General features: G+C 43.8%; 43 protein-coding genes. 16 read left to right on the top strand and 27 right to left on the bottom strand.

Annotation, left to right across the window (positions count from 1 at the left end; translation table 11 throughout):
- The first annotated feature begins 52 nt into the window (after positions 1-52).
- The 7 genes from BTW00_RS08260 to fdx all read left to right on the top strand — a co-directional run bounded on the left by BTW00_RS08260 (position 53) and on the right by fdx (position 6,133).
- Complete coding sequence (locus BTW00_RS08260) at positions 53-562, top strand: Rrf2 family transcriptional regulator (protein ID WP_058024181.1); 510 nt, start codon at positions 53-55, stop codon at positions 560-562.
- Positions 559-1,785: an IscS subfamily cysteine desulfurase gene (locus BTW00_RS08255; protein ID WP_075107006.1), complete on the top strand. Its 1,227-nt coding sequence runs from the start codon at positions 559-561 to the stop codon at positions 1,783-1,785. Before BTW00_RS08260 ends, BTW00_RS08255 begins: the two co-directional genes overlap by 4 nt.
- A gap of 168 nt (positions 1,786-1,953) precedes the next feature.
- Positions 1,954-2,364, top strand: a complete 411-nt coding sequence (gene iscU / locus BTW00_RS08250) for a Fe-S cluster assembly scaffold IscU (RefSeq protein ID WP_058024183.1) — start codon at positions 1,954-1,956, stop codon at positions 2,362-2,364.
- A gap of 223 nt (positions 2,365-2,587) precedes the next feature.
- The gene (gene iscA, locus BTW00_RS08245) at positions 2,588-2,908 is read left to right on the top strand and encodes an iron-sulfur cluster assembly protein IscA (protein ID WP_075107005.1); all 321 of its coding nucleotides are present in this window, start codon (positions 2,588-2,590) and stop codon (positions 2,906-2,908) included.
- Positions 2,909-3,047: 139 nt separating this feature from the next.
- The gene (gene hscB, locus BTW00_RS08240) at positions 3,048-3,617 is read left to right on the top strand and encodes a Fe-S protein assembly co-chaperone HscB (RefSeq protein ID WP_075107004.1); all 570 of its coding nucleotides are present in this window, start codon (positions 3,048-3,050) and stop codon (positions 3,615-3,617) included.
- A 210-nt stretch (positions 3,618-3,827) separates the two neighbouring features.
- Positions 3,828-5,708, top strand: a complete 1,881-nt coding sequence (hscA, locus tag BTW00_RS08235) for a Fe-S protein assembly chaperone HscA (protein WP_075107003.1) — start codon at positions 3,828-3,830, stop codon at positions 5,706-5,708.
- Positions 5,709-5,794: 86 nt separating this feature from the next.
- A complete protein-coding gene (gene fdx, locus BTW00_RS08230) occupies positions 5,795-6,133 on the top strand; it encodes an ISC system 2Fe-2S type ferredoxin (protein WP_075107002.1) in 339 nt (112 codons plus the stop codon).
- Between the two features lie 102 nt (positions 6,134-6,235).
- On the opposite strand, the gene BTW00_RS08225 is transcribed toward fdx, so the two are convergent.
- The 5 genes from BTW00_RS08225 to BTW00_RS08205 form a co-directional block, all read right to left on the bottom strand.
- On the bottom strand, positions 6,236-7,435 hold the full coding sequence (locus BTW00_RS08225) for an adenylate/guanylate cyclase domain-containing protein (protein ID WP_256714038.1): 1,200 nt from the start codon (positions 7,433-7,435) through the stop codon (positions 6,236-6,238).
- A 564-nt stretch (positions 7,436-7,999) separates the two neighbouring features.
- Positions 8,000-8,431 carry an HIT domain-containing protein gene (locus BTW00_RS08220; RefSeq protein ID WP_075107000.1) on the bottom strand — a complete coding sequence of 144 codons (432 nt, stop codon included), beginning with the start codon at positions 8,429-8,431 and terminating at the stop codon, positions 8,000-8,002.
- A gap of 168 nt (positions 8,432-8,599) precedes the next feature.
- The gene (gene mfd, locus BTW00_RS08215) at positions 8,600-12,310 is read right to left on the bottom strand and encodes a transcription-repair coupling factor (protein ID WP_075106999.1); all 3,711 of its coding nucleotides are present in this window, start codon (positions 12,308-12,310) and stop codon (positions 8,600-8,602) included.
- A 206-nt stretch (positions 12,311-12,516) separates the two neighbouring features.
- Positions 12,517-13,032: a ribonuclease E activity regulator RraA gene (gene rraA / locus BTW00_RS08210; protein WP_075107061.1), complete on the bottom strand. Its 516-nt coding sequence runs from the start codon at positions 13,030-13,032 to the stop codon at positions 12,517-12,519.
- 96 nt (positions 13,033-13,128) lie between these two features.
- A complete protein-coding gene (locus tag BTW00_RS08205; RefSeq protein ID WP_075106998.1) occupies positions 13,129-13,830 on the bottom strand; it encodes an NAD-dependent epimerase/dehydratase family protein in 702 nt (233 codons plus the stop codon).
- Between the two features lie 463 nt (positions 13,831-14,293).
- Here BTW00_RS08205 and rpsT point away from each other — a divergent pair, with 463 nt between their 5' ends.
- Positions 14,294-14,560 (top strand): 30S ribosomal protein S20, encoded by a 267-nt coding sequence (gene rpsT / locus BTW00_RS08200; protein ID WP_058024191.1) that lies wholly within the window; start codon positions 14,294-14,296, stop codon positions 14,558-14,560.
- A 142-nt stretch (positions 14,561-14,702) separates the two neighbouring features.
- On the opposite strand, the gene BTW00_RS08195 is transcribed toward rpsT, so the two are convergent.
- The 19 genes from BTW00_RS08195 to BTW00_RS08105 all read right to left on the bottom strand — a co-directional run bounded on the left by BTW00_RS08195 (position 14,703) and on the right by BTW00_RS08105 (position 37,387).
- Positions 14,703-15,539 carry a histidine phosphatase family protein gene (locus BTW00_RS08195; RefSeq protein WP_075106997.1) on the bottom strand — a complete coding sequence of 279 codons (837 nt, stop codon included), beginning with the start codon at positions 15,537-15,539 and terminating at the stop codon, positions 14,703-14,705.
- Positions 15,540-15,693: 154 nt separating this feature from the next.
- Positions 15,694-16,491, bottom strand: coding sequence for a metallophosphoesterase (locus BTW00_RS08190; RefSeq protein ID WP_075106996.1), 798 nt, complete (start codon positions 16,489-16,491; stop codon positions 15,694-15,696).
- A gap of 150 nt (positions 16,492-16,641) precedes the next feature.
- Entirely contained in the window at positions 16,642-17,340 is a 699-nt protein-coding gene (gene pyrF, locus BTW00_RS08185; RefSeq protein ID WP_075106995.1) for an orotidine-5'-phosphate decarboxylase, read from the bottom strand.
- Between the two features lie 73 nt (positions 17,341-17,413).
- Positions 17,414-17,821, bottom strand: a complete 408-nt coding sequence (locus tag BTW00_RS08180; RefSeq protein ID WP_075106994.1) for a lipopolysaccharide assembly protein LapA domain-containing protein — start codon at positions 17,819-17,821, stop codon at positions 17,414-17,416.
- 57 nt (positions 17,822-17,878) lie between these two features.
- Positions 17,879-18,184, bottom strand: a complete 306-nt coding sequence (locus BTW00_RS08175) for an integration host factor subunit beta (RefSeq protein WP_058024195.1) — start codon at positions 18,182-18,184, stop codon at positions 17,879-17,881.
- Positions 18,185-18,507: 323 nt separating this feature from the next.
- The gene (gene rpsA, locus BTW00_RS08170) at positions 18,508-20,196 is read right to left on the bottom strand and encodes a 30S ribosomal protein S1 (RefSeq protein ID WP_058024196.1); all 1,689 of its coding nucleotides are present in this window, start codon (positions 20,194-20,196) and stop codon (positions 18,508-18,510) included.
- Positions 20,197-20,496: 300 nt separating this feature from the next.
- Complete coding sequence (gene cmk / locus BTW00_RS08165; protein WP_075106993.1) at positions 20,497-21,264, bottom strand: (d)CMP kinase; 768 nt, start codon at positions 21,262-21,264, stop codon at positions 20,497-20,499.
- Between the two features lie 188 nt (positions 21,265-21,452).
- Complete coding sequence (gene tadA, locus BTW00_RS08160) at positions 21,453-22,013, bottom strand: tRNA adenosine(34) deaminase TadA (RefSeq protein ID WP_371915063.1); 561 nt, start codon at positions 22,011-22,013, stop codon at positions 21,453-21,455.
- Between the two features lie 12 nt (positions 22,014-22,025).
- Positions 22,026-22,763, bottom strand: a complete 738-nt coding sequence (locus BTW00_RS08155) for a uracil-DNA glycosylase (RefSeq protein WP_075106992.1) — start codon at positions 22,761-22,763, stop codon at positions 22,026-22,028.
- A 167-nt stretch (positions 22,764-22,930) separates the two neighbouring features.
- Positions 22,931-25,477 carry an ATP-dependent Clp protease ATP-binding subunit ClpA gene (clpA, locus tag BTW00_RS08150; protein ID WP_075106991.1) on the bottom strand — a complete coding sequence of 849 codons (2,547 nt, stop codon included), beginning with the start codon at positions 25,475-25,477 and terminating at the stop codon, positions 22,931-22,933.
- A gap of 626 nt (positions 25,478-26,103) precedes the next feature.
- Positions 26,104-26,499 carry an ATP-dependent Clp protease adaptor ClpS gene (locus BTW00_RS08145; protein WP_083328960.1) on the bottom strand — a complete coding sequence of 132 codons (396 nt, stop codon included), beginning with the start codon at positions 26,497-26,499 and terminating at the stop codon, positions 26,104-26,106.
- A 160-nt stretch (positions 26,500-26,659) separates the two neighbouring features.
- Positions 26,660-27,526: a hypothetical protein gene (locus tag BTW00_RS08140; protein WP_075106989.1), complete on the bottom strand. Its 867-nt coding sequence runs from the start codon at positions 27,524-27,526 to the stop codon at positions 26,660-26,662.
- Between the two features lie 103 nt (positions 27,527-27,629).
- A complete protein-coding gene (argC, locus tag BTW00_RS08135) occupies positions 27,630-28,697 on the bottom strand; it encodes an N-acetyl-gamma-glutamyl-phosphate reductase (protein WP_075106988.1) in 1,068 nt (355 codons plus the stop codon).
- Positions 28,698-28,852: 155 nt separating this feature from the next.
- Positions 28,853-29,989 carry a uroporphyrinogen decarboxylase gene (gene hemE, locus BTW00_RS08130; protein ID WP_075106987.1) on the bottom strand — a complete coding sequence of 379 codons (1,137 nt, stop codon included), beginning with the start codon at positions 29,987-29,989 and terminating at the stop codon, positions 28,853-28,855.
- 129 nt (positions 29,990-30,118) lie between these two features.
- A complete protein-coding gene (gene proB / locus BTW00_RS08125) occupies positions 30,119-31,291 on the bottom strand; it encodes a glutamate 5-kinase (protein WP_075106986.1) in 1,173 nt (390 codons plus the stop codon).
- Positions 31,292-31,369: 78 nt separating this feature from the next.
- A complete protein-coding gene (gene cgtA, locus BTW00_RS08120) occupies positions 31,370-32,572 on the bottom strand; it encodes an Obg family GTPase CgtA (RefSeq protein WP_058024205.1) in 1,203 nt (400 codons plus the stop codon).
- Positions 32,573-32,861: 289 nt separating this feature from the next.
- Positions 32,862-34,304 carry a glyceraldehyde-3-phosphate dehydrogenase gene (locus BTW00_RS08115; protein ID WP_075106985.1) on the bottom strand — a complete coding sequence of 481 codons (1,443 nt, stop codon included), beginning with the start codon at positions 34,302-34,304 and terminating at the stop codon, positions 32,862-32,864.
- Positions 34,305-34,647: 343 nt separating this feature from the next.
- The gene (locus BTW00_RS08110; RefSeq protein ID WP_075106984.1) at positions 34,648-35,841 is read right to left on the bottom strand and encodes a lipocalin family protein; all 1,194 of its coding nucleotides are present in this window, start codon (positions 35,839-35,841) and stop codon (positions 34,648-34,650) included.
- 433 nt (positions 35,842-36,274) lie between these two features.
- Entirely contained in the window at positions 36,275-37,387 is a 1,113-nt protein-coding gene (locus tag BTW00_RS08105) for an NUDIX domain-containing protein (protein ID WP_075106983.1), read from the bottom strand.
- A gap of 305 nt (positions 37,388-37,692) precedes the next feature.
- Between BTW00_RS08105 and hemP the strand changes: the two genes are divergently transcribed.
- Positions 37,693-37,851: a hemin uptake protein HemP gene (gene hemP, locus BTW00_RS08100; RefSeq protein WP_227672156.1), complete on the top strand. Its 159-nt coding sequence runs from the start codon at positions 37,693-37,695 to the stop codon at positions 37,849-37,851.
- Between the two features lie 132 nt (positions 37,852-37,983).
- On the opposite strand, the gene BTW00_RS08095 is transcribed toward hemP, so the two are convergent.
- Both BTW00_RS08095 and BTW00_RS08090 read right to left on the bottom strand, forming a co-directional pair.
- Positions 37,984-42,978, bottom strand: coding sequence for a translocation/assembly module TamB domain-containing protein (locus tag BTW00_RS08095; RefSeq protein WP_075106982.1), 4,995 nt, complete (start codon positions 42,976-42,978; stop codon positions 37,984-37,986).
- Between the two features lie 100 nt (positions 42,979-43,078).
- Positions 43,079-46,495 carry an autotransporter assembly complex family protein gene (locus BTW00_RS08090; RefSeq protein ID WP_075106981.1) on the bottom strand — a complete coding sequence of 1,139 codons (3,417 nt, stop codon included), beginning with the start codon at positions 46,493-46,495 and terminating at the stop codon, positions 43,079-43,081.
- A 455-nt stretch (positions 46,496-46,950) separates the two neighbouring features.
- Between BTW00_RS08090 and BTW00_RS08085 the strand changes: the two genes are divergently transcribed.
- The 7 genes from BTW00_RS08085 (at position 46,951) to BTW00_RS14195 (ending at position 56,545) form a co-directional block, all read left to right on the top strand.
- A complete protein-coding gene (locus tag BTW00_RS08085; protein ID WP_075106980.1) occupies positions 46,951-48,282 on the top strand; it encodes an MFS transporter in 1,332 nt (443 codons plus the stop codon).
- A 189-nt stretch (positions 48,283-48,471) separates the two neighbouring features.
- On the top strand, positions 48,472-49,110 hold the full coding sequence (coq7, locus tag BTW00_RS08080) for a 2-polyprenyl-3-methyl-6-methoxy-1,4-benzoquinone monooxygenase (protein WP_218609014.1): 639 nt from the start codon (positions 48,472-48,474) through the stop codon (positions 49,108-49,110).
- Between the two features lie 205 nt (positions 49,111-49,315).
- On the top strand, positions 49,316-50,494 hold the full coding sequence (locus BTW00_RS08075; RefSeq protein ID WP_075106978.1) for a lipopolysaccharide assembly protein LapB: 1,179 nt from the start codon (positions 49,316-49,318) through the stop codon (positions 50,492-50,494).
- A gap of 386 nt (positions 50,495-50,880) precedes the next feature.
- The gene (locus BTW00_RS08070) at positions 50,881-53,352 is read left to right on the top strand and encodes a triacylglycerol lipase (RefSeq protein WP_075106977.1); all 2,472 of its coding nucleotides are present in this window, start codon (positions 50,881-50,883) and stop codon (positions 53,350-53,352) included.
- A 453-nt stretch (positions 53,353-53,805) separates the two neighbouring features.
- Positions 53,806-55,305: a cytochrome ubiquinol oxidase subunit I gene (locus BTW00_RS08065; protein WP_075106976.1), complete on the top strand. Its 1,500-nt coding sequence runs from the start codon at positions 53,806-53,808 to the stop codon at positions 55,303-55,305.
- A complete protein-coding gene (cydB, locus tag BTW00_RS08060) occupies positions 55,305-56,321 on the top strand; it encodes a cytochrome d ubiquinol oxidase subunit II (RefSeq protein WP_075106975.1) in 1,017 nt (338 codons plus the stop codon). The genes BTW00_RS08065 and cydB overlap by 1 nt, the downstream gene beginning before the upstream one ends.
- A gap of 92 nt (positions 56,322-56,413) precedes the next feature.
- Positions 56,414-56,545, top strand: coding sequence for a hypothetical protein (locus BTW00_RS14195; RefSeq protein ID WP_256714037.1), 132 nt, complete (start codon positions 56,414-56,416; stop codon positions 56,543-56,545).
- Positions 56,546-56,755: 210 nt separating this feature from the next.
- On the opposite strand, the gene murU is transcribed toward BTW00_RS14195, so the two are convergent.
- Entirely contained in the window at positions 56,756-57,499 is a 744-nt protein-coding gene (gene murU, locus BTW00_RS08055; protein ID WP_058024217.1) for an N-acetylmuramate alpha-1-phosphate uridylyltransferase MurU, read from the bottom strand.
- Positions 57,500-57,671 lie beyond the last annotated feature (172 nt).

Genomic DNA, 57,671 nt, shown 5'->3' with positions numbered 1-57,671 from the left:
CTTTCCAAGATCGTTATTAAATAAAAATGACATAAAAGTTTGGAGATAACACATGCGTTTAACTACTCGAGGCAGATATGCCGTTACTGCTTTACTAGACTTGGCATTACAGACCAGTCAACAAGAGAGCGCAGTATCTCTATCTGATATCGCTAAACGGCAGTCAATTTCTATCTCCTACCTCGAACAGTTATTCTCCAAGCTACGCAAACGTGGCCTTGTGACCAGTATTCGCGGTGCAGCTGGTGGTTATAACCTAGCCAAGCCATTGAACGAGATAGATGTGATGAGCATCATATCTGCTGTCGATGAATCCGTTAATGCGATGCAGTGTGAAGGACGCGGTGACTGTCAAGGTGGTACAATGTGCCTGACCCATGACCTATGGTGTGCACTATCAAATCATATTGAACAGTACTTGAAAAATATAACATTAGCGCAATTATTAGATATGGAAAATGTGCAGTCAGTATCAGAACGTCAGCACAACTCTACAAAAGATATTTCCATAAAAGACATCAATACCATTACTCTATCGAACAGCGAGGCAAACCCAGCATGAGCCAACATAACAACCTTATATACTTAGATTATGCCGCCACCACACCAGTTGCCAAATCAGTAGCTGCTAAGATGAGCGAATATCTGACAGTAGATGGCATCTTTGGTAATCCAGCCTCGCGCTCGCACGGCTATGGCTGGCAAGCAGAAGAAGCCGTAGAAACTGCTCGCGGACAAGTTGCTGAAGTCATCAACGCTGATCCACGCGAAATCGTCTTTACTTCTGGTGCAACTGAATCTGACAACCTAGCCATTAAAGGCGCAGCTCACTTTTATCAGTCTCGTGGTAAGCACATCATCACTAGTAAGATTGAACACAAAGCCGTGTTAGATACGTGCCGTGAGCTTGAGCAAGAAGGTTTTGAAATTACGTATCTTGAGCCGCAACCAAGCACAGGTCTTATCTTGCCAGAGCAGGTAAAAGCAGCCCTACGTGATGATACTATTTTGGTATCGCTTATGATGGTAAATAACGAGCTTGGTACGATTACTGATGTTACAGCGATTGGTGAAATCACTCGTGAAGCCGGTGTGGTTTTCCATGTTGATGGCGCACAGTCTGTTGGTAAAGTAAAAATCAATCTTGAAGAAATGAAGATCGATTTGATGAGCTTTTCAGGCCATAAAGCCTACGGTCCTAAAGGTATCGGTGCCTTATTTGTTCGCCGTAAGCCACGTATTCGCCTAAAAGCTGAGCAACACGGCGGTGGTCATGAGCGCGGTATGCGTTCAGGTACATTACCTACGCATCAGATCGTTGGTCTTGGCGCAGCGTTTGCTTTAGCCAATGAAAGCTTTGAAGCAGATCATGCCCATGTTGCAAAACTGCGTCAAAAACTCTGGGATGGCCTACAAGATATTGAAGAGATCTACCTAAACGGCGATCTTGAGAACAGCGTACCAAACATTGTGAACATCAGCTTTAACTTTGTTGAAGGCGAGTCATTGATGATGTCGCTAAAAGACTTAGCGGTATCATCAGGGTCAGCCTGTACATCAGCGACGCTTGAGCCATCATATGTACTACGTGCTATCGGTCGCCCAGACGAATTGGCGCATAGCTCAATCCGCTTTAGCTTTGGTCGTTATACGACTGAAGAAGACATCGACACTGTTATCAAGCAAATGCATGAAGCTGTTGATAAACTACGTGCCCTATCGCCACTTTGGGATATGTACCAAGAAGGTGTTGATTTGAATTCAGTCGAATGGGCTGAGCACTAAAATCAAGCATAGACAGTAATACAGCTTCAAATATATTTATTAAACGATTGATCAGACAATTATAAATCCAGTTTTTATTAACTAAATGTTTGACCCCAATTATCGATGAGTAGTTAGATATTTAAAGTTAATATGCGACTACTCATCATCTAACTAGGAGAAAACCCCATGGCCTATAGTGACCAAGTTATTGATCATTACGAAAACCCACGCAACGTTGGTAATCTTGACAAAAACGCCAAAAACGTTGGTACCGGTATGGTCGGTGCCCCAGCCTGTGGCGATGTAATGCGCCTACAAATCCAAGTCGATGATAACGGTATTATCGAAGATGCACGCTTTAAAACTTATGGCTGCGGTTCAGCAATTGCTTCAAGCTCGCTCGTTACTGAGTGGCTAAAAGGCAAAAGCTTGGATCAAGCTGGCGAAATCAAAAACAACGATATCGCTAAAGAATTGGCCTTACCGCCAGTAAAAGTACATTGTTCTGTACTTGCAGAAGATGCCATTAAAGCCGCTATTAGCGACTATAAAGGTAAGCATGGCGTAGCAGCAGCGGCAGAAGAAGCCACTATCTAAGCCAAACCTACTAGCGTCTGCGCTGTGTTTTGTTAGCAATGCTAAAGTAGTAATACATCAAATGGTTACTAACGCTAAAAAGGTGACAATGACACTTATGTAATTGTCACCTTTTATTTTCTAAAAACTATTAGCATATTATTTTGGCAAACTCGTAATGTCGCTTGCCAGTTTACATAGTTTATTTATTGATATTTACGATTAATAGTCAATGGGAGTTGGCATGATTGAAATGACAGAACGCGCCGCTCAGCATGTTCGAGACTTTTTGGACAATCGCGGCAAAGGTGAAGGTATTCGAGTTGGTATCCGTACAGCGGGTTGCTCAGGCCTTGCTTATGTTTTAGAGTTTGTAGATATACCTGATGAAAATGACACGAGCTATGAAAGCCGCGGCGTTAGCATTTTTATTGATCCTAAAAGCTTGGTCTATTTAGATGGCCTGTTGATGGATTATGAAAAAGAAGGTCTAAACGAAGGTTTCAAGTTCACTAACCCTAACCAAAAAGGTGAATGTGGCTGCGGTGAGTCTTTTACTGTTTAATGGTTCAATCAACTGATTATTCAGTGATTGATGCACCCGTTGTGATGAATCAATACAAAAAGATATCAATGCACTAATATATTTAGCTGAAGCACCAGATTAAGACTCTAAAAACAAATAAAAAAGCAAGGCGTAAGATATGACAGACACGATTCCAGAAACACAATTTGATAACTTCTTTGCCCTATTTGAGCAACCTGTACAATTTGAAGTCAATCAAGACAGTCTCGATCAGCATCTACGTCTGCTACAAAAACGCTATCATCCTGATAATGTTGCAAAGAATCTAGCAGATACCAAGCAAGCAGAGCAGTATTCTGCCGTCATCAATCAAGCATACCAAACGTTGAGTGCACCTGATAGCCGTGCTGGTTACCTACTAGGTATGGCCGATCAAGCGCAAAATCTAGAACGCTCCATCGCAGACTTGGATTTTTTAGAAGATGCGATGGAAATGCGTATGGATTTAGATGACGCTATTGTAGGCAAAGACCTTTTAGTCTTGCAGCAGCTACATCCTCAGATTACATCGCGCTTGGCAAACCAGTCTCAGCGTTTTGAGACTGCTTACCAAGAGCAAGATTGGCCAATGGCGATTGATGCGACACAGAAATTGAAGTTTTTGGTTAAATTGAATGCTGATGTTACAACGGGGCTTGATGACGTCGCCACTGCTGCACATTCAGATGACGATGACCTATACGTCTAGATAGCTGTGCATGATGTATCTTACTTGAAAGCTAGATTCTAAATATTTGGTTAAATTAGTATCAACTATACCGTATAATCTCTGATTTTGAGCATGCTTAACTGCCAAATCCCTCTATTTTGAGAATAAAGAGATAGCGGTTAAGCAGTCATACTAAACATGCCATATTTGCCTCATTACACTTATTCATTTTATCTCTGAGTTATTCTTATGTCTTTAATGCAAATTGCCGAACCTAATCAAAGCGCTCAACCTCATCAACATCGTTTTGGCCTAGGTATTGACCTTGGTACGACACGCTCACTGGTCGCTGTAGTACGTTCAGGCAAGGCGCAAGTTTTAGAAGCAGGCGCAGCATCAGATACCTTGCTGCCTTCTGTGGTTTATTATCCAGCGACAGGTAATCCATCGGTCGGCTATGATGCCCTAGCGCATTTAGCAGACGATCCAAAAAATACGATCGTCTCGGCTAAGCGTTTTATGGGTCGTAGCCAAGCGGATATTAAATTCTCGCATCCTTATGAGTTGTCTGGTAGTACAGATGATATGCCAGCATTTGTCACGGCTCAAGGTGAAGTGTCACCTGTCGAAGTATCAGCGCGTATATTAGCCGCGCTTGAGCAACGTGCAGCGAGTGCACTGCCTGCAGACAGTATCGAGGGCGCAGTGATTACCGTGCCAGCTTATTTTGATGAGGCACAGCGCCAAGCCACTAAAGATGCTGCGCAAGCGGCTGGTATCAACGTACTTCGTCTATTGAATGAACCAACGGCGGCGGCGGTCGCTTATGGTCTTGACCAATCATCAGAAAACAACAATAAAGAAAGCTACTATCTTATTTATGATTTGGGCGGCGGTACTTTTGATGTATCTATTCTAAAGTTGAATGATGGTGTCTTTGAAGTATTGGCAACTGGCGGTAATAGCGCACTGGGCGGCGATGATATTGATCGTCTGATTACCAACTGGATCATTAAACAGTTAAATATAGATCCAAAAGACGTAAGCCTGCATGACAAATCAGTACTCGCACAAGAAGCTAAAGCTTACAAGCAAGCGTTGACTGATGCCGAACAGGTCGATATCAACGTCACTGTCAATGGTCAGTCATACCAAGGCGTTTTAAGCCGTGAAGACATCCTTACTATCGTAGAGCCTGTTAGTCGTCGCACGTTAAGCGTATGTGAACAAGTCCTGCGTGATGCCAAGCTGACTGCCATAGATTTAGACGAAGTGATCTTAGTAGGCGGCTCAACGCGTATGCCTGCCATACAACAAGTCGTGACTGAATTTTTTGCCAAGCAGCCTCTTTGCCGTCTGAATCCAGATGAGGTTGTTGCCTTAGGTGCTGCTCAAACTGCTCACCAACTGGTGAATGGTGATAGTAATAACAATTTGTTGTTATTGGACGTGACGCCATTATCATTAGGTCTTGAGACCATGGGTGGTTTGGTTGAAGTACTCATCCCACGCAACACGCCTATCCCTGTCAAAAAACGTCAAGTGTTTACCACCTATCAAGATGGTCAAACAGGCATGGTGATACACGTCGTGCAAGGTGAGCGCGAAAAAGTAGAAAACTGTCGCTCGCTTGGCCGCTTTGAGCTGTACGGTATTCCGCCAATGAAAGCTGGGTTTGCTCGTATCGAGGTCACCTTTAGCATCGATGCCAATGGTCAGCTGACTGTTAGTGCACAAGAAACCACGACCAAAACAGAAAGCAAGATCGAGATCGTGCCTTCTTATGGTTTGTCTGATGAGCAAAAAGAACAGCTACTGGTTGCAGGGTTTAAGCATGCCGAAGAAGATAAAAACGCACGCTCTTTGATTGAAACCAAAGTTGAAGCTGAACGTGAAGTGCTGGCGTTAGAATCAGCCTTGAATGAGTTTGCTCCTCTGCTATCCTCTGAGGAGCAGCATACCTTAGCAGAGCAGATACAGGCACTAAAGACGGTACTTAACACCAATGATCTAGCAATGATTGAGGCGCAGCAAGCGCAGCTCAAGCCTCATAGTGATGCTTTTGCTGCCCGCATTATGAATCAAAGCGTTAAAACCAGCATGGCAGGCACCAGCGCGCAAGATTGGTAAAATCCATACTCAAAATGATAGCTTAGTTATGATACTAAGCTACTTTCTCTTATTTTTTAGATTGATTAGCATTGGACACATAATTTATGCCAAAAGTTACTGTATTACCCCATCACGAGATTTGCCCAGAAGGCGCAGAAGTCGAGTTAAAATCTGGCGATAACTTGTGCAAAGCGTTATTAGAAAAAGGCATCAAAATTGAGCATGCCTGTGAGATGTCAAAAGCTTGTACTACTTGTCACGTTGTCGTACGCAAAGGGTTCAATAGTCTAGATGAGATGGATGATGTAGAAGCTGATCTACTTGATCGTGCTTGGGGCTTAGAGCCTGACTCACGTCTGTCTTGTCAGGTCATGCTTGATGATGAAGATCTAACCATCGAGGTTCCAAAATACACATTGAATCATGCAAAAGAAAATCATTAATATGATCAGTACAAACTACTTATAAGTTACAAAAAAGCCAGCTATTAAAATATAATAGCTGGCTTTTTTTATACTCAATATTTCACGATATGACTTCCCAAATCATGACTTTTTGTTAGCACTATGACGTTTGCTTTCTTCAGCGATGCTCTGTGCCAATTTTTCTTCTTCTTGTTCGATACGCTCAAGCGCAAAGTTTAGACGACTCCTGATATCTTGATAGTCATTGTCTTTCATGTCTTTAAAATTTAGATGCAAGTTAAACCCTGGCAAGGTGTGATCTACCCATTTAGACAAATGACCTTTATTAGCATCAGGGTCAAGTACTTGCCATGCATTTACCTTGTCATCAAAGCCTTTTAGCTGAAGCGCTCCAACATGTTGACACTCATAGTTATGGCAAACATAATCATAAGTGCTTTCACTGACCAATATCTCATCTTTGCCAGCATTCGATTCGAGTCTTGACGCCAGATTAGCCTCTTTACCAATCAGTGTGTAACTAAGACGATTGTTGCTACCAAAATTGCCCACGTGGCAATAACCAGTTGTGATACCAATACGTATATATAACCCCTCAAACCCCATCAGCCGCCATTTTTGACGCAATGTACGCATCTCGCGGCGCATATCTATCGCCATTGCCACGCAATCCAGAGCATCTTGACGTGGGCCATTACTGGCGGGCTCACCAAAAAAGCACACCATGCCATCACCAATAAATTTATCAAGTACAGCACCATGTCTGTCAGCAATCAACGTCATGCAATGCATATAAGTGTTCAAAATATCAGCTAAGTTGTCAGCGCTCAGACTATCAGACAGATCGGTAAAGCCCACAATATCTGAAAACATAATAGTCAGCTTAGCACGTTTATTCGACACACTAACAGGGCTATTAGATCTAACAATTGGTTCCCAAATTTGCGGTGGTACAAAGCGAGTCAACTTATTGATGACCGACACCATGGTACTCAACCGTCCTCCGGCTTTAGAGGCACTTTCTTTATAGCCGATATACTCTTGATACGTACTGCGAAACTGATACAAAATAACCATTATGCTTGCTAGCAATACGGTGGGAGGCACCCAACCTTCATTACAGTTCAATCCTTCGTTGTCTAGTATTGTACTGACATAATAAAAGACAATAGATGTCACCAATGCTACAGTAAATAATCTTAGACCGTTATCGACACCACTGACGATCATACGTACGCCGATTAAGGCTACCAAACTGAGCGATATCACCGTACAAAACTGTATTGACCCAATAACGACCGCAAATAAAATAACGACCATATTAGACGTCCAAAGACTGGTTTGGCGTCGATAGTTATAAATCAGAATCATCAGGCTAGGTAATAGAACGACAACCAATAATGCCATTGAGGTAGGACGAAAATTGTAATGCGGGGCGAGTAATATGACAGTAAGAATTAAAACAAAAACTTCTGGATAGTCGAATTGACAGATTCCACTACCTTTTGACAAAAGTTTTGGCTTTAACATCCCTATAAAAGGCATATTGAATTTCACTTAAATGAGATAAGCTATCAGAGAGATAAAGATATATAAGAACAACACACGCAAATCACCTATTTTAATGATAAATAATTACAAAAATATATTATACTTTCTAAATTAAATGAAACCTAGGTCAGTGGTAGCTAAAAAAACACCATCTATCATTTATCAAGATGACAAATCTTCTGGATAAGATAAATAACTGACAATGTTTGATTATTACAGAAAAAAGCCAGATATGACGAGTATCTGGCTTTTTTCTGTCGCAATAGTTTATGAGAGAGGCTTCATAAATAATGCTTTATAAATGAGATAAAGCAATTCAAAGTTAAAAACGGATTACATCTGCCAATCAAAAGGCATTTGATGATGACCACGTAGCGCCATCATTAACGTCTGCTGCATTTGTGCCAAGACTTCTTTGGTATAAGGAACCGCAGGAACACCCCATACTGGATTTGGCCATTGCCTATCATTTTGATAACGAACAATATGATGAAAATGAAGCTGCGGGACTTGATTGCCAAGCGCGGCCACATTCATTTTATCTGCTTGAAAGGTTTTGGCTAGCTGACTCGATAACCAGCTTGACTCACGCAAGAACTGCGTTTGGTCTGCCTCAGACAACTCATAAAGCTCTTTGATACCCGATACGCGCGGTACTAATATCAGCCAAGGGAATTGACAGTCATTGATCAAACGACAAGTAGATAATGGAAAATCACCCACTAAGAAACTATCAGCAGCAAGTTTATGATGAAGTTGGAACATAATGACGGTTCTCTTGTTGTTTAATGCAAATAAAAGTACGTAAAAAATATCGAAGAAGAAGCAATCCGGTTATTTTATCAGTTATCCCTGCGATAAAATAGCACCATACACTATTGCATTTGTGTTGATTGTCTTAGCAACCCCGATGATAGCTTTCACCGATTGAATCTAGGCAGCTTCTGTCACCATATGCTCACTAAAATAACGTAAAAGATCTTGGATAACAGAGACTCGCTGTTGAGGCGTTGCCAACTTCTCGCTATGTTGATAACGAATACCAGATGCCCCATTCATACGATAATGCTGCCCATCTGACTGAATCAGCTTAATAATCGCCAAGGCATCGACGGGGGTATCTGGTGCAAACTCCAACGTCATACTACTGCTATTGGCATCGATTTTGTTGATCTTCAGCGGTTCTGCTTGCAAGCGCAGTCCATGAATGGCAAATAGCTGCTTGGTCTGGTCTGGCAATGCACCGAAACGGTCTATCATTTCGGTACGAATATCCGTCAACGCTTCTTTATCATCTGTATTGCTTATACGTTTGTAAAACAATAGGCGCTGATGTACGTCATGTAGATAGTCTTCTGGAATAAGAGCAGAGCTATGCAAGTTAATCTCACTGGTTAGCGATAGTGGCGTATTCAAGTCAGGCTCTTTACCGGCCTTAATCGCCTTAGTTGCACGTTCCAGCATATCCATATATAAGCTAAAGCCAATCGCCTGCATATTACCACTTTGCTGCTTACCCAGTATCTCACCTGCACCGCGAATCTCTAGATCTTCACTCGCCAGCATAAAACCTGCGCCGAGTGTATTGGCGCGTTCAATTGCATGTAGACGACGCTTGGCATCGCCTTTGAGACCTTTGAGAGAAGGCACCAATAGGTAACAATATGCCTGATGATGACTTCGACCTACTCGGCCTCGTAGCTGATGCAATTGCGCCAGACCAAATTTATCCGCACGCTCAATGATAATAGTATTGGCATTTGGTACGTCGATACCTGTCTCAATAATAGTAGAGCACACCAACACGTTGAATTTTTTATGATAAAACTGCTGCATGATTTGCTCAAGCTGACGCTCTTGCATCTGCCCATGGGCGACCCCTACTCGCGCTTCTGGTACGAGGTCACGAATAGTCTCTGCCATACGCTCAATACTAGCCACATCATTGTGGAGCAGATAAACCTGCCCACCACGTAACAGCTCGCGCAAGATAGCTTCTTTCATCAAGGCATCTGTCTTTTGCATGACAAAGGTTTTAATAGCCAACCGGCGTGCAGGCGGTGTGGCAATGATTGACATATCACGCATGCCTGAGAGCGCCATATTAAGCGTTCTAGGGATGGGCGTTGCGGTCATAGACATACTGTCTACATCTGTCTGAATCGCCTTGATACGTTCCTTATGACGCACCCCAAAACGGTGCTCTTCATCAACGATCATTAGCCCAAGGTTTGCAAACTTCACGTCAGGCTGTAGTAGTTTATGAGTACCAATCACGATATCGACTTTGCCATCAGCCAAGTCCGTCAAGACCATGTCTTGATGCTTTTTACCACCAAAGCGAGACAGGCTCTCAATACGCACTGGCCAATCAGCAAATCGATCGCGGAAATTATCTTCGTGCTGTCCTGCGAGCAATGTGGTGGGCACTAATACAGCAACTTGATAGCCAGCACTGACGGCAATAAAGGCCGCTCGCATCGCTACTTCTGTTTTACCAAAGCCAACATCACCGCAAATAAGGCGATCCATTGGCTGGTTTTGTCTCATATCTTCCATAACCGCATGAATGGCATTGGCTTGGTCAGCGGTCTCTTCAAACGCAAACTGACTGGCAAACAGCTCGTATTGCGACGGATCTATTTTAAAATGAATACCAACTTTGGCCTCACGACGCGCTTGCATATTGAGCAGCTCTGCGGCAACATCGTGAATTTGCTCCAAGGCCTTTTGCTTGGCTCTATCCCATTTGCCACTGCCGATCTTATGTAATGGCGCTAACGCTGGATCGCCGCCACTATAGCGACTGATCATTTGTAGATTGGCGACTGGCACATAGATACTGGCATCATCGTCATATTTTAAATGAATGAACTCTTGCTCACCATCGCCCACATCTAGCGTGATTAGACCGTTATAACGACCAATACCATGCTCGATATGAACGACTGGGCTGCCATCTGTTATCTCAGTGACGCTCTTAACCAAGAACTCTTCTGATACACCGCTTTGGCGACGACGACGCGTCTGTAAGACTTGACGACCAAACAGCTGCGTCTCACTAATCAACACCAAACGCTCAGGCACGTATACGCCACGCTCAATCGGTGCCACAGTCAGACCGACATGTGGTAGTCGAGCATTATTCATAGCGCTCGTCTTATCTGCTGCTAAAAATGCTTCAAAGCTATCATATGCTTTGATATCGATTTTTCCCTTAAACAGCTCAATAAGAATCTCACGACGGCCTGCGGTTTCTGCAACAATTAGTACAGGCGTTGCTGTTTGTTGTTGAACGTTTAAAAAGTCGAGCAATTCAGTTAATGGCTCAGATTTCTGATGGTTTACTGCCAGTTGTGGCGGTTCTTCGGCGCTTAATGTCACTAAGCCTTGCTGCTTAGTAGGCGTTAATGGCAGTTGCGGCTGAGATGGATCGTTACCTTCTGGCGCTGCTACGTCATTTGTCGTAGCCAGCTCATCGCGTGCGCTTAGTATCACTCGTGGATAGTGATTTAGTTGTTCATTAAGTGCGTTGGATAATAAGTATAACAGCGCAGGTTCGACGATAGGCTTGTCAATATCATGTCGACGTTCTTCATAGCGGCGCTGGATTTGTGACCAATAGTCCGCCTGCTTTTCGTTAATCAGCTCATCCGTGATAAACAACGCATCGCTTGGCAAATAAGAAAACAATGTACTTTCTTCTTGCCAATCTTTTAAGTCAAAAAATAGTGGCTGATAATACTCCAGTCCGCTACTCGCGATACCTGCCATTACATCTTTATGCAACTCAGACTTGCGGCTACTGGCATTAGGGAACATCGCCGCAAAATTCGTGCGAAATGTCTCTCGCCCTTCATCCAGCGGAAACTCCTTTGCTGGTAATATTTGGAACTGTTCGATAGGTTTAGAGATATCTGGCAATTTGTGCAGCAGCGACAGTGACTCTTTGCCCATGCTGGTATCATTGCCTGTCAACATCGCCTTGAGATCATCAGCGGTCAACGTGCGCTGGGTTTGCGGATGAAAAAAACGAATTGTCTCAATTTCATCGTCAAATAAGTCTAAACGCAGCGGAAAAGGCTGACCCATAGCAAAGATATCGATAATGCTGCCACGTACAGCGAACTCACCGGGCTCAAAGACATTATCAACCGCTCTATAACCCGCCTTTGCCAAAAGCCCACGTTGCGTATTGATATCAAAACGATCACCGACACTTAGATCAAAATGCTGCCCAATCAGCCAACTGGGCGGTGCGACGCGTTGCATCAATGTCTGTACTGAGATGAGTAGCACACCCGTTTTTGGCATATCCGTCAATAGGTTGATGCGTTCACTAACGATGTCTTGATGCGGAGACAGCTCATCATATGTCAGTGTCTCCCAGTCAGGAAACACGTAGGCATCCACACCGCAAAATGCCAGCTCGGTCTCTATCTGATTGAGTTGGTTTTGGTCGCGTGCCACCACGACCTTTAGGCGCTTGGCAACATTCCACATAGGCGTTTGAACCAAGCTTGCCAGCCATAAGCTACTGACCGCACCATGGACAGGCGCAAGCCAACGCCGCTCGGAATTTTGGATGGGGAACAACTGCTGGTTAATAGGATCAAACGCGTCAGTCAAAGCAGTGATAGGCATAAAGAATAGGATCACAGTTAAGGAGTCAGAAAGCTATTATACGAATATTTGAGCAATTACCAAAACTTATGCCGTAACGGTTTGTCACGTAAAAGTTCACTCATTTATGATCGAGGATTGATAACGATTATTAAGCTTTAACTATCATTACATAAAAAACCCCAACTAATAAGCTGAGGTTCTCATTCACACTGGTTAAACCAAGTTCAAATTAACGGTTTATCACTAGCGATAATGCCATTGTTGTCAGCATAGACAAACATTCCCGAGTTCAATGTCAAATCACCAAAGCGGATTTCGATATCCGTTTGACCTTCATCACGGCGAGTTGATTTGCGCGGGATGCAACCAAGTGCCATCACACCAAGATCCATCGCTGCTATGTCATCAACATCTCGGACACAGCCATATACGATAACACCCGCCCAACCATTGTCGATGGCCGACTGAGCAATCATATCGCCGAGCAAGGCACAGCGCATAGAGCCGCCACCATCGACGACCAACACCTTACCATCGCCAGCTTTGTCTTTGCCATCACTATTCAATAGTGATTTGACGCGGCTATTATCTTCAAAGCACTTCACCGTCACGATTTCACCGCAGAATTTATCTTTTGCACCAAAATGACGAAATGCCTTACCTTCAATATTTGGTAGACATACTTGCGACTCAGGATTGGCGTCCAGTAAATCACATGTGACAAAGTTCTCTTTATTCATCTCCATCGTTTCTACTCCTTATTATGAGTGATTAAGCTGCTTGATCTTGTAATACATGGTCATACTTGGCTGTAGTCTTGACTCAAAAATAATGCTTTATTTTTTCACACGAGTCATTGCAAGCATCTTCTTATTTTCAATGATCTCTGTATGTTCAATCTGGGGTTCTGTACGGTATTTACGACGATGATAAATGTCATGAGCACTCATCGCCATTGCACTAGCGACGCGCTTAGCCGAGATAGGATGTAATGAGAGTGACTCTGAGACTAAAGGCGAGATAAGCTTAAAAGCTTTTTGACCAATGCTCTCGAGTGGACGCCCTTTATGCTTGCCTAGTAATAACGATGGTCGAAATATCACCAGTTGACCAAAGCCTAATGCCGTAATAGATTGCTCCGTCTCTGCCTTGACTCGATTGTACAAAAAGCGGCTGTCAATATCGGCATTCATGGATGAAAGTAGAAAAAAGTTTTCTACCCCTTTGTCACGGCATAGCTTAGCAAAGTTAACATTGTAATCATGGTCTATCTTTCGAAAAGCTTCATCGCTACCTGCCTGCTTTTTGGTGGTGCCAAGACAGCTGTAGGCATCGGTGGTTCGATCAGCACCAACGCTTGCAAATACTTCAGAGAGATTGTCAAAGTCATTGAGCTGATAAAAACGCATACTGGCATTGATATAGCGTGGCGGGCGCCGAGCGATCACAATCAATGTATCATAGAGCTCACTCAGCTGTTTTACCAAATGCTGCCCTACCAATCCTGTTGCGCCAATCACAATTGCTTTTCGCTGCATACCCTATCCACTTATATAACGTTAGAGGTTCTATATTGATGAAAAGTAACCTATATCAAAGCCTACCATTAGGATATCATACCTAAATTCATGAATAACTGACGCTATTATGTAGGATATATTGTAAGAGATTTTATCAATCAGTTGCGCCTATTGATGTCTGCTATTGATTTAGATACCTTAATAAACCAAAATTCATGAGTTTACAGTACTTCTTTGCGCATTAATCATCAAATATATTGTCCTTAGTGCAATAATTTGCTAAGATAACCGGCTTTACACGTCAACGCTGTTTAATTATTCCAAACAGTTCTGGCGCTTGCGATGATCTATTTGTATTAGATACTTTAATATTAGACATCGACATCATGTTTGGCGAGAGGCTGCTCGTCACCGATGATTGTTAAACCCATTATTGCAATCAACATTCATATTTTTATCTGTCTTTATCAAGGAGATACGCGTGGCTAATACTGCACAAGCTCGTAAACGCGCCCGTCAAAACACCAAACGTCGTCAGAACTCTGCGTCACAACGCTCTATGGTTCGTACTTACTTAAAACGTGTTGATGCGGCTATCGAAGCTAAAGATTATGACGCGGCTACCGAAGCTTACAAAAAAGCGGTACCAGTTATTGATCGTATGGCTGACAAAGGTATTATTCATAAGAATAAAGCTGCTCGTCGTAAGAGCCGCCTAAACAAAACAATCAAAGGCCTACAAGCTTAAAATTTGTATTGTCTAGACCGCATGACGCTTTTATAGCGTCATGACTAAAACCTTGCTACTGGTTCTGATACTGGGGCAAGGTTTTTTTATGCCTACTCGATATATATCTAGTGGATCGTCATTAACATTTTTTGATGACATCTTATGTCCATTGCACCCCTGGTGGTAATAGCAGTTTACTTGGGTGATACCCTGCTGCACGATACCCATTCAACAATGAAATAATCGGACGTGTATATACTTGACCACGCCAGATAAAATGCGCATTTGCCTGATCAAAAGGTTTATCATCAAACCACAAAAACACCCCTTCCATCATTTTTGGCCAATCATTCCAATCGATCTCTTCCACATCGAACATCACGGCTAAGAATGCAGACAACAAAGTATCATGACTGACAGCCAGCATTAGATGCCCATGCTGCGGCTGGTTTTGATAAAAGAGCGAGAGAATATCAAGGCCACCTTGATAAGCATTTTTGGTGCCTTCAAGATTGCCTTGCAAAAAGCGATTGATAAAATTGAGTACACCAATTTCTTTAAATATTGGGTTCGCTATTTCAGGTTCAGTAACGAGGCTACCAGGCTCAACCAGCAGTGACTGATGCGTAATATCACGCTTTAGACCTGCTCCTTCCTGCATGAGCTGCGCCGTATCAATACAGCGTTTAATGGGGCTTGAGATGCTATCAACATCGAGTGAGTATGGGAGGTGACCTGCTAACCAACGACCCCAAGACTTAGCTAGTACGCGGCCTTTAGGCGTCAGCGGCAACTGATAGCTGGCAAAACCATTGCCGTCAGAACGCTCACGCAAAGAGTGTCTGGTAAATAAAATCAGCCGCTCATTTTCAGGTAATAGTCTGACCGAAGAAATCATACTATCTGGCAGATGTGAAGGCGCAGGCGCACTTGGTGTGTGACTCGCAAGCTTGTCAGCAGAGACTTTTGATAAGGTGCTATTAAGATATTTACTCATAGTAGCAAGCGTAGCAGATTTTTTGATAGGAATGAACAACTGACAAGTCTAGTTGCACTATATCTTGTAAATATCTTGTCATACAAGGAGTGAGCTTGTTTTTAAGAGAACTAAGCGAAGATAAGTAACATGGCTTATCTACATAGATCCTCAACTAACCGATATCAATAACCTTATCCCACGCAAATGCCAACGCCGTACTGCTAATCTCATTAGGATAAGCCCTAGGATTGACAATCACTCGCGTATTACCTAATCGATAATCGAATGCTTCATGTGTGTGTCCATGCACCCACAAAGTCGGTGCCCAGTCCTCATGCATCCACCCAGACAAATCACTAACAAAGGCAGCATTGCTTGGTAAATTAGCATATTTTTCAGACACGGATAATGCACTGACACTATGATGACTCATCACCACGGTTTTTTTACCCAATTCTTTCGTTGTGATTAGGGCCTGTCGCAGCCACTGGCGATGCGTGGCATGGATTTGCATAGAAACCTCAGGTGAGAACATCTCTTTACCTGCATATATCTGCTTATAATCACGCATAAAATGCCTAGCAGCAGCCATAGTATCTTCATTGGCATGATACTGATAATCCGTCCACAGTGTGCAACCTAAGATTCGTATATCACCAATATCAATATGCTGGCACTGTAAGACACAAACCCCTTTGTTAGAGGCAGCATCATAATTGTCCCAAGTCGCCAACTTTTGGTCAAAACTTAGCACATCTTCGTCAAAATATTCGTGATTACCTGAGATCGTGATCAGAGGAACTTGTAAGCGTGCTGCCTGCTCTTGTAACCACGGCATCCCTCTATCACTGTTAGCGGTGTCTCCCGCTACTAACACGACATCTGCGTCAGTTTTAGGAATATGCCCAATAGGGTGTGACTGGCGTGCATAACTATCAATATGTAAGTCACTTAGTATTTGTAATTTCATATAATTCAATATCGTCCAATAGTGTCATGATCAATAATTTGAGCCGTAAGCGTCAGCAAGCGCTAAAGTAGTGTATCAGCTCTTTCTTTACCATCAAAAAGTAAAAAGACAGCGATTTAGGCTGTCTTTTTACTTTATTGATATCAAAACTTAAATACTTTGCAGTATTGTCTGCAATTTAGCCGCAGGGTCGGTAGCCTGAGTAATTGAGCGTCCAATCACCAAATAATCAGAACCATCTAACAATGCTTGACTTGGCGTACAGATACGCTTTTGATCATCAGCATTGTCGTCTGCTAGTCGAATGCCTGGCGTGACCAATTTAAAATCTTGACCGCATAACGCTTTAAGCGTTTTCGCTTCTTGAGCAGAGCATACTACCCCATCTAACCCAGCTTGCTTGGTCAATTGTGCCAATCGGCTCACCTGTACGTCTAAGCTATCAGTGATACCCGTTTGCATCAATGCGTCACTGTCCATAGAGGTCAATACAGTCACCGCGATGAGTAATGTATTAAGGTCTTTATCTATTAAACGCTGTTTTGCCAAGGACATAGCCTCTAGACCTGCACTAGCATGAACATTGACCATCCATACACCAAGCTCGGCAGCAGCTAGTACCGCTTGAGCAGTAGTGTTAGGAATATCGTGAAACTTCAGGTCTAAGAATACCTCAAAGTTACGGTGATGCAGTGCCTTTACAATATCGGGACCACAGCGTGTAAATAGCTCTTTACCTACTTTGAGCCGGCATAACGCTGGATCCAATTGATCCGCTAAGGCTAAGGAAGCTTGCAAAGTCATATTGTCTAAAGCAACAATGACGGGAGAGTTAATCATATTATTCATGGTTTTGCCGCATATCAGAATTATTAGAGCACTGTATTTTCAAAATCAACAACCATTTCTATGGCCGAGCAATTTAATCTCGCTTGCGCTTAGACAACGTACCACCTTCATTTAGATGTGTGTCTGTATTGTCTTGCATATCAATCGATCTGGCACCATAGACAGCCTCATCTACGGTTGGCGCACTGGCCTGACGGTCAATCACCACATTGGCTTGATTCAATTGCTCTTGTAGATTTGCATTTGCCTTTTGCAAACGTGAGATTTCCCACTTATTCTGTAGTACGCGGAATATAAGCAATGATAATAGAATACCAATAATGATGCCGAGTATTAGACATAGAATGAGCAGTAGCCCCAAATTCATTGTAGGTGCTTGCGAAAACAGTAAATTAACCCCGACCTCGGTATTATTTGCTAATACCAGACCAAGCGAGTAAGCAAAGCTCAAAAACAGCAATACGAATAATAAAAAGCGCATGAGACAGTTACCTCAGGTTGGAATGATAGTTTTTGGTCAGTCAATCATTAATGAATATTAGCTGTGTGCTACTTTATCATTGACTGCTTCACGTAATGCTTTACCTGGCTTAAAGTGTGGAATCGCTTTGGCAGGAACTGGTACGCTCTCCCCCGTTTTAGGATTGCGTCCGACACGAGCGCGGCGATGATGTAGACAAAAACTGCCAAACCCACGAACCTCGACTCGGCCATCATTGGCTAAAGTATGGGTCATCAAATTTAATATTTCGCGAACGGCGTCATCAACGATGGTATCTGCCATGTTGTCACAATTCGCACTCAAATTACTGATAAATTCGGATTTGTTAATCGCTTGCTGCATTATTACGCTTGCCTTGTTGATTGATGGATAAACTGATAATAAGTCAAAACAGTATTATCAACAGAAACTCTAATAGCTAAATCAATAATAGCTCATATCAGAATAGTCTATTTGCACGAGTCATATCGCAACTCTAAATACACTGTCGCTCACATCTCGTTACTCAATGTTGCAAATGATAGCGGATATTAAGGAAAATAGGAATAAGAGTTTCCTTATTTAGCCAAAAACCTTACCTATTAATACAAATATCAAAACTTAATCATAAAAAAAGCGACCGAAGTCGCTTTTTTTATATTACTTTTATATCAATAACTTACAACTTACTGCATTTGCTCTTTGATCAAATCACCAATCGTTTTTGGCTGTGCATCAGAACCTGCAGCGGCAGTTGTGTTCGTGCTACCAAGATCTTTAATCGCTTGACGCTCTTCAGCTTCGTCTTTCGCTTTGATAGACAAGTTGATGTTGCGTGTTTTACGATCAACACTGATGATTTTTGCTTCAACGTCATCACCAACAGACAGATGCTTAGTTGCATCTTCAACGCGGTCACGTTGAATTTCAGAAGCGCGTAGATAAGCTTCAACTTCGTCAGCAAGCTCAATAGTAGCGCCTTTAGCGTCTACTTCTTTCACTTTACCATTAACGATAGCACCGCGGTCATTAGCGACTAGGTATTCGTTGAATGGATCAGAGCTCAACTGCTTAACACCTAGGCTGATACGGTTAGCTTCTGCATCTACAGACAATACCATTGCTTCAACGGTGTCGCCTTTGTTGTAGTTACGGATAGCATCTTCGCCAGTTTCGTTCCAAGAGATATCAGATAAATGAACCAGACCATCGATACCACCGTCTAGACCGATAAAGATACCGAAGTCAGTGATTGATTTGATCGTACCAGTGATTTTATCACCGCGCTCATGTTTCTTATCAAACTCGTCCCATGGGTTAGCTAGAGTTTGTTTGATACCTAGGCTAATACGACGACGTTCTTCATCGATATCAAGGATCATTACTTCAACTTCATCGCCCACTTGAACTACTTTAGATGGGTGGATGTTTTTGTTGGTGTGATCCATTTCTGATACATGTACTAGACCTTCGATACCTTCAGAAATCTCCGCGAAACAACCATAATCAGTCAAGTTGGTTACGCGAGCTTTAACAACACTACCCACTGGGTAAGTACCGCTAACGTTGTCCCAAGGATCAGTACCAAGTTGTTTTAGACCTAGGCTTACGCGATTGCGTTCACGGTCAAACTTCAATACTTTAACTTTTAGGTCTTGACCAACTTCAACAACTTCAGATGGATGCTTGATACGGCGCCATGCCATGTCAGTGATGTGCAATAGACCATCGATACCACCTAGATCAACGAACGCGCCGTAATCAGTAAGGTTCTTAACGATACCTTCGATCTCGATGCCTTCTTCAAGCTTGTTCAATAGCTCTTCGCGCTCAGCTGAGTTTTCAGCTTCCATAACTGCACGGCGGCTAACAACAACGTTATTACGCTTTTGATCAAGTTTGATGACTTTGAATTCTAGCTCTTTGCCTTCAAGATGAGTCGTATCACGGATAGGACGTACATCTACCAATGAACCTGGTAAGAACGCGCGTACTGAACCGATATCTACAGTGAAACCGCCTTTAACTTTGCTTGAGATGATACCTTTTACGATCTCATCATTGTCAGCGATTTTTTCAAGGAAGTTCCAAGTTTCAACACGCTTAGCTTTTTCACGTGACAGCAAGGTTTGACCCATGCCGTTATCAACCGCTTCAACTACGACATCAACACTATCGCCAACTTCAACTTCAAGTTCGCCTTCTTCGCTTAAAAACTCTTCACGAGCGACGATACCTTCAGATTTCAGACCAGTATCTACTGTGATCCAATCGCTATCGATGGCCACAACAGTACCGTTAATCACCGAGCCACGCTCGATATCTAGGCCTGTTTCTTCGATGCTCGCTTCAAATAGTTCAGCAAATGATTCCATTATGTCTACCTTTGTATAGCCGTATCCTGTCCAGCACAGTACGGATCAAATTTATGATTGCATAAAACGAGAATACTGGTTTTATATCTTATGCAATCATATATAAAAACGTTTGTTGTTAATAAGCGCCTATTTAAACTTACTAACAACAACTGTCTTACTTTATTCTATCAAACAAAATTTTATCAACCCAGCCTAATAAATAATTAATCGTTAAAAAACACTAACTTCCAACTGTACAATTCTACATTAAAAACAGAGACTATAGGAAATTTTTTAGTACTTAATATGTTGTTTTTATTAACTATTAAAAAACAGCCCTTGATGTTGGCAATGTCTTTTTACTTGCTCGTAAACCGCATCAGCATCGAGCATTGAGCTATCAAGTAACAAAGCATCTGCTGCAGGTTTCGATGGTGCGGTGCTACGGTTCTCATCACGATCATCACGTTCTTTAATCGTCGCCAAAATCGAGTCAAAATCTGCTGCTTGCCCAGCGTTAACTAGCTGGGTCACGCGGCGCTCAGCACGCGCTTCCGCGCTCGCCGTCAAATATACTTTCACATCGGCATCTGGGAATACAACGGTTCCCATGTCACGACCATCAGCGACAAGCCCTGAGCGTGTCGCCATATCTTGTTGCAACGTAAGCAGCGCTTGACGAACTGTTGGAAATACTGCGATCTGCGACGCATAGCCGCCTACGGTCTCGTTACGTACCTGATCACCTACCGCTTGTCCATTTACGATGATATCTACGCGCCCTGACTCATTATTTGGGACAAAAGCTATCTTTAAGCTCTTAGTAAGCGCTAAGACCGCCGACTCATCGATTGGTTGGCTGGCATCTGCTGTGATCAATCCCGCCTCAAATGCTTTGAGTCCTACGATTCTATATAGCGCCCCAGAGTCTAATAGCTGATAGCCCAACACTTGAGCTAAACGCCATGTGACCGTACCTTTACCAGCGCCACTAGGCCCATCGATACAGATAACCGGATAGCGTGCTGAATGGTTTACACTATCGTTTTTATTGAGTAGATCGTTATCAGATACGTAGACGGTCATAATACTTACTCAATAATAGTTGTTACCCGTATAGCTGTCATGCAGTAGCAATGAAGCAATATTTACTAGTATATCAAATGCTTGATAGCAGGCTAAAAAATTCGCTACCAAATAGGGCGATATTATAGCAAAAAATCATCGCTACCACTAGCGCCCAAACTGATATCTTATTTATTAATCATTTTGGATTAAACGCTGTTTTTATTCTGTTTCGCTAATCGCCTACGCTCACGAAAAAACGTCTTTAGCAATTGACTACTATGCTCACTGCACAATCCTCTATGAACTTGGATATTATGATTATAAAAAGGCTGCATTGATAAGTCCATCTGGCTGCCTACCATGCCAGCACGTGGCTCACTCGCCGCATATACTAACCTATCAACACGTGCGTGAATAAGCGCACCAATACACATAGTACAAGGCTCTAGTGTCACGTACAAAGTTGTCTGTAGTGGCAGACGATAATTTTGTAGACGCTGACAGGCCTCTCTTAACGCAACTACCTCAGCATGTGCCGTCGCATCATGGCAGCCAATCGGTTGATTGAACCCTTGACCAATGATCTGCTGATCATGCACCAATATAGCGCCTACTGGCACTTCACCCAGTTTAGCGCCTTGGCTTGCTAGTCTAAGCGCTTCTTGCATCCATTTACCATCTTGCAGTGTCCAAAACATAAGGGATGCAAATGGTATACCCTCAAGTTCACTCGGCGCTAAAAAATAAGATGCTAAACCTGTATTCATAGTATTTAGCATTTATTGCGGTAGCTGCCAGTCAATGGGCGTTTGACCATACTGCACCAAGTAGTCATTGGTTTTAGAAAATGGCTTTGTCCCAAAAAATCCACCGCGGTTGGCAGCCAACGGCGAAGGATGCACGGCGGTCAAAATAAGATGTTTGTCGGTATCGATATACTTACCTTTCTTTTGTGCTTTACTGCCCCACAAAATAAATACGGTATGTTCTGTCTGCTCGTTGACCGCGTCAATGACTGCATCGGTAAACTGCTCCCAGCCTCTATTTTGATGACTGTTTGGCTCGCCTTCTCGCACAGTTAGTGAGCTGTTTAGTAGCAAAACACCTTGCTGCGCCCAGTAAGTTAGGTCACCATGTTTTGAGGGTGCGATACCGATGTCATCTGCCATCTCCTTAAGCAAGTTGTTTAATGATGGCGGCTTAGGAATCGCTTTAGGAACAGAGAATGACAATCCCATGGCCTGCCCTGGCCCATGATAAGGGTCCTGACCTAAAATCACCACTTTAACTTGCGATAAAGGCGTGAGATTAAGCGCATTAAACATCAACGGCGCGGGCGGATAAATGCTATCCCCTGACTGATAAGCTTCTTTCAAAAATGCACGCAGGTTGTCCATATTTTCGGACGTTAACTCATCTGCTAATGCCGCCTTCCAGTCCTCTGGCAGACGGACATTGTCTAAAATGGCTTGTTTTTGCTCTGGTGTTTTGGTGGTCGGCTCGTCAAACAGCTCCATGGTATATCCTTTTATATTTGTTATGACATGATGGCTCAGTGATTGGCTTATTTTAAAGGCTAATAGTAACAAAAAACCGTATGAGCTTTGTTGATGAATTATAGCAACAAAAAAACGGCTACCGTAATGTTACGATAGCCGTTACTCTTATATTTAAACTAAATGTTTTAGCTAGCCACTGACTCAGAGTCTGAACGTGGCTCATGAGTCTCGACCACAGTCAAAACAATCCGACTATCCGGTGAACCTTTTTGCGAAGATTTATCTAACTTCACTGTATCATCGTCTTGCGTATTGTCGGCTTTAGGGGCTAAAGTCAAATGAACAACGCCCCCATTTACCAAGTCACCGAATAAAATCATACTTGCCAGTGGCTTTTTGATCTCATCCTGAATCAGGCGCTGCATTGGACGTGCACCCATAAGGCGATCGTATCCTTTATCAGCCAGATAATCACGCACATCATCATCAATCTCTAACGTCACTTGCTTATCATCAAGCTGTACTTGTAATTCAACCAAGAACTTGTCAACAACTGATACAACAACTGACGTATCTAGAGGGTTGAACTGAATGATAGCGTCTAAGCGATTGCGGAACTCTGGCGTGAAGACACGTTTCAGTGATTCTGTGTTATCACGACTATGGTCTTGCTGCGTGAAGCCCATTGACGAGCGACTGATACTATCAGCACCAACGTTCGTTGTCATAATAACGATGACCTGTTTAAAGATTGCTACACGACCATTGTTATCGGTCAACGTACCATGATCCATTACTTGTAGTAACAAGTTGAAGACATCTGGATGCGCCTTTTCAATCTCATCAAGCAACAACACGCAATGTGGATGCTGATTGATTTTTTCGGTGAGTAAGCCGCCTTGATCATAGCCAACATAACCTGGAGGCGCACCGATCAAGCGTGATGCCGTATGCGCTTCCATATACTCTGACATATCAAAGCGTACCAATTCTACACCTAGCAGGTTGGCTAGCTGACGCGATACTTCTGTTTTACCCACACCAGTTGGACCTGCAAACATAAATGAACCAATTGGCTTGTCTGGTGCTTTTAATCCTGCACGTGATAGCTTGATAGCATCGGCAAGCGTCGCGATCGCTTCATCTTGACCAAACACTAGGTGCTTAAGATCGCGGTCTAAGTGCTCCAGAATACTCTTATCATCACTCGACACAGATTTTGGTGGAATACGCGCCAATTTAGCAATGATAGCTTCGATATCCGCCACATCGATTTTCATCGGTGGCTTTTGCGCTTTAGCAGATTTTAGGCCATCGGCAGACTGAGCACGGTCGTTTGCCTTTGCCGTCTCTGCTTCGTCCTGCATTTCATTATCACTGTCTGCGTCGCTATCGATACCTTCGACATCAGCATCAATCTGTGCATCAAAGTCTTGCTCTAAATCCGCAATAAAACTTTCCTCAGCTTCGATGTCATCGACATCAGGAACGACACCTAAACGCTTATACGCACCTGCTTCATCAATCACATCAATGGCTTTGTCAGGTAAAAAACGCTCATGTATGTGCTTGGCTGATAATTGTACTGCCGTGACCAAAGCTTCATCTGTATATTCAACATTGTGGAATTCCTCATAGCGAGGCTTGAGGCCACGCAAGATATCGACGGTATCATCCACACTTGGCTCTCTTACATCGATTTTTTGGAAGCGACGTGATAGTGCATGGTCTTTTTCAAACACTTGACGATATTCAGTAAAGGTCGTTGAACCAATGCAGCGTAACTCACCGTTAGCAAGCGCTGGTTTGATCAAGTTCGATACGTCCATATTGCTGCTCATTGACGAGCCTGCGCCAATGATCATATGAATTTCATCGATAAAAAGAATAGCATTTGGCTTTTTCTTTAGCGCATCAAGCAATGACTTCATGCGTTTTTCAAAGTCACCTCGATACTTAGTTCCCGCAATCAATGAGCCAATATCAAGGCTATAAATCACACAACCATTAAGAGGTTTTGGCGCTTTGTCATTGATAATCAACCACGCCAGACCTTCAGCGATAGAGGTTTTACCAACGCCGGGTTCACCGACCAGTAGTGGGTTGTTTTTGCGGCGGCGGCATAAAACTTGAGCGGCACGTTCAATTTCAGAAGCGCGTCCAATCAATGGGTCTGTTTTGCCTTCAGCAGCACGTTGGTTTAGATTGGTTGCAAACTCAACCAGTGGATCTTTGCTGGTTTTTTCAGACGCACTGCGACGTTCACCAGTCATAGAAGCACGCTGCTCAGATGGCTCTTCTTTATCCTGACCATGCGATAAGTATTGGGTCAGCTCAAGACGGCTAATACCCTGTTTTTTAAGCAGATAGACCGCGTAAGTATCATGCTCTGAAAACATAGAGACTAAAATATCAGAGCCTTCTACCAATCGACCGCCACCTATAGACTGCACATGAAAAATAGCGCGTTGCAAGATACGATCAAAACTTTGAGTTGGCTGCGGTGACTGCTCCGTATCTACATCGACGGTTGGCGTATGCTTATTGATATACGCTTCAAGCTCAGTACGCAGTGCCGATACATTGGCATTACAGGCAGTCAGGGTATTGGCAGCGTGAGTATTTTCTAATAGCGCCAATAATAAATGTTCAACAGTAAGATACTCATGCGATTTTTGGCGCGCAAGCGTCATTGCTAAACGTAGAGAAACTTCAAGATGACGACTTAACATAACAACTTCCTACGGTTATATCTATCTTTATAATTGATAGTTTTATGAATGAGTTAGTAAGTAAATCAGGGCGATAGATCGATTGTTCAAGGGCAAGATTCGTATAATTAAAAATCATGGATATATCATTTGGACCATAGACTGTGTGAAGAATGCTGTAATCTATCTATCAGTTAGCAGTGATTGTGATAATTCATAGTCGCTTTTCTTTATATCAACACGATACTTCGACAGAGTCAATCTATTAACGCAGACTAAAGTGTATCAAAGCATACTACGAGTACATAACGAAGAATGTGAGAGCGACGAGAAGCTTAAAGAGCTAATGTGGATAAAAGGTAAGTAGATGAACGAGGATATTAATAACGAGTGATCGAAAGGTTGTAAAAATTATTGAGAAGCCTAGTTAGTATATAAGGATATATTACAATAAAATCAAGACTATAAGAGCGATATACTCACTGACATGCTTAATCAAATATGGGTATCTAAAGCGAGGCTGTAAAAATAGCTGGCTTAGCTCACTTTGAGAGTGAGCTGCTATAACAACTGGATGAGAACAAAAAACGATTAGGTATGGCAGTGAGAGCTGATGTGAGAATAAGATATGGTGTCTTGCTATCCTTTTACTCGCCTTGATGTGGCTCAATTTGGGTTAATAGTGGATAGCCCTCACGATGTGCCAGACTATTTACTTTTTTGGCCTTGGTCTCAGCGATATCCTTGGGATAAATACCAGCAATACCTTTGCTACTATTGTGAATCGTTAGCATAATTTCGACCGCAGAGTCCATACTATGGCGGAACTCTGACTGCAAAATATAGACGACAAACTCCATTGGCGTGTAATTGTCATTATACATAACCACCGCATACATAGGCGGTTTAGCAATTTCTGGCTCAGCAACCAGCACATCTGCTTGCGGTGACGTTTCACCTTCTGTGTCACCGTCCTGTGCGCGATGGGCAGGCATATTTGGAAAATGCCAATCAGCAACCGTTGGCGTAGCTTGTAATATCATTTTTTTCATCATAATCAAAGTATAATTATAAGGTAAGTTTGGAATAAGAGAGGTTAGCTAGGCAGGCGATGAAACATCAAGCACTATGACTATATATAGACATGGTGCTTTGTTTTCAACTATATCATCGCTGTTTGGTATTTATTAAGACTTGTATTTACTAGGGAACAATCGGGCTTTCATCAACTTCTGGCAAGTCTAAAAGTGATGGTAGCATGTTATCAACCTTATCACCGAGCTTCCAATCGTACAATTGCTCTACTGTTTGGCCACCTGCTTGCAAGCTCAGTTTTGCTTGTAAAGGTTTAAAACCTGAGGGCATCATAAAACGACCGCGTATACGAACAATACCTTCGATCGCATAGCTTGCAGGATCTAAAGGCACTTCTACAAGGTCATCATTATTGAGTAACGTCAAGGTTGGCTGGAGTCGTTTGGCTTGACCGTCGCTACTGAGCATACCAATATCAAAACCATACTCAAAAGCATTTTCGGGCAGCGGCTCAATCTTAGCGCCCAATATTTGTAGCGGCATGCCACCTTTCTCAGCAATCACATCAGCATATATCTCATTAAGCTGTGAAAGTTGTTTGTTTTCTACTGTCAATGATTGCTGGTTTTCACGCAGCTCTTTTAGATTTGCGAGACTTATGGCCAGCTCTTGCTTGGCTGTCGCGGCTTGATTGGTCGCGATTTTATTACTAAGACGCAAATCTTCTAGCGCTTTTGTCGCTTCTGTACCATCGATAATCGCTTGCTGGGCTTGCGTTTCCATCGAATGAAAACCACGCTGATATCCCAGCTTATGTCCGAATAGCAATCCAGCCACGGCAGTCACTAATATCACTACTACAAATAAAGCCAATACTAATGTAGACGCGCCTCGTTGAGTGCTACCGATATCACTTATAAAACCATTACTATTTTTATCGGAATGCGTTTTGCACGCCAAACCATATAGAACAGAATCTTGACACGATAGACGTGATGACTTTAAAAAAAAGCGTCGTTCAAGCTTAACATGCATTTAGATGGTATCTCTTAAGAGTAAAGGCAAGTTATTATAGCGGAATTTATAATCAATACCTAGTACCATAAATATGAATGACTTAGCGACAAAAAAGCCAGCATTAAGGTACGATAGGTGCAAAATTGAGTCCCATCGATTCATCAAATCCAAACATCACATTCATATTTTGGACAGCCTGCCCTGCGGCACCTTTTACCAAATTGTCTTGCACCACAATGACCGTCAGCTCAGCACGCTCGTTGTCTTGATGTACTGCGATACGTAGACGATTACTAGCACGCACACTGCGCGTGTCTGGATAAACACCTTTTGGCATGACATCAACAAAACCTTCTGATGCATAGCTGTCCTCAAACACTTGCTGCCAATCGATAGCCGCACCTGCGTCAGTCAGCTCCATGTGAATTGAGCTCAGCATACCGCGTATCATAGGCACTAAGTGCGGTAAAAAGCGAATGCGATGTGTAAACTGACTGTCTAGTAACTGCGCCACACCCTGTTCAATCTCCGGCAAGTGGCGATGACCTTCTACACTATAGGCTTTAAAATTATCCGTTGTTTCCGCATAATTAAGTGCCAGTGACGCTTGACGACCAGCACCCGATACACCAGATTTGGCATCGATGACAATGCGAGATTCAACCAGTCTTTCTGCTTGCTCATTTTGTGCTTCGATAACAGGTTTTAAACCCAAAATCACAGTAGTCGGATAGCAGCCAGGGTTACCGACCAATAAAGCGCTGGCAAGCTTATCACGATTGATTTCAGGCAAACCGTAAACTGCTGTCTTCAACAGATCAGGACAAGCATGAGATTGTTTGTACCAGTGCTCAAACTCCGTCAATGATTGCAGGCGAAAATCAGCTGCCAAATCGATGACTTTTACGCCAGCTTGGGTCAGCGCTTCTGCTTGCTTCATCGCAACACCATGCGGAGTCGCAAAAAATACAACATCACATTTTTGCAATGCCACAAGCGTATTGTCACCTAAGTCGCTAAAAACAATATCTGAGATACCGCGTAAGCTTGGGAAGATTTCATCAGCGCGAGTACCAGCTTCGCTACGCGAGGTTAGCAAATCAATAGACACTTCAGGGTGAGCAGATAGTAAGCGAATAAGCTCAATACCTGTGTAACCTGTACCACCGACAATCGCTGCTGAAATCATAAATTATCCTTATTCTTAGTAAGCACTCATTATATCTAATAAATTCTATATTTTTATCTAGCTTACAAAGCCATATAGACATAAAACCAGTCTGTCAATCCTACCGTCTCTGAATATTATGGCTTTGAATACCATAGCTTTAAATACCGTAGCTTTTAGATCTTGTAGTCATGTACCGCATCAACAAAGACTTTGGCATTGTCAGGATTCACCCACTGGGTAATACCATGACCTAAGTTTGCAATGTAGCCAGTTTTTTCGCCATTAGCATAGGCGCGATCAAGCATCGCATTCACTTCAGAGCGGATAGTGGCGGGTGATCCGTATAACGTTGCCGGATCTAAATTGCCTTGAATGGCTTTGCTGCTTTGTAGCTTCTTATGCTTTTTGGTCAACTCACGCTGGCTCTCAGTCAGTACTTGACGCGCGCGTTCAAGCGGCATCGTCCAATCTAAACCTAAAGCGTCAGCTTCGCTATCAGCCTGAATATCAAGCCATAACCCGCCACCTTTGGTAAATAATACCACTGGTACTTGTGGATGGCGTTGCTTTAGTTCAGCCACGATACGCTTGTTGTAATTGTGCGAAAACTCGATAAATTGACGATGACCAAGCGCCCCGCCCCAACTGTCAAATATTTGTACGATCTGAGCTCCGGCCACAATTTGTGCATCGAGATAGTCAATGACCGAAGTCGCAAGCTTGTCTAATAACTGATGTAAAAAATCAGGATCGCTATACAAAAAGCCTTTGGTATAACGATAATCCTTTGAACTACCACCTTCTATCATATACGTCGCGAGCGTCCATGGACTACCAGAAAACCCAAATAAAGGCACTTGACCATTTAGCGCTTTGCGAATGCTGGTCACGGCGCGCATTACATAGTCAAGAGAATCATTAGGCTCAAGTACTGGCAATCTATCAAGATCAGCCTGCTTGCGAATTGGATGCTTAAACTTAGGACCTTCGCCAGTCTCAAAATACAAACCCAATCCCATGGCATCAGGAATGGTCAAGATGTCACTAAATAAGATCGCGGCATCTAAGTCATAACGACGTAACGGTTGGAGCGTCACTTCAGTAGCACGATCTGTATCTTTGCACAGGCTCATAAAGTCGCCGGCTTCAGCACGAGTGGCTTTGTACTCTGGTAAGTAACGACCAGCTTGGCGCATCATCCAAACTGGCGTGGTATCGATGGGCTCAAAGCGTAATGCACGTAGCAGCCTGTCGTTTTTTAGCGGTGCAAATTGCTGCTGAATCGAGTCACTCTTGTCTGAAGCACTCATGTACAAATCTCCAAAACAACATAGTATCCATATTTATAAATAGATACTGTGCTGGATAAAATAGGTTGAATAAAATAACAATAAATATTTATAAGCTATAAAAAACAGCCGTGCTATATCATGAATACGTTATACAGTTATCGCAAGATTGTCACGATGCACCATCACCACACGGTCTTCGTTACTACCGAAGATTTTGTCAAACTTCTCTGTACGCTCACGGGCAACACGGTGCGCCTCATGCGATGAGAAGTTTACTTGCCCAACGGCTATACGCTCACCAGTGTCTTGATGAACAATTTCTACCACATCACCTTCATCAAAGCCGCCACGAACTTCTACAACGCCTACTGGCAGTAAGCTTCTGTTATGCTCAGTCAATGCTTTTGCGGCACCTGCATCAACGACCAAGCTACCTGACATACGCAAATGCGCAGCAAGCCATTGTTTCCGAGCAATGATTTTATCTTCTTCGTTAGTTGTCAGTAGTGTACCGACTGCCTCACCTGAGACAACACGAGTGATCACATCATCGATAGCACCGCTCACAATCACAGTAGGACAACCACCCATTGCTGCAAGACGACCCGCACGGATTTTGGTTAACATACCACCGCGTCCAAGCTTGCCACCGTCACCTGCGATATCAAATAAATAATCGGCCATGGCACGTTCTTGACGAATCATCTTGGCATCAGGATTGTCACGTGGGTTATCAGTGAACACACCTTCTTGATCGGTTAAGATAATGTACAAATCCGCGTTAACCATCGCGGCTGCCATCGCACCCAACGTGTCATTATCGCCAAACTTAATCTCATCAATGGTAATGGTGTCATTTTCGTTAATAACCGGTAGCACACGCCATTCTAATAGTTGCGTGAGCGCGCCTGTAGTATTGAGATAACGGCTACGATTGGACAAGTCATCATGAGTCAATAAGAGCTGTGAGCTTTGAATTCCATGCTGAATCAGTGCTGACCACCATGTTTCAATCAGTCCCATTTGACCAATAGAAGCGCAGGCTTGTAATGCTGCCAGTTTTTTAGGGCGTTCCTCAAGGTCCATACGTACCACACCTTCAGCAACGGCACCTGACGATACCAGCAGCACTTCAACACCTTTTTTGTGCAGCTTAGCAATCTGCTTTGCCCACTCGTATATGGCAGTACGATCCAGCCCTCGTCCATTATTTGTCAATAATGATGAGCCAATCTTGACAATAACGCGCTGAATATCAAAGTTGCGAGATTGTTTAACAAATCTTGCTTCTTCGGTCGTGTTTGCTATGCCATCTGCCATATAAACTCCTTTTTTTCATATCAATTGATTGTAGGGATTAAATTCACAATTCAAGTATAACCGCTTAAGCATACTATCTTAAGGAACGTACATTACCTCAACACCATCGTCGTCATCATCCAAATCGGACAAATCTAAGCCTTCACGCGCGGCTTTACGAGCTGCACGATATGCTTCGCGCTGGGCTTCGGTATTTAGGCGAACTTCGGCTTCTAAACGCTCAAAACGTTCTTTTTGTGCTTCAGCGAATATAGGATCTTCTATTTCACGCTCGCGCTCAAGTTCAATATCATTCATTAAATGATATTTTACTGCATCAACACCTTCACCAGTCAGCGTTGCTGTACGGAAAACCATACCTGTCCAACCAAGCTCTGCCACGATATGTGTACAAAGCGCGTTCAAGTCTTCATCATTGACCTGATCGATTTTGTTTAATACCAAAATTTGCGGTAAGTTGGCCAATTCAGGTGAAAAACGCTCAAGCTCATTTAAGATCACGCGGGCGTTTTCTACCGGATCACTGCCATCGACGGGCTTGACATCGACTAAGTGTAGCAGACGACGCGTACGAGCCACGTGCTTTAAAAAGCGAATACCCAGCCCAGCCCCTTCGGATGCACCTTCAATAAGACCAGGGATATCTGCCATGACAAACGAGCGATGACGACCGATATCGACGACGCCTAAGTTTGGCACCAACGTGGTAAAGGGATAATCCGCCACTTTTGGTCTAGCAGCAGAGACTTGACGGATAAAGGTAGATTTACCAGCATTAGGCAAACCAATCAAGCCAACATCAGCGACGACTTTTAACTCAAACTTAAGAACTTTTAACTCACCCTCAAAACCAGACGTGGCTTTACGTGGTGCTTGGTTGGTTGAGCTTTTGAAATGGGTATTACCCAGACCACCGTCACCACCTTTAGCGACCAATAGCGTCTGGCCAATTTCAATCAAATCACCGAGTACTTCATCAGTTTCGGTATCCACGACCGTTGTACCAACTGGTACTGGTAAATACAAATCATCTGATCCTTTGCCTGAGCAGTTTCTGCTATGACCGTTTTCAGCGCGCATGGCATCATGACGACGCGTATAGCGATAGTCAACTAGAGTGTTGGTGTTGTCCTCTGCAATGACATAAATATCTCCGCCCTTGCCACCATCGCCACCATCCGGTCCACCACGTGGGACATATTTTTCTCGGCGAAAACTGGCGATTCCGTTACCACCGTCACCTGCTTTTACCGTTACGACGGCTTCATCAATAAATCGCATCTTACGTTCCTTAATTCACAATCCAGTCTATGACTGGTGACAACCAGCGGTTGTATTTTAGGGTTTTGCTATATTGTTGCGGCACAACGAACACTGTATAAATACTACTTTTACTTAGTGCCCATGATGACAATAACACCCGATAATCAATCGGACTATCGGGTGTTTAAGTATGACAGTTAAAGTGATACCAAGCTATGCAAAGTAGAGTCTATTGCAGCATAATCTTTAAAGTGACCATGCTTTGAGAGGCTTAGTATAACGTTATTGCGCTACTGTATTTAGTAATCTATGCTGGAATCTGAGCGTAGCTGATTCCTGCCATCTGCGTCGCCAAACGCAATACCTGAGTACTATAACCGACTTCATTATCATACCAAACATAAACAATAGCTTGGTTGTCAGTCAAAATAGTCGCTTGGGCATCAACGATACCAACATGGGTCGTACCAACAAAGTCAGTAGATACGGCTTCTGTAGAATCGGTATAAGCAATTTGCGACTGCCACGTGCTGCTGTTAGCAATCTTACGCAAGAACTCATTCAACGCATCAGCGCTTGCTGGTGCGGTCTTTAGATTCAAGTTCAAGATTGCTAGGCTGACATTTGGTGTCGGTACACGGATAGCATTACCCGTTAGCTTACCGTTCAATTCTGGTAATGCTTTACCAACGGCTTTTGCAGCACCAGTACTAGTGATAACCATGTTCATCACCGCACTACGACCACGGCGGTCTGCTTTGTGATAGTTATCAACCAAGTTCTGATCATTGGTAAATGAGTGAATAGTCTCTACATGACCATTTACGATACCGTACTCATCGTTTAGTACATTTAACGTCGGTGTAATCGCATTGGTCGTACAACTCGCAGCACTAACAATAGTATCGTCACCAATAGTGTCATTGTTCACACCATAAACGACGTTTTTGATATCGCCACCAGCAGGTGCTGTTAGGAGTACTTTTTTCACGCCAGTAGACTGTAGGTGCTTACCAAGGCCCGCTTCGTCTTTCCAAATACCCGTGTTATCGATAACTAGCGCATTGTTAATACCATAAGCAGTATAATCGATTTCGCTTGGGTCTTTGGCATAGATGACTTGTACGAAACGACCATTAACGATCATGCCGTTATTGTCTTCATCGATACTGACGCCACCTAAGAATCTACCATGAATTGAGTCGCGCTCAAGCAATGAGATACGCTTAGCCAAGTCACCAGCAGCGGCTGGACGTACGACGATTGCCTTTAGCTGCAAACCTTTTGCGCTTGATGCTTGTGACAATAACAGACGGGTCAAAATACGACCGATACGACCAAAACCATACAGTACAACGTCCGTTGCGCCATTCACGGCACCAGCGTTGTTTATAGACTGTAGAGCGGCTTGTACATCAGTATCATTAGCAATCAATTGGCCGACGTCGATACGAGTCGCTTGGATATCAGTGTTTTCTGAGATAACTTTTACCATCGCTAGAGTATCAGCGATATCGATAGCGTTGGCATCGTTGTCGCGCAATGCTGCTTTTTGATGTAGTCCAAGTATTTGACCAACTGAAGTAGCGTCTAGCGTTTCGCCAAACAAAGTCACTTGTACGTCTTGCTCATTATAGAGCTTGCTCAATAGCCCCATAAGCTCAATGGCTTGTTGCTCTTGATTGTTGTAGTTTTTTAAGTGGTCTTGATGTAATTGGCGTAAGGTATCAGCGTTGCTCACGAGAAACATCCTTATGGTCAGTAATGTATGATCGATAAAATATGAAGAGATATAAATAAGATAGGTCGTGTATGCTCTAGGTGGTGACTGTAATAGGATAATCAACCACTATCAATATCAGTTCTTGACGTCAGAGTATTCAAATCGCCTAGATTTTAGCCTAAAATGCCTCATTTTGCCAGTAATAACCGATTAGCTAGTGTGCATAATAGGTTTTGTCGTTATATACAGACTCATATATAAACAAGGATAAAAATAAAGGCAGCCATATATGCTACCTTATTAGGACGTCGTTTACATGATAATTGCCATAGCGCTTAATTAATTGAAGCAACAATTTTCGTTATGTCTATTATGGTGCTAGATTCACTTTTTGGTTGCTCTGCGACGTCAATGTAAACTCTTTCAAATCATATCCTTGCTGCTGAGCAACCTGACGATATTTAGTATACGTTTCCTGACTGATATTCGGCGACCGTGCTAGGAGCCATAAGTATTTTTTATCAGGTGTCCCTACTAGCGCAGTTTTATAATCCGCATCACGTGCTAGTATCCAATAATCAGCACGGCCGACTGGGATCCAGCGAATCCACTTCGGTAAAAACGTCACTTTTAGTTTGCTACCACTTTCATCGACTGGCTTAGCCAAACCTTCTGCCGTAATACCTGAACCATCCTCGCTCACGCATTTGTTAGTGACGACCATGCCTGACCCATCGGTCTTTTGCGTATAGTTTGCCGTGACATCGCCTGCACATTTACGCTGGAAATACATCGGTAGACGTCCAATCTCATACCATGTCCCAGCGTATTCATTGAGATCGACACTATCCACTGTCGTTGGTGTGCTTGCAGGCTTATAGATAATATCGCTTGGCTTAACTGATAGCATATCGGTCGTAATCTTCTCGCTCATCACATTATCTTGCATATTACTGGTAGTAGCAATATTAATGGGCGGCGTTGCAGCATAGGCTGAAAATGCCGCTAGCGGTATGATGATCGCTAACGCAATGCCTGTATGCTTGATAAGTCCATTCATAAATATACGCTCCGGTATGTCTTTGTATGACGAGTTGATAGTGGTTGATGAAGTATCAAGGATTTGCTTGGTGCTGTCTTGCAAATTACTTGCTTGGTCATCTACAAGCTCAGAGATTAGCGGCTCGTCTTTATTCAACGTTGCTGATCGCTTATATCCATTAGCAATGTTGAATTGTTCTTCATCACTATTTTTCAGATGTTGACTGTTTTTGCTGTTACTCATAGCGGACTCTTTGGCCTTAGTAAGGCTTTTGTCGGCGCTTTTGTATCCAAAATAGCTGTCTTGTGAAGGCATAGCTTCTGCCAGATGATGCGAATATTTGCCGTGCAGGTTTTCATTGCTCAGTTTTTTATGGCTATAGTTTGCATCATTACTGGCATTTATTGTTTGTTGCGCATGACGACCATTGTTATAGCTGTTTGACTGTATAGGCTGCTGAGATTGAGAACCAGCTGCCTGTGAGTCAGTCCATGCTGACTCAGGTAACTTATTGGTTTTCATAGGGATACCGTTATTAATAGTGATTGTTAAAATACTTTATCTGCATCATTTATCCGAATTGATTTTATAATGAGCCTGAGTTTCAGAGTTAATTATCGACCCAAACTCTACTGCTACAAACGCTCTTTTTTATTATAAGTTTTGATAGATGCGTTAATAGTTAGTTTACTGATAAAAACCAGAATCAATGCGCTGTAGATATGCAATATATATTAAGGGCAGCTGGACTATTAAAACAGTGGTGCAATGTAGGGAAACGCAACGGTTTGTAAGTAACGATGGGTTTATGCGTTAGTACACACACATCATAATCACAAAGTTACTGATTGGATAAATAACTTAAAAATCAGTTATTTATACTTACCTATCTTAATAAGCAAACATAGTCAAGTGAATGATATTGCTGCTTAATGAGCACTCATTTTCTAGTTTTTTATTCGTGGAACTGACGAATGCCTGCGACACTGACACCGCCGTGCGCTAATGTCTGGTCAATCATACTAGGAGCCAAGCCGCCCAGACCAATGACTGGCATGTCAGCTAACTGCGCCAAAGCTGACCACGCCTCCCAGCCAAGTGGCACCGTCTCAGGATGCGTCTGAGTTGTAAGTACAGGAGACAAAAAAGCGCCAATCACTGGCGACAACTGCTGCTGTATGCGCATACTCGCAAGTTTATTAGCGGCAAGAATGCTGGCAATATCATGACAGCTGACTATTAGTGGATGCTCACTCGAGATGTCGGCCAATTGCTCAGACTCTGTAATATCTTGAGTATCATTGAACCATGCCATTAATACCGAATGCGTCAGGTGTCTAGCGACAATCGAACCAGTCGTTTTTGCCTCTATCATTGCCTCTGTAATTGTCGTCTTGGAGCGCTGACAGTCATTGTCGTACGGCAAAATCGCTAGAATATCTGGACGCACATCCATTAGCTGCTGGGCAATATATTCTAACTCAGATGCTTTTAGTCGGATATAAACCCAAGACTCTGGTGCCAACTGTTGTCGATGATAGTGCACCCATGCTGCTGCTGAATTTGGCTGGGCAGAAAAATGCGCAAGTGGATACGTAATCGCTATTTTTGTAGGAAGCTTTAGCCACTCCAAAATAGTTTTATTGGCAGCGGGCAAATGATACGCTCCTGCCAGTAGCTTAGATTTTTCAACCCAAGTCATTGCTTGGCCTTCTAATCCATACTCACAATGCTTGTGCTGTTCATACTGCTGTGCGGTCAGTTCAACCTGATAAACCTGCAAGCTCACTTGCTTGTCACCATAGTCGTGATGCAAACGCCCAAGCTTCACCATCATATTTTGATGAATATCGATCCCTGTTTCTTCAGCAACCTCCCGAATCAATGCCTGCTTTGCTGACTCATCGACTTCTATCTTACCGCCTACAAACTCATAGCGATTGCCTTGATGCTGAGCTGCATCTCGGAATCCAAGCAAATACTTGGTTTTATAATAAATAACCGCAACCGCAACATTGACGATGGTGATGTTTTTAATTTTTGCCTGATTGTTGGTTTCACTCGGCATAGCCTTGTCCTCTACTATTAAGTCTGTTTTGGCTGCTTTCTAATTATTTGCTTGTATATTCTGATGAATATACATAGATTTCGTATCATTCCTGCAAGCCTCTCAATATTTTTTATATAGGTAAAAACTCAATTATTGGCGGTTTGTGACGCTAGCCTCATATAATTTTACACAATGACTGCATTTTATTTTATCAATTACCTTGCAAATTTATTCAATCTAAATGATAATTATTATCGTTAAGGTTCATTAGAACATAGCTAATTTATTAAGCCACTTCTTATCAAAAGGAATTTACCATGAGTATGGTTATCTCTCGCTATTTAAACTGCCGCGAAAATCGTCTACCAACACTACAGTCGCAGCATCTATTTGCCCTGACCAAAGAAGTACGTATCGAACATGAAGGCGAAGAGTATCGCTTACGCCTCACTCGCAACAATCGGTTGATTCTGACCAAATAACTGTATGAGTAGACTACATTTTTTACAAAAAAACGCCTCGTAATGAAGGCGTTTTTTTTGTAAAGCAATAATTATAAGAATCCGTCTCAATCCATACCGCTAATCAGATACCCACTCGGTCAAGTAAGAGCGTTAGAATTGCCAACTATAGACCACGTCTACCGCATTTTCAGCAGCCGAGCTGGCTTCTACGTAAATACGACGAGTCAATTGATAGCGAACAGATAAGCTATTTTGAGCATTAAAGACACCCACGCCGTAGCGGATATACAAGTCAGGGGTCACGTAACCGGTGACATTGACATTGGTATCTTCACTACTACCCGATGCATCCACCGTCAAGCTCTGTAAACCAAAGGCCTGTCCGATTTGATTGGTCAGACTGCGCGTACCACTCAGACCAAAGCTTAATCCAGCAGCGGCTAGGTTATTGGTCACTTGTGATTTAAACCCTTGCTCACTGATTTGAGTTGCACTCTTGTTATCGATTCGCCCTGTCACCAGCGCATTCATCGCTTGCTGCTGGGTCAATCCTGCATTATTAAAGACGATGATATTTGGACTTTCAGTCGTACCTTTCACACGCAGACCCACTGTTTTACCATTAATGGTTTTTGCAGCTTCAATGCTCAAGCTAGGCTTCATGACATCGCCGTTGAAGCGCACTTGACCATAGTTGAGCTCTAGGCTTTGGCCAAAAGCATTGATATTGGTACGACGTGATACTTGAACCACGCCTTTTGCACGCATGATGCCCGTGCCATTTTGGTTGATGTTAATCGCACCAGCCAATGGAATGACGGCACCAAAACCACGGAAATTGATGTCATCACCCAAATCAACACCGATATCGGCATTGATAGACCAAGGTTTTGATATTGCCAATACCTCATCGATGTTACCAATCAAACGACGATCCAGCACTACCACATCTTCAGATTGAGTCACAATATCTTCGCTGGCTTCTGGTGGACGAATGGTCGCTGACGGCACGCTGACTGCCCCTTTGATATCCACATAGCGGTCGCCTGGACGTACAATAATGTCAATATCAGGATTGATCTCAGCCACGAGCAGTGGCGGCTGTGTCACAACCAATCCTTCACCAACGATACTCAATTTGGCCTGTAGTTTTTGCTGCCAGTTGACGGTTCCTGTTAAGGTTCCTGTGCCTGTGCCGCTTTTGAACGTACCATCAATGGTCGCTTGCGTACCGCGGATTTTGGCCTGTGTATTGACATTGGTCAGATTCACTGGCAAATCCAGCATAGCGATACGGCCATCAGAGAGTTTCACATCACCATAGAACTGCGGCTTGTCTAGCGTACCGCCCAATCCACCAGCCATGGTGACATTACCTTTTAGTACTCGCATGCCTGGGAAGAAAGGCTTAAAGATGGCCAAATCAAGCTCATTCAATACGAGTGCACCAGAGATTGGTTTCGGCGTTTTATAAGGATCAACAACGACTTCAGCATAACCGCGAGCACCGCGGCCCGTATTGATGTCGGTACGCAGCTTGATACCTTCTGGCACCGACAAGGCGATTAGTGAAACACGCTTATAAGGCAGTGTCACAGGCGTGCTATCTCCGTCTTGAATCAAGCCGATTTTGCCATTATCTGAATATAGTGTCGTGTTAATAGTTGGCGGACGACCACGTTGCCAACCGACAATGGCTTTACCATTAATCTTGCCGTGCCAATCAATATCCTTTGGTAAAAATACTGAAAATAATGACGTATCTAAATTCTGCAATGCCACATCGACCTCACCACTGGCTGGAGAAGCCACTAAGTTCTTGCGTAAGCATAGCTTGCCCGTTTGGTCCGTGGCTTGCCAACAATGTGCAGCCAACTGTACTTTGAGATCTGTATTATTGCCATTTTGATTATTAGGCAAATTCACAATCAGCTGTGCTGGCTGTAATTGATTTAAGGTAGCGTATCTGGATTTAACGCGGCCTTTACCGATGACTCCTGACCAACGAAGCTTGTCGCGATCAAACCCACCTTTAAGCCTAGCGCCAACATCAAGCTGCTGATTGGCTACATTTAGATCAACGATATGAGATTGCTCAGTCCCATTAAAAGAGGCTTTTACACTATCGAAGCTTTGTCCCGCAGCATCCAGACCTTCAGCGCTGACGATAAGCTGGCTTGGGCTATTGGCTAGATTAACCAGCTTGCCACGTATACGACCTTGACGCAAAATAAAGCCCGGTAGTGCAATCCGCTCACCGACCAAATCGATATAAATTGTTGGTAGTGCCTGACCTGCTGGTTGAGACAACGTCGCCCCACCAGTGACTTTACCAGCAAGCTTATCTGACAGTTGATCTAGGCTTGTGATATTGATTTTGGTCTGTAGCTGTTTGGCATTGCCATTAGCAGTGACATAGTTGTCACCCCAGCGTAGTATCAAGTTGTCAGCGTTTAAACTATCGATCAATGCATTCACTTGCTTATACTGTGCTTGGGCATCTTGTGTTTGTAGACGTTTGAAATAGCTGGCTAAGTCTTTTGGCAGGCGCAGTTTTGCAGCCAAGCTGCCTTTGGCGCTGAGCGGCTGTCCTTTTAGCATACCACTCAGATTGACTTGTCTGATATTGACGGTCTGCTGCGTATCGCCCCAACGTCCATCTGTCTCAATCCTACCAGTGATACGGCTTGGTGTATCCTTTAAGAAATATCCGATATTGAAGCGATCCATCACGGCACTAATGTCCCATGCAATGCCTTGACGCACATCAACCGTTCCTTTGGCATCAATATTACCTGCCGCGCCCACATGACGCAGACGGTTGATACGGATCAGCTGACTATCGCCGCTCGCGTTAATATTCAGCTTACCTGCTGGTAACTGCTCGGCATCCAAAACCCCATCGAAATTCACAGCAAAACGCTGTAATTTACCTGCGGTATTTGGGCTGTTTTTAGGCGCAGCCTGCCACTCGCCACTGGTTTTTAGATCCCCTGTGATGATTGCTGGGTTATTGGGTAAAAAGTAACCCAAATTAAAGTTGTCAAAGCGACCATCGACCGTCCAGCCAATATTACGACGCAAGTCAATGACACCTTTGGCATTCACCGCACCAGCTTCGCCATCATAATTCAATTTACGGATACTAATTAATTTTGGCGTACCCGCTGCGTCGATTGATAGACGACCTTTTGGTACATCCGCTGTATCGATCTGACCATCAAAACGTGCATCAAATACGGACAACTCACCACCCACGATATCGACACTGGCATCACCGCTACCTGTTATACCGATCGCGCGTCCGTTTTGCGTGGCATCAAGCTGTGCCTGTAAGTCGGTATTATTGACAGTAATCACATGGCGCTGACCGCTAACGCCATTTTTGGTGATATTTAACAGGCGACCACGAGCGCTTAGGCGGCCTCTTAGACGCTCAAGTGGTAAGTCACTACGGTACTCTTTAGGTAATAAACCCTTGGTCGCTGCATCAATCTGCCATGTCAGCGGTCGATTTTTGCCTGCTAGCCGGATCTGCCCAGTTCCTGATAGGTCGCCTACGATGCCATCATAATTGAGTCGGTTGATATCAATGACATCGCCCGCTTTACGCAAGCGCACATCATAGTTGCCTTTGGGCGCAGCATTGAGTTCATTGATTACTGCATTGGCATCTACTGAGACAGTAGAACCACGGACGATCACATCGGCCTGACCACGCGGGCTATTGATGTTGCCAATATTAGGCACATCACGGCGAGTCAAGTTTTGCCATCTTGCATCAATATACCAAGGCGCTGTCTGTTGAGATTTAGCAGACGTCTTGCCGCGCACTAGGTTGGCGTTGACATATTCGCCATCACGCTGACGTAGGTCTACATCAATCTCTGTATTACCTGTACTGTTTTGCTGCTGATAACGTAATGATAATCTGCCATTGAGCGTTTGAGGAGCATACGCTTTAAAATCAGCATACTCATCAGGAATCGCACGTCGAATGTCAAAGTTACTACCAGCCGCACGCACTGTCGCATTAAAGCTCTCTCTCCAGCCTAAGATGCCCTGAAGCAGCAAACGTCCAGAGGGAACGTCGGCTTCTAAGCGGTCAATGCGCAATTGACTGTCTGCAATGACGCCGCGCCCTTGATAATGTCCCGAAGGAATATCTTTAGAGGTCAGCTCTGTATTGATGCGCAGCCTTATCTCAGAGATAACGCCTGATGCCGTAGCCATACCACTTTGCAGACGAATGTTTTGGTCGTCTGCATAAGGCACTAAAATATCATCCCACTTCAGTTTTGCCTGAAACGGTGCGCCTGCATCTAGGCCTTGAACCACAAAATCGCCGCTAACGTCGCTGTCGTTATAGCGACTACGCACGTTACCAACCGTACGTTTTAGCGAGCCTGTTGCCGTGATATTCAATGGATCGATATAAGCTTTTTCAAGCGCACTCACCTCTACAATCGCGCTCAGATCCAGTGGGTAGTCGCCTTGTAAATCTGCCTCACCTTGTAAGGCACTGACTTTTACAATATCAGCATATTGCAAGCTGCCGCGACCGACCGTCACTGTACTGCCAACCCATGTCAGATCGCGAGCCGTAGTATTGTTGATAACAATAGGCTCTTTGGTCACTTGCTTATAAATAATTTTATTGATTTTTGCGTGATCAAAACGTAGATTGACTGGTAGCTTTAGCGTCTTATAATCAAACGGCTCGCCAGTCGGTGGTTTTTTATTGAGGATCTCGATGGTCTGTATATCGGCATCACTCAGGTGTACTTCTTTTGCAAATACCGCACGCCAGCCTATCTTGACATAAGCTTTGTCTACTAATACCTCAAGGTCTTCAGTGGCTTCAATATCGATATCTGTCACCCAAATACCGTCACGCAAATTACCGCGCCCATATTTGAAATCGATACCCGTCTCAGCACTGATTTTTTCTAAAATAAACTTGGTGCCAGAGTCCGTGCCTGCAGCATAAAAAAATATCGCAAACATAATCGCTAGTACGATAATAATCAGTACCAGTAGCTTGAGTAAAAATGATAGCGGATACCAGCGCCTAACGGCACGAGCATCGCGCTGTGCTGGGTCTTCATCTGGTGCATTGTTAGGCGGGGTATTTTTTGTCTGCATGACACTCAACTACGTTAAAAAGTAATGACCAGCAATCGGTACGATAAGTAATGAATAAAACGGTTTAGGCAGTCTGTTTGTACATTGATAAAGCGAGCATCTACAACGGTGAGCCAATAAAGAAATGTAATCGCACAGGAATATTGTCTTCTGTCACCCCTGCAGCGACATCGACACGCACCATTCCGACAGGAGAGGCCCAGCGCACACCGACGCCGACGCCAACTTTGGTTTCAGCATCAAAGTCTTTGTCGTACGCATTACCAACATCGGTAAAAAATGCGCCACGAAAGCCCGGTTTGAACTCATAGTTATACTCTGCACTACCAACCGCTAGTACTTGCCCGCCTGTCAGATAGCCTTTATCATTTAGTGGCGATAAGCTCTCGTAATCATAGCCACGGATGCTTTGGTCGCCACCTGCGAAAAAGCGCAATTTATAAGGCACGTCATAAAAATCATCTGCCCAAATATAACCACCATTCAAACTACCAAGCACTTGATGTTTTTCGTCATCGCCAAAGCTATAAATACCGCTAACACCAGCACGCACGATGGCCAAATCAGTATCACTCAGCGCTTTGTCAGCACCTGCTTCAATCGAATAATACTGACGCATACCGCGCGTTGGATTGGTCGCACTATCCGTGTCGGTTTTATTCATACCATAGCCAAACAGCAATGCTTGCTGCTTGGGGTTTGACGAGGTAAAGCGGATAGGTAAATCATCCCGCGCAGCGCCGTCAACGCCAGTCTCTAGCTCATCTAAACGATAACGCATAGAGTAGCTACGATTCCAACCACTATCACGGCGAATATTACGTGCCAAAGCCGCTTTTAAAGTGGTGGTAGATAAATCAAAGTTACCTTTGCCTTGGTCAATGACTTCTTCTTCATAAGTCAGACGCCCATCCAATTTATCATTGAGTGGATGATTCCAAGGACGGCTCGCATAAACAGCAACGTTTTTGCTGATTCTGGACACTTCGGTTTCTGCACCTGCTTGATAGCCCTGACGGTTAAGCAAATTATAATCGATCTTGGCGGTTGCTCGCACGCCTGTGTCAGTACCATAACCCAAACCAACCTGAGCATCACGCGGCTTATCAGCGTATACAAAGACATACAACGGTACTTTTTTGCTTGTGGCAACGTCTTGCGGTGTTTTACGTCCTGCCAGCGTTGGCGGTACGAAATCCTCATCAACGGTGAAGTCTGCATCATCAGGGAATATTTTTTGAGCCACATTACTGATAGAGTCACTGATTTTGCCTAATAAGCTATCCGCTTCTTGGTCTTTTTCATCCAACACGCGGTCATCCGGCAGGCGGCTTAGACGCTCTGCTTTTTGCTTAACGGCTTGTAGCTTATCAAGCGTTTCTTCATCAACCTCAAACTCGATAGCAGCAATATCAGCTTCATTGACCGTCTCGCCACTACCATTGCCAAGCGCACTTTCACGCTCTACGCCAGTACTACTACCCGTATCTTCTGTACTAGCCAAACGATTATTGGATGCTGCTAGAGTAGCATTATCTCCAGTCATATCTGAGATGCCATCATTATCAACATCCTCATCCAATATAGCATTGCTATTGGCAGGCGCGTTGTCAAATGCCAGTGTACTGGTCTCACTACGGTCATCTGGCGGTAATATTGATTCAACGTTGACAGTGTTGAAATAGCGAGTCGCTGATAAGTCATTACTAAACTTTGTCACTGACGGACGATAGAATGGATCGCCCGGCGCAAACTCATACAACTGCTGCAATAACGACAATTCTACTGGGAGTTTGTCAGGGTCTTGTGTCAGCGTGTTGGTTTCTTTGTCATAGGTAAAGAAAACAACATCATCAAACTCGTAGCGGTCGCCTGTGTTGTAGACCAAAGACATATCCGCTTTGTTGTCGGGTAAGATAATATCGACAGATTTGTTCAACCAATACTGATCGAAATATCCATAGGTATTACTCAAAGACTCAAGCGCGGCTTTGCTACTCTTGTAGACACGATGATTAAAGACATCCCCTTCTTGCGGCGGTAATTCTTTTTCAAGCGCGACAAACTCTGCTTGCTCACCGCCCTCACCGCGGATATCCACGATACGACTATCGACAATAACAGGCTCGCCCAGCTCTTCGATAACCACATTGATCGTATCACGCGTAGGCTGACGTAGACTAAGCGTCACATCATAGTAACCCACTGCTTTGGCGGCATCCAATGCCGTTTGACGCAAACGTGGTAGCGCTGCGGTAAAATCAATGACCGACTGCACTGTCGTATCATCAAGGGCCGCTTTAATGTTTTTCATTGGCTGAATATCGTCGTCAGCTTTGATGAGTTTTGGTTGACCATTTGCCGTGTCTTCGGCGCCAGCTTGTTGTATATAAACTGTGGTCTCCACACTTGGTAACGCCATCACACCACCATTGAAAAAGCGATTATAGAGACGCTTGACAATGTTGCTTTTATTACGTGCAAGTGGTTTTGACTGGTCAGCTTGCTCGATGCTTTGATTGACGGCCTGAGTATCATTCTGATAATCCGGTAGGTAGTCTTCAGGATCAATCATATCTGAGGGCATGTTACCGCCATCGGTTATATCGCTATTACCTGCTATTATCTCATCATTAATGCCATTTGCCGCATTGACATTGCCACTGCTGACAGAGTCACTCACGTTAATGGGACGTGACATAATTTCAGCTGTGGCTGCCTGTTCTGCTACGGCCTCACTTCTACCCAGTGTGTCAAGATTGCTAGGCATAGGCAAGTTGGTCGCATCTAAGTCAACATCTAAGCCGATGGGCGGCGCTGTGTCGTTCAATGTGGCAATTGGCGCGTCAAAAGCACTGTCATTGTTAATGCTGTCGATATCTTGAGCGTTTTGCAAATCGAGCGCCGCCAGCTCACGATCAATCTGCTCAGGCGTCATCATCTGATAGCCTTGCTGCTGTATCGCTGTTGCTTGCTGCAACAAATCATCGTTAGATAGATCTGCCTGCATGCCTTCTACGTACATATCCTCGTCGAAACGATTTGAATCTTGCAGGCCACTATTCTGATTATTATTTCGGGCACTGTCATTCTGAGACAATGGCGAGTTAACACCTGATTTTTTGATACCTAGTGTTTGTTCGCTATAGTCATCCAAGACCGACTGATCAATAACACCTTGCTCTACTGCCTTTTTTAGACGTAGTGCATCTAGGGCAGCATCGAGCTGGGTATCATCGTCTGATAGTGTGCCTGATGTATTAGTAGTCGCTTGGCTATTAGCGACTGGATTGCCAGTCGATTGATCAGCGATATTGGTCGTGGCAGTATCCGCCAATGCGCCCGTTGTCATACTAACCAGACTGGTGGCGAGCGCTGTACAGAGCGCGGAGCGCTTAAAACGAATACGCGATGCGTCAGTAGGAGAAGGTTGAATATTGGTACTGTGTTGAATATTTGCTCGGCTACGCTGCTTCATTGATAGGTGGCGTGCTCGAGTTGAAGACAGCTGTGTCATATTTACGTCCTATCCCTTCACGCGGCATACTATTATTAACGATTGATTATCGCCAAGTCTGACCGGTGAATAAACTTATAGCAGTGGGCTGAAATTAATGGTTTACTACGTTGCTTGTCATGATGGAAGTCTCTAGCGCATATTAAATCTCAGCACTCGATGGGTGACACCATACAAACTGTCTTGATTGATAGCAAGCCTTCACCTTTACCGTCGCTCGCACCTTTTAATGCAACCATATAAAATTTACAAATCATAACTTAGTTAATTATGAAATCATAGCGCAGGTTTCATGTATTTTTACCTAAGCCTTGCTATTATACGGCTTAATATTGATAAAACCTATGCTGTATTTCGATAAGTTTTTGATGATATTGATGATTGCTATCGCATTATAAGCTGCGTTCAGCGCCTCTTCTTACTTTATCAGCCGCGTCTCATCTGTAGGAACGTTCATGTCCAATCAGTTTCAGCTATTTAAGCGCCGCCGTTTTAGCGCCATGTTTTTCACCCAGTTTTTGGGTGCGTTTAATGACAATATCTTTAAACAAGCACTCATACTGGTTCTGACTTATACCGCTGCCAGTCAATTGGGCGTCGAAGTCAGTATTTTAAACAATTTGGCCGCGATGTTATTCATATTGCCCTACTTTTTGTTTTCGGCATTGGCAGGACAAATCGCTGATAAGTATGAAAAATCTAAGCTCACGCAGTTTATCAAAGTGCTTGAGCTGGTCATCATGGCAATCGCTGCGGTTGGTTTTGTTTTTGAATGGTACACCCTTTTATTTGTCGCGTTGTTTTTGATGGGCACGCATTCGACCTTTTTTGGACCGATTAAGTACGCTTATCTACCACAGGCGATGAAAGAAGATGAGCTGGTCGGTGCCAACGGTCTGTTTCAAATGGGCACTTCTCTGGCTATTCTCGTTGGTATGATTGTCGCTGGTATCTTAACTCAGCTATCACACTCGTTGTATTGGATTAGCGCCACCGTATTGGTCGTTGCTGTGCTGGGTTATCTAGCAGCACGTTATATCCCTAACATGCCAGCCATGCAGCCTGATCTTAAGGTTAATTGGAATATTATCACCACCAGCTTGTCTACGGTGCGCTATCTCTACTCTCTACCATTTTTGTTTTTTGTCATTCTTGGCAACAGCTGGTTTTGGTTCTATGGGGCGACGTTTTTGACTCAAGTGCCAGAGTTCAGCAAAGTCATTTTGCATGGTGATGAGTCGGTCGTGATTTTTCTATTGACCCTGTTTTCAGTAGGCGTGTCGATAGGTTCGCTCCTATGCAAATCATTGACCAAAAACCAGGTCAGCCTACGACTATTGCCTTTTGGTATTGCTGGATTGAGTATCTTTGCTACTGATTTGTACTTTTCACTTTCAAGCCTAAACATAAATGTGAATAATGACACATTGCTTGGCATCAGTGATTTATTTGGTGTCAGTGGGAGCTGGCGCGTCTTTGCTGATTTGTTCTTATTGGGGTTCAGTGGCGGTTTATATATTGTGCCTTTATACGCCTCAATGCAGGCCTATGCGCCGAAGAGCCATCGCGCGCGTATCGTGGGTGCCAACAACATATTCAATGCGATATTTATGGTCACGTCAGCGATTTTTGCGATTGTCATCTTAAATGCATTAGGGCTAAGTCTGCCGCAGCTATTTTTGGTAACAGGTTTGCTCAATATTGCTTTTGGTATCTTCTTATACCTTAAGCTAAATAGGCATATCAAACAGGCGGTTATCCAAACCAATGATGAAGTGGTTATATAAATAAGCCATATCGAGCTTAAATAACGATAGCAATCGATGCGTTATCAAGGTAATAATATTGATGCCGATAATTTGGATTGTTTGCTATAGTAATGTACATAAGAGCTGTGCATAGGAATATTGCCCTAGAGCAGTCACTAGTCTTATTTTATTGATAGAATTTAATGCCATCAGGAGTGAACCATGGCCCTGCGTCCTTTATCCAAAATCGATCAGCTATTGCTTGGGGTCGACAAAGCATTACGAGCTGTCGTGCCAAACTCAAACCCCAGTACTCGCCCATTGCCAGTGAGTAGTGACGAGATTCCTGAACTGACCATCACCGAGGCGCGCCATGTCGCAGGACTGATGCGTATCAATCATACCGGTGAAGTGTGTGCGCAAGGTCTCTACCATGGACAAGCATTTGCTGCGAAAGACAGTGGCGTCAAGCAAGCCATGCAGAACTCTGCTGAAGAAGAAGTCGATCATCTGGTCTGGTGCGAGACGCGCTTAAATGAGCTGGGTAGTCATGCCAGTATTTTTACGCCACTTTGGTATGGGATGTCTTTTGGCCTAGGGGCAGTTGCAGGTGCCATCTCAAATGAGTTTAGTCTGGGGTTTGTCGCGGAGACAGAAGCACAAGTTAGCGAGCATCTGCAAGATCATATCAGTCAACTACCCGAACATGATCAGCGCTCAAAAGAGATATTGGCTCAAATGGATATCGAGGAACTGCATCATCGGGAGCTGGCACTAGCAAGTGGCGGCGCTGCGTTGTCACCACCTGTACGTCAGACGATGCGCTGGATGGCCAACCGTATGAAGGCGACCGCTTATCATTTGTAGAGGTAAACATAATAAATTCGTCGATGGCATAGCTGGTCTAACTAACGCTGCTAGATTTGCTCAACGCTAGCGATTAACAATCCTACCACAGATAGCGCAAAGCTTAATTTGCTAGGGTATTAAAAATTTGTACGATTTTGCAGCAAACATATATCCTGATTATCAGCCGATCAATGAATAACGACTAAATAAGGTAATGATTTTTATGAAAGCAACTCTCTCTAATAGCGCGTCTTCCAAGTCGCCAAAGCTTGCAACCTTGACTGCGCTCGCGGCCGCCTGTGCAATGATGCTTTCTGCGCCTGTGAATGCTGCAGAAGCTGACACTGCTGCTACATCAGCACCTGCTGTACCGAGCGCTATAGATTCCAGTAAACGCGTGATTCGTCTAGCAAGGCCAGGTGCAACGACTAGCACAGCTCAAAGCACAACAGATGCTACGCCTGCTAATAGCGCTCAGTCAGTTAATACTCAGCCAATGATGCCGTTAAGCAACACTCAGCCTAACCGTACGCCTTTGAGCACGGCACAGGCAGCGCAGATGATGCAATCAAACAGTACTCAACCAAACCGTGTACCTGTCAGCGCCGCTCAGCCACCAGCATCGCAAATGATGAATCCAGCTAACGCCCCTGTGATCAGCGGTACCACTCGCGTCTATGAGCCAGGCCCGATGACTGCGACTGGTATTGATCTGCGCAGTGGTCAGCTCTCAAATATTCCAACGCCACAAGTACAGCTTTCAGATGTGAGCTTTATCAAAACCGTCTTGATCCCACAACAAAAAGGCCTAGGTACTGACAAACTTGACGTAAGCTTGCTTGATGATTTCATCGCAGACGTCTCACCGAATGCTCGTCACTATCCACCAAACTTCCCTAACCGCACTCAGCGCCATTATACTCGCGAAAAAATCAAAGTATTGGCTGATTGGATCGAGCCTTATGCCAAATCACCAAATGCGTCTTACGATGTATTGATTCGCGCAGCCAAGCTAAATGGTATGGGTCGTAATCTAGACTTGGGCTCAGACTACACGGTACGCGGCGGGCAGTATGTTGACCGTGCCATCAAAATTCAACCAGATAGCGGTGAAGCCAACTTCTTATATGGCATGATGTTATCAGAAGGTGGCGGGTTTAAAGAAGGCCAAAAATATCTAGATCGAGCGGTCTCTCTTGGCTACACCGAAGCAGAGCAAAGCTTGGCACAGTCAGATCTACTCAGTGATCGCCGTGCCAGCGCCCTAGAGCGCCTACGTCGTCTTGAAGAAAAATACCCTAACAACACCGTGATTCCTCAACAAATCAAACTGGTGGAAGATGGCAAATTCTACATTTGGGACATCCCTGCACCAGATATCAATGTCAAACCAGGTGCCTAAATTGGCACTGTTTGTCTATACTAAAGATAAACAAATAATTTTGTAGCCTTAGAATACCTAGCGCCTTTGTTTTTATGAATATAAAGCAAAGGCGCTTTTTTGTGTCTGGCTTTTTTGTGCCTAATAGAAACCTGCCTGCACAGAGCCTCATCTTTTTCTACTTTACCTCTTTTTTCTTTGTCTAAATAAATGCCCTTTTTAACCAAAAATTTAAGTGTATCTCAAAACAATAACCATCAATTGAAAAAGTCATTCGATATATAGCGCTTGGTTATAACCTTTCAAATAAAATAGTCTAATATCAAAAGTTACGCTAAACTCTACTATAACCAAAAGTACTTCCATTGCTGATTTTCTCATAACTACTTTTTTTACCGGACTGACTTATGACTTCTGCTAGCCCTAGCAAAAACACGGTAACGCAAGCCAATAAAAAAATGCGGCCTATCGCCTCAGTCGCATTATTGACAGCGGCAATGCTGTTACCAGCCTGTAGTGTCGTCTCGGTGGAAAAACAAGCATCGGCCAAGACCATCTCAGCACAGCGCGGTAATATCGTCACTGATAATCAATTAAGTAGCGATACGGCATCTGCCTTGCTATCAGCAGGTCTTGATGAGCAAGCTTGTAGGCAGCAATTCGACTTGTGCTTGACTCAGCTCACGGACAGTATTTTAAATAAACACTATCGACCTGCACTGGCAATTTTTGCAGAACTGCACTACGCAAAAGCGCGCCAGCTTGCTGACTCACAAAACTGCCGCAATGCACTTGCCCGTCCACCACTTGACCCATACTATGCCAATGCGCCTTTGAGCGACGACGATGCCAAAACGCAGCAAGAAGAGACCAATCTTTGCTTAAACACTTATCAGGACAGACTGTTTGATGCGGTTAAATATAGCTATACCTATTTGTTTTATGACAGTCTGACTCATGATTTTGAGGGTGCTGATGAAAGCTATAGTAGTGCTCACACGCAAACCCGCATCCCAACTGACAACGATATTCAGACCCAAGATATCTACAACGCTGCCAGCAATGATGTCATCACGCAGCTTTATCGATCGACCGAAAACTCAGATAAATTGATGAATGGCACAAAAGTAGAATACTTAACCGTCCCTTCTACCAAGCGCGATAGTAGCGATCAAGCAGCGATTGCCAACCGAGCCCCGCTAAAAGGTAAAGCGATCGACCAAGTCAAGGTCATGAAAGTACAAGTAGATGATTATGACCTCGGCATCTATTTGCCCAATGAAAACAACTATTTGCAAAATGCGCATAAACAAGACTCTGCGCTTGCTGACTTAGTTTCTACTTACGAGCTACGTCTCTCTGGGCTGAACTCTGTTAGCAAACGTCCCGGTTTAGGTATCAGCTTAGTCGCTTCTCTCGATGATCGTTACACCACCACGATTCGCCAATTATTGGCGTCCTCATTATCGGGTCGATTATCCAATGAAAGTGACAATACAAAGGATAGCGAGCCAAGCTCACGCATTTATCCTACGGGTCATCTACTGCTGACTGGTTTGATCAAACCAAGTGGTGATAGCGTGCTGGATGTGCTGAGCAGTCGCCAGCTCGATATCCATTTATACAATCCATATCAAACTGAAACCGTCAATATTCTTAACGATAACTATCCGTTAGCAGCCAATTTCTCAGCAGGTTATGGAATGTGGCTGGCAGAAAACCAGTTGGATAGTGTGGGTTATTTGAACCTCATCACACGCCAGCCAGATGCTCGTCTACCCAAACTGTTTATGCTCGAACCTTATGACCCTGACAAGCGTGTCATCATTATGCTACATGGTTTGGCCTCTAGCCCAGCCACATGGGTCAATCTCACCAACGATATTCTCAATGATGACAAACTGCGCGACAATTACCAGGTTTGGCAAATATTTTATCCAACCAATTTGCCTATTTTAGAAAACCGCTATCAGATTCAGCAATTAATCAATACTACCTACGAGCAGACGGACCCAACAGGACAAAATCGCGCCAGTAAAAACAGCGTGATTGTCAGCCACAGTATGGGCGCGCTCATCGCGCGTATGATGCTATCCGATGAAAATCTGGTTGAAGACTTAGACCGACTGGATGACCAAGACATTCTCTCAAACAGTGAAAAGCGGCAAATACGCGACGCCCTCAAAGAATCTTTTGGCGAAAAGGAATTAAAAAAACGGTTTGAGCTTCACTCATTGCCCCAAGTAGACACTGCCGTATTTTTGTCTGCGCCATTTCGTGGCACAGATTATGCCGATCGCTGGTTTACGCGGGCGCTGCGCCGCATTGTCTATCTGCCAGTCGGTTTGGTAAAAACAGTGACTGACAACTTGGCAACGATTGCCACGCAAGGCGATCTGGCACAAAACCCGTTGGGCGCTTTGTATTTGCAAAACGGTGCCAGTCAGCTCAGTGACAAATCTTCTTTTATCGAATTAACCAAAGATCTGACGATTAATAGCCGTGTGACTTATCATTCAATTATTGCCAACAATGATGCTGATATTACCAAAGGGTTGGCTCAAGCACAGCCTGACGGTGCCAAAATTGATTTATCGCAAGCGCTAGAAGAAGACGCTAAAGACGAGCGCGCAAGTGTCAGCGTGTCAGATGACACATCAGAGCTGCCTCCTGAGCCACTGGTCGCTGCCGTCACTGTTGATAAAAATATCAGTCAGGCCCTAACCCAACGTTTATCAGATGGCATTGTTCCCTATACCAGTGCTCACCTAGATGGCGCCGCCTCTGAAACAGTTATCAATGGCGGTCATAGTATTCAAACCAATCCACAAACTATTTTGACACTGCGACGGATTTTGCATAAACAGTTACAAGAATGATGTATGTTTTTGTTATTGGGGAACATTTTAATGCATGGGAAAGCAAGTAATAAACAGAACAGATGTTTTATAAAAAAATACTCGCTATTCCCAAGTCATTGTTATTCATAAAGTTAATTTTATTTTCAAGGGTGTTTTATGATTGTTTTTCTGACTCCTAGGTATGCAGCTGTCTAACCGCACAGGTTGCGTCACTATCTAGGGAAGCGCATAATATATACAGCACATGACTGTAATATATGAATTTATAGGGACATAAATTATTCAATTCAGCTAAACAGTGAATCGCAAGCTTAACCACAATTTATGCCTAATGTTGCTAAAGTAGAGTTTTGCGTCACTGAGCCATTGCCCGTAATCTTTGTCACCTTGATTTATGTACAGTTACGGACAGTTACTTAAGCGTTGTACGGAAGCCAGCGCTATTCAGCTAACAGATGAGAGTAACCGTTTATGTTCGCTACGTTTATGATTGACCAGCTCGATGCGCTGACACTCGCGCGCATCCAGTTCGCTTTCGTTGTCTCTTTTCATATCGTCTTTCCCGCTTTTTCTATTGGACTTGCCAGCTGGCTGACCGTACTTGAGTTTCGCTGGTTAAGAACAGGCAATCCTGTTTTTGCGGAAGTCTATAAACACTGGGTAAAAATATTTGCCGTGGTGTTTGGTATGGGTGTGGTTTCAGGGGTGGTAATGTCTTACCAGTTTGGGACCAACTGGGCAGTCTTTTCAGATAAGGCGGGTAACGTCTTAGGCCCACTACTCGCTTATGAAGTACTGACTGCATTTTTCTTAGAAGCCTCCTTTTTGGGTATCATGCTCTTCGGTTGGGGCCGCGTTAGTAAGCGCATGCACTTTGTCGCCACTGCAACCGTCGCTATCGGTACGTTGATCTCAGGGTTTTGGATCTTGGCCGCCAACAGCTTTATGCAGACGCCGCAAGGCTTCATGGTCGGTGCTGATGGTCTGCTTTATCCAACCAACTGGCTTGAGATTATTTTTAATCCCTCATTTCCCTATCGCTACGCACACATGATGACCGCTGCTTTCTTGACGACTGCTTTTGTGGTTGGTGGTATTGGTGCTTATTATCTACAATCCAAAAAGCACATCGAACACCGAAAACATGGCCGCGTGATGTTGGGCATGGCGATGATCATGGCGATTTTTGTGGCACCTGCGCAGGTATTAATCGGTGATGAGCACGGGCTAAATACGCTTGAGCATCAGCCTGCCAAAGTCGCAGCCATGGAAGGTATCTGGGAAGATGAGCGCGGGGCAGCATTACGTCTCTTTGCGATTCCTGATCAAGAAAATCAAACCAATAAATACGAAGTAAAAATCCCTTATGTCACAGGTTTGATCCTCACTCATTCGTTAGATGGTGAAGTGAAGGGTCTCAAAAACTGGGCACCAGAAGACCAACCACACGTTATTATTGTGTTTTGGGCCTTCCGTATTATGGTTGGCATTGGTATGTTAATGGTGCTTGTGGGTCTATTTAGTGTCTATAAATACTTCAAAAAACAGCAGTTCAATCCTGACAGCAAGCTGTTCCACCGTGCATGGATGATGATGACGCCGCTTGGCTTTATCGCGCTACTTGCCGGTTGGTTTGTCACCGAAACAGGGCGTCAGCCATGGACAGTCTATGGTGTAATCCGTACAGCTGAAAGTATGTCACCCTTAGCAGCCCAACAGGTTGCCACTACATTGATCGGCTTTATTATCGTCTATACCTTTGTTTTTGGTGCAGGTAGCTTTTATATCTTGCGCTTGATTGGTCAAGGGCCAAAACCTTATACCGATCCTGCCGAAGACAATTTCTACGAGCATTCAGTAACCGAAGGTCAAGGTCGTACGCTGAGCGGAGATAATGATCCTGCTGGTCACACTGCCAAGCAAGATATCGACACACCAGCAGATGACATCGATGATGGAGGGTTACGCTAATGTTTAATTTCGGTGATGTATTAGACTTACCCTTAATTTGGGGTGGATTGATTGCGCTTGCAGTCTTTATTTATGTCCTGCTTGATGGCTTTGATTTAGGCTGTGGTATTTTATTTCCGTTTGCAGGCTCGGACAAAAACCGTAGTCGCATGATGAACTCTATCGCCCCATTCTGGGATGGTAACGAGACGTGGCTGGTATTGGGTGGCGGCGGTCTATTCGCAGCTTTCCCAGTCGCTTACGGCATCATCATGACAGGGCTTTACTTGCCTGTGTTTTTGATGCTGGTTGGTCTGATCTTGCGTGGCGTGGCGTTTGAGTTTCGTTTCAAATCTAGCACGCATCGCTACATATGGGACTCTTTGTTTTTTGTTGGCTCAATCACTGCTGCATTCTTTCAAGGGGTGATGCTTGGCTCGTTGGTACATGGTCTTGACGCCAGTAACCGTCTGTTCACGGGTGGCCCCTTTGACTGGTTCACGACCTTTTCGATTGTCAGCGGTATTGCGGTCATCATTGGTTATGCGCTATTAGGCTCGACGTGGCTGATCTTAAAGACGGAGCATGACTTGCAGGTTTGGGCAAGAAAAATCTCAGGGTGGTTATTGTCAGCACTGGTTGTCGCAATGATTATCGTGACGATCTTTATGTACTTCTCAGACATTGAAGCACTTGAGAATTGGTTCACACTAGCACGCTTACCTTACTTAGCGCCGATGCCGATTATTGCACTCATATTATTCTTTATTATGCGTAAAGATTTGACCACAGAGCGTGAATATCGTCCTTTCTTATTGACTGTCGCGCTATTTTTGATGGGTTATATTGGGGTGTGTGTGGCGATGTTCCCTTATATCGTGCCCTATCAGATGACGCTACATGAAGCGGCGGCTGCCGATACATCGCTATCATTTATGCTGGTGGGTGCAGTAATCATGTTACCTATCATCTTAAGTTATACTGCTTATGCGTACTATGTGTTCAAGGGCAAAACTGATCACGAACATATGTACTAGTTATTGTAAATGACAAGCAGCTAGTAGTGAGATAAGCAGGTGCTACACATTTTTGTGGCACCTGTGCTCAATTTGTCAGATAAGAGGTCTTTATGAAAAATCTCAGTAAAAAACATTTGAGTAAAAAGCAAAGACAATGGGCTTGGTTTTTGGGCTTATATGCCGCAGGATTTTTGACGATCTTTACGATTGCCCAATTGATTAAGCTGGCAATGGGCATTTAACACGGTTATCAGACAATACGGTTATCAGACAATACGGTTATCAGACAATGTCGTTACCTATGTGCTACGCGCTCAATTTATCAGCCCTTGTATTCACTCTTCATTTCTATTGGTAAAGATTGAACAAGATATAGAAATCATCTGTGTAAAAAAGCAGCGTTGAACGATCAACGCTGCTTTTTTGTGTTTACCAGTGTATTTTTGCTTATCTTATGAATTTACTCGACCTTGATGATTATCGATATCGTTTTTTTCAATAAATTCATTCACTTGTGCCAAGCGCTCAGCTGTACCAACGTCGATCCAGTTATCAGTAATCACTTCAGCAGTAATCTGGAATTTGATCATCGCTTGCTTAAGTAGTGGTGCCAATGCGGCAGGCTGTCCTGATACCAATCCCTCTACCAACGTCGGAGACATCACGCTAATACCAGCGAAAGTAAACTTGTCCGCATCGCCAACTGGCTGCTCGCTGGCAAGACCATTATTAATAGCGAAATCACCACCATCATTGTGCTCTGGATTGTCAATCAACAACAGGTGCGCGCGCTGATCCGCGCCTAGTGTATAGTCTCGCAACTGAGCAAAATCATAGGTCGTCCAAACATCAGAGTTGACGAGAATAAATGGCTCGTCTCGCAGCTTGCCTGACTGTAATGCCTGAAAAATGCCACCTGCCGTCTCTAACGGCTCATCACCTTCTACTGACCAATGTAGTTTGACTCCATATTGCGAGCCATCGCCCAAGGTATCCATCAGCTTATCCGCCAGCCATGACGCATTGATCGTGATATCGGTAATACCTGCGGCTTGTAGTGCTTTAATATGCCAGACAATAAGTGGCTGTCCACCTACTTGAACCAAAGGCTTGGGCGTATCTAATGTCAATGGTCGCAGACGTGTGCCCTTGCCAGCAGCCAAAATCATGGCTTGTGTAATCGTAGAGCTAGACATGCTTACTCCTATTTTTATTATTTAGTTTATCAATTTGATTAGGGCGTGTTGAACATTCGACCATGGCACTGACAGCGACTATTTTTTAGGCGATTCGATGTTAAAAATAATAAGTTTAGTCACTCTAAGCGCTTATTTTTAACGATGAAGCGGCAAAAAAGAGTCCTGTCCC

The sequence above is a fragment of the Psychrobacter sp. C 20.9 genome (assembly GCF_001921765.1).
GTDB lineage: Bacteria > Pseudomonadota > Gammaproteobacteria > Pseudomonadales > Moraxellaceae > Psychrobacter > Psychrobacter piscatorii_B.
Note: the sequence above shows the minus strand (reverse complement) of the source record. Positions and strands in the feature narration are given on the sequence as shown.

What these genes read in the sequence shown, in the direction of transcription:
- BTW00_RS08260 (WP_058024181.1), top strand. Translation starts at nt 53, where the DNA reads ATGCGTTTAACTACTCGAGGCAGATATGCCGTTACTGCTTTACTAGAC.
- BTW00_RS08255 (WP_075107006.1), top strand. Translation starts at nt 559, where the DNA reads ATGAGCCAACATAACAACCTTATATACTTAGATTATGCCGCCACCACA.
- iscU (WP_058024183.1), top strand. Translation starts at nt 1,954, where the DNA reads ATGGCCTATAGTGACCAAGTTATTGATCATTACGAAAACCCACGCAAC.
- iscA (WP_075107005.1), top strand. Translation starts at nt 2,588, where the DNA reads ATGATTGAAATGACAGAACGCGCCGCTCAGCATGTTCGAGACTTTTTG.
- hscB (WP_075107004.1), top strand. Translation starts at nt 3,048, where the DNA reads ATGACAGACACGATTCCAGAAACACAATTTGATAACTTCTTTGCCCTA.
- hscA (WP_075107003.1), top strand. Translation starts at nt 3,828, where the DNA reads ATGTCTTTAATGCAAATTGCCGAACCTAATCAAAGCGCTCAACCTCAT.
- fdx (WP_075107002.1), top strand. Translation starts at nt 5,795, where the DNA reads ATGCCAAAAGTTACTGTATTACCCCATCACGAGATTTGCCCAGAAGGC.
- BTW00_RS08225 (WP_256714038.1), bottom strand. Translation starts at nt 7,435, where the DNA reads ATGGTCGTTATTTTATTTGCGGTCGTTATTGGGTCAATACAGTTTTGT.
- BTW00_RS08220 (WP_075107000.1), bottom strand. Translation starts at nt 8,431, where the DNA reads ATGTTCCAACTTCATCATAAACTTGCTGCTGATAGTTTCTTAGTGGGT.
- mfd (WP_075106999.1), bottom strand. Translation starts at nt 12,310, where the DNA reads ATGCCTATCACTGCTTTGACTGACGCGTTTGATCCTATTAACCAGCAG.
- rraA (WP_075107061.1), bottom strand. Translation starts at nt 13,032, where the DNA reads ATGAATAAAGAGAACTTTGTCACATGTGATTTACTGGACGCCAATCCT.
- BTW00_RS08205 (WP_075106998.1), bottom strand. Translation starts at nt 13,830, where the DNA reads ATGCAGCGAAAAGCAATTGTGATTGGCGCAACAGGATTGGTAGGGCAG.
- BTW00_RS08195 (WP_075106997.1), bottom strand. Translation starts at nt 15,539, where the DNA reads ATGAGTAAATATCTTAATAGCACCTTATCAAAAGTCTCTGCTGACAAG.
- BTW00_RS08190 (WP_075106996.1), bottom strand. Translation starts at nt 16,491, where the DNA reads ATGAAATTACAAATACTAAGTGACTTACATATTGATAGTTATGCACGC.
- pyrF (WP_075106995.1), bottom strand. Translation starts at nt 17,340, where the DNA reads ATGAATAATATGATTAACTCTCCCGTCATTGTTGCTTTAGACAATATG.
- BTW00_RS08180 (WP_075106994.1), bottom strand. Translation starts at nt 17,821, where the DNA reads ATGCGCTTTTTATTATTCGTATTGCTGTTTTTGAGCTTTGCTTACTCG.
- BTW00_RS08175 (WP_058024195.1), bottom strand. Translation starts at nt 18,184, where the DNA reads ATGCAGCAAGCGATTAACAAATCCGAATTTATCAGTAATTTGAGTGCG.
- rpsA (WP_058024196.1), bottom strand. Translation starts at nt 20,196, where the DNA reads ATGGAATCATTTGCTGAACTATTTGAAGCGAGCATCGAAGAAACAGGC.
- cmk (WP_075106993.1), bottom strand. Translation starts at nt 21,264, where the DNA reads ATGACCGTCTACGTATCTGATAACGATCTACTCAATAAAAACGATAGT.
- tadA (WP_371915063.1), bottom strand. Translation starts at nt 22,013, where the DNA reads ATGAATACAGGTTTAGCATCTTATTTTTTAGCGCCGAGTGAACTTGAG.
- BTW00_RS08155 (WP_075106992.1), bottom strand. Translation starts at nt 22,763, where the DNA reads ATGGAGCTGTTTGACGAGCCGACCACCAAAACACCAGAGCAAAAACAA.
- clpA (WP_075106991.1), bottom strand. Translation starts at nt 25,477, where the DNA reads ATGTTAAGTCGTCATCTTGAAGTTTCTCTACGTTTAGCAATGACGCTT.
- BTW00_RS08145 (WP_083328960.1), bottom strand. Translation starts at nt 26,499, where the DNA reads ATGATATTACAAGCTACGCCAACGGTTGCTGATTGGCATTTTCCAAAT.
- BTW00_RS08140 (WP_075106989.1), bottom strand. Translation starts at nt 27,526, where the DNA reads ATGCATGTTAAGCTTGAACGACGCTTTTTTTTAAAGTCATCACGTCTA.
- argC (WP_075106988.1), bottom strand. Translation starts at nt 28,697, where the DNA reads ATGATTTCAGCAGCGATTGTCGGTGGTACAGGTTACACAGGTATTGAG.
- hemE (WP_075106987.1), bottom strand. Translation starts at nt 29,989, where the DNA reads ATGAGTGCTTCAGACAAGAGTGACTCGATTCAGCAGCAATTTGCACCG.
- proB (WP_075106986.1), bottom strand. Translation starts at nt 31,291, where the DNA reads ATGGCAGATGGCATAGCAAACACGACCGAAGAAGCAAGATTTGTTAAA.
- cgtA (WP_058024205.1), bottom strand. Translation starts at nt 32,572, where the DNA reads ATGCGATTTATTGATGAAGCCGTCGTAACGGTAAAAGCAGGTGACGGT.
- BTW00_RS08115 (WP_075106985.1), bottom strand. Translation starts at nt 34,304, where the DNA reads ATGTTTCTCGTGAGCAACGCTGATACCTTACGCCAATTACATCAAGAC.
- BTW00_RS08110 (WP_075106984.1), bottom strand. Translation starts at nt 35,841, where the DNA reads ATGAAAACCAATAAGTTACCTGAGTCAGCATGGACTGACTCACAGGCA.
- BTW00_RS08105 (WP_075106983.1), bottom strand. Translation starts at nt 37,387, where the DNA reads ATGCCGAGTGAAACCAACAATCAGGCAAAAATTAAAAACATCACCATC.
- hemP (WP_227672156.1), top strand. Translation starts at nt 37,693, where the DNA reads ATGGTTATCTCTCGCTATTTAAACTGCCGCGAAAATCGTCTACCAACA.
- BTW00_RS08095 (WP_075106982.1), bottom strand. Translation starts at nt 42,978, where the DNA reads ATGCAGACAAAAAATACCCCGCCTAACAATGCACCAGATGAAGACCCA.
- BTW00_RS08090 (WP_075106981.1), bottom strand. Translation starts at nt 46,495, where the DNA reads ATGACACAGCTGTCTTCAACTCGAGCACGCCACCTATCAATGAAGCAG.
- BTW00_RS08085 (WP_075106980.1), top strand. Translation starts at nt 46,951, where the DNA reads ATGTCCAATCAGTTTCAGCTATTTAAGCGCCGCCGTTTTAGCGCCATG.
- BTW00_RS08075 (WP_075106978.1), top strand. Translation starts at nt 49,316, where the DNA reads ATGAAAGCAACTCTCTCTAATAGCGCGTCTTCCAAGTCGCCAAAGCTT.
- BTW00_RS08070 (WP_075106977.1), top strand. Translation starts at nt 50,881, where the DNA reads ATGACTTCTGCTAGCCCTAGCAAAAACACGGTAACGCAAGCCAATAAA.
- BTW00_RS08065 (WP_075106976.1), top strand. Translation starts at nt 53,806, where the DNA reads ATGTTCGCTACGTTTATGATTGACCAGCTCGATGCGCTGACACTCGCG.
- cydB (WP_075106975.1), top strand. Translation starts at nt 55,305, where the DNA reads ATGTTTAATTTCGGTGATGTATTAGACTTACCCTTAATTTGGGGTGGA.
- BTW00_RS14195 (WP_256714037.1), top strand. Translation starts at nt 56,414, where the DNA reads ATGAAAAATCTCAGTAAAAAACATTTGAGTAAAAAGCAAAGACAATGG.
- murU (WP_058024217.1), bottom strand. Translation starts at nt 57,499, where the DNA reads ATGTCTAGCTCTACGATTACACAAGCCATGATTTTGGCTGCTGGCAAG.